49 protein-coding genes and 2 pseudogenes (1 of these 51 running past the window's edge) are annotated in these 57,671 nt (G+C 61.0%); 46 read left to right on the top strand and 5 right to left on the bottom strand.

Features of this window, described 5'->3' with window-relative positions; translation table 11 throughout:
• The 13 genes and pseudogenes from bioD to ABIB00_RS19700 all read left to right on the top strand — a co-directional run.
• A protein-coding gene (bioD, locus tag ABIB00_RS19760; protein ID WP_354105520.1) for a dethiobiotin synthase crosses the window boundary here: on the top strand, positions 1-314 show its 3' end. 319 nt of this gene lie to the left of the window's left edge; only the last 314 of its 633 coding nucleotides appear in the window; its start codon lies beyond the left edge, outside the window; it ends in the stop codon at positions 312-314.
• The gene (locus ABIB00_RS19755; protein WP_354105519.1) at positions 314-1,576 is read left to right on the top strand and encodes an adenosylmethionine--8-amino-7-oxononanoate transaminase; all 1,263 of its coding nucleotides are present in this window, start codon (positions 314-316) and stop codon (positions 1,574-1,576) included. The genes bioD and ABIB00_RS19755 overlap by 1 nt, the downstream gene beginning before the upstream one ends.
• A gap of 654 nt (positions 1,577-2,230) precedes the next feature.
• On the top strand, positions 2,231-2,425 hold the full coding sequence (locus ABIB00_RS19750) for a hypothetical protein (protein WP_247282183.1): 195 nt from the start codon (positions 2,231-2,233) through the stop codon (positions 2,423-2,425).
• Positions 2,426-2,680: 255 nt separating this feature from the next.
• Positions 2,681-2,926 carry a hypothetical protein gene (locus ABIB00_RS19745; protein ID WP_354105518.1) on the top strand — a complete coding sequence of 82 codons (246 nt, stop codon included), beginning with the start codon at positions 2,681-2,683 and terminating at the stop codon, positions 2,924-2,926.
• Positions 2,923-5,394 (top strand): ATP-binding protein, encoded by a 2,472-nt coding sequence (locus tag ABIB00_RS19740; protein WP_354105517.1) that lies wholly within the window; start codon positions 2,923-2,925, stop codon positions 5,392-5,394. The genes ABIB00_RS19745 and ABIB00_RS19740 overlap by 4 nt, the downstream gene beginning before the upstream one ends.
• A 291-nt stretch (positions 5,395-5,685) precedes the next feature.
• A complete protein-coding gene (locus tag ABIB00_RS19735) occupies positions 5,686-6,207 on the top strand; it encodes a thermonuclease family protein (protein ID WP_354105516.1) in 522 nt (173 codons plus the stop codon).
• Positions 6,208-7,020: 813 nt separating this feature from the next.
• Positions 7,021-7,977 carry an ArdC family protein gene (locus ABIB00_RS19730; RefSeq protein ID WP_247282179.1) on the top strand — a complete coding sequence of 319 codons (957 nt, stop codon included), beginning with the start codon at positions 7,021-7,023 and terminating at the stop codon, positions 7,975-7,977.
• A 107-nt stretch (positions 7,978-8,084) separates the two neighbouring features.
• Positions 8,085-10,200 (top strand): annotated as a pseudogene (locus tag ABIB00_RS19725) (ParB/RepB/Spo0J family partition protein).
• A gap of 185 nt (positions 10,201-10,385) precedes the next feature.
• Positions 10,386-14,735: a strawberry notch-like NTP hydrolase domain-containing protein gene (locus ABIB00_RS19720; protein WP_354105515.1), complete on the top strand. Its 4,350-nt coding sequence runs from the start codon at positions 10,386-10,388 to the stop codon at positions 14,733-14,735.
• On the top strand, positions 14,735-15,796 hold the full coding sequence (locus tag ABIB00_RS19715) for a DUF7146 domain-containing protein (protein ID WP_354105514.1): 1,062 nt from the start codon (positions 14,735-14,737) through the stop codon (positions 15,794-15,796). Before ABIB00_RS19720 ends, ABIB00_RS19715 begins: the two co-directional genes overlap by 1 nt.
• Before the next feature lie 332 nt (positions 15,797-16,128).
• On the top strand, positions 16,129-17,052 hold the full coding sequence (locus ABIB00_RS19710; protein WP_354105513.1) for a DUF2493 domain-containing protein: 924 nt from the start codon (positions 16,129-16,131) through the stop codon (positions 17,050-17,052).
• A 138-nt stretch (positions 17,053-17,190) separates the two neighbouring features.
• The gene (locus ABIB00_RS19705; RefSeq protein WP_354105512.1) at positions 17,191-17,673 is read left to right on the top strand and encodes a hypothetical protein; all 483 of its coding nucleotides are present in this window, start codon (positions 17,191-17,193) and stop codon (positions 17,671-17,673) included.
• 551 nt (positions 17,674-18,224) lie between these two features.
• Positions 18,225-18,545: a DUF736 domain-containing protein gene (locus ABIB00_RS19700; RefSeq protein WP_354105511.1), complete on the top strand. Its 321-nt coding sequence runs from the start codon at positions 18,225-18,227 to the stop codon at positions 18,543-18,545.
• Between the two features lie 554 nt (positions 18,546-19,099).
• Here ABIB00_RS19700 and ABIB00_RS19695 read toward each other — a convergent pair.
• Positions 19,100-19,540: an NlpC/P60 family protein gene (locus tag ABIB00_RS19695; RefSeq protein WP_247445812.1), complete on the bottom strand. Its 441-nt coding sequence runs from the start codon at positions 19,538-19,540 to the stop codon at positions 19,100-19,102.
• A 1,445-nt stretch (positions 19,541-20,985) separates the two neighbouring features.
• Complete coding sequence (locus ABIB00_RS19690; protein ID WP_247445814.1) at positions 20,986-21,222, bottom strand: helix-turn-helix domain-containing protein; 237 nt, start codon at positions 21,220-21,222, stop codon at positions 20,986-20,988.
• A gap of 182 nt (positions 21,223-21,404) precedes the next feature.
• Here ABIB00_RS19690 and ABIB00_RS19685 point away from each other — a divergent pair, with 182 nt between their 5' ends.
• Entirely contained in the window at positions 21,405-21,680 is a 276-nt protein-coding gene (locus tag ABIB00_RS19685; RefSeq protein WP_247445815.1) for a DNA -binding domain-containing protein, read from the top strand.
• A 202-nt stretch (positions 21,681-21,882) separates the two neighbouring features.
• Here ABIB00_RS19685 and ABIB00_RS19680 read toward each other — a convergent pair whose 3' ends face one another.
• The gene (locus ABIB00_RS19680) at positions 21,883-22,110 is read right to left on the bottom strand and encodes a helix-turn-helix domain-containing protein (RefSeq protein WP_247445836.1); all 228 of its coding nucleotides are present in this window, start codon (positions 22,108-22,110) and stop codon (positions 21,883-21,885) included.
• A gap of 215 nt (positions 22,111-22,325) precedes the next feature.
• Between ABIB00_RS19680 and ABIB00_RS19675 the strand changes: the two genes are divergently transcribed.
• The 10 genes from ABIB00_RS19675 to ABIB00_RS19630 all read left to right on the top strand — a co-directional run bounded on the left by ABIB00_RS19675 (position 22,326) and on the right by ABIB00_RS19630 (position 29,886).
• Positions 22,326-22,604: a DNA -binding domain-containing protein gene (locus ABIB00_RS19675; protein ID WP_247445816.1), complete on the top strand. Its 279-nt coding sequence runs from the start codon at positions 22,326-22,328 to the stop codon at positions 22,602-22,604.
• Between the two features lie 160 nt (positions 22,605-22,764).
• Complete coding sequence (locus ABIB00_RS19670; protein ID WP_354105510.1) at positions 22,765-22,956, top strand: transcriptional regulator domain-containing protein; 192 nt, start codon at positions 22,765-22,767, stop codon at positions 22,954-22,956.
• A 139-nt stretch (positions 22,957-23,095) separates the two neighbouring features.
• A complete protein-coding gene (locus ABIB00_RS19665; RefSeq protein ID WP_354105509.1) occupies positions 23,096-23,536 on the top strand; it encodes a DUF2285 domain-containing protein in 441 nt (146 codons plus the stop codon).
• 382 nt (positions 23,537-23,918) lie between these two features.
• Complete coding sequence (locus ABIB00_RS19660; protein ID WP_018457391.1) at positions 23,919-24,197, top strand: helix-turn-helix transcriptional regulator; 279 nt, start codon at positions 23,919-23,921, stop codon at positions 24,195-24,197.
• Positions 24,198-24,200: 3 nt separating this feature from the next.
• Positions 24,201-25,103 carry a replication initiator protein A gene (locus tag ABIB00_RS19655; RefSeq protein WP_354105508.1) on the top strand — a complete coding sequence of 301 codons (903 nt, stop codon included), beginning with the start codon at positions 24,201-24,203 and terminating at the stop codon, positions 25,101-25,103.
• 454 nt (positions 25,104-25,557) lie between these two features.
• Entirely contained in the window at positions 25,558-26,022 is a 465-nt protein-coding gene (locus ABIB00_RS19650; protein WP_354105507.1) for a DUF2840 domain-containing protein, read from the top strand.
• Complete coding sequence (locus ABIB00_RS19645) at positions 26,022-26,528, top strand: S26 family signal peptidase (RefSeq protein ID WP_502917846.1); 507 nt, start codon at positions 26,022-26,024, stop codon at positions 26,526-26,528. The genes ABIB00_RS19650 and ABIB00_RS19645 overlap by 1 nt, the downstream gene beginning before the upstream one ends.
• Entirely contained in the window at positions 26,525-27,427 is a 903-nt protein-coding gene (locus ABIB00_RS19640; RefSeq protein ID WP_354105506.1) for a lytic transglycosylase domain-containing protein, read from the top strand. The genes ABIB00_RS19645 and ABIB00_RS19640 overlap by 4 nt, the downstream gene beginning before the upstream one ends.
• A gap of 251 nt (positions 27,428-27,678) precedes the next feature.
• Positions 27,679-29,403, top strand: coding sequence for a relaxase/mobilization nuclease domain-containing protein (locus ABIB00_RS19635; RefSeq protein ID WP_354105639.1), 1,725 nt, complete (start codon positions 27,679-27,681; stop codon positions 29,401-29,403).
• 276 nt (positions 29,404-29,679) lie between these two features.
• The gene (locus ABIB00_RS19630; RefSeq protein ID WP_354105505.1) at positions 29,680-29,886 is read left to right on the top strand and encodes a cold-shock protein; all 207 of its coding nucleotides are present in this window, start codon (positions 29,680-29,682) and stop codon (positions 29,884-29,886) included.
• Positions 29,887-30,062: 176 nt separating this feature from the next.
• Here the strand turns inward: ABIB00_RS19630 and ABIB00_RS19625 are convergent, their stop codons facing one another.
• On the bottom strand, positions 30,063-30,851 hold the full coding sequence (locus ABIB00_RS19625; protein ID WP_354105638.1) for a polysaccharide deacetylase family protein: 789 nt from the start codon (positions 30,849-30,851) through the stop codon (positions 30,063-30,065).
• 508 nt (positions 30,852-31,359) lie between these two features.
• Between ABIB00_RS19625 and ABIB00_RS19620 the strand changes: the two genes are divergently transcribed.
• From ABIB00_RS19620 to ABIB00_RS19550, 15 genes are all read left to right on the top strand, one after another.
• On the top strand, positions 31,360-33,336 hold the full coding sequence (locus ABIB00_RS19620) for a conjugal transfer protein TraG (protein ID WP_354105504.1): 1,977 nt from the start codon (positions 31,360-31,362) through the stop codon (positions 33,334-33,336).
• Between the two features lie 10 nt (positions 33,337-33,346).
• Positions 33,347-33,769, top strand: coding sequence for a YlcI/YnfO family protein (locus ABIB00_RS19615; protein WP_354105503.1), 423 nt, complete (start codon positions 33,347-33,349; stop codon positions 33,767-33,769).
• Positions 33,770-34,154: 385 nt separating this feature from the next.
• Positions 34,155-34,817 carry a ribbon-helix-helix domain-containing protein gene (locus tag ABIB00_RS19610; RefSeq protein WP_354105502.1) on the top strand — a complete coding sequence of 221 codons (663 nt, stop codon included), beginning with the start codon at positions 34,155-34,157 and terminating at the stop codon, positions 34,815-34,817.
• Between the two features lie 82 nt (positions 34,818-34,899).
• Positions 34,900-36,216, top strand: coding sequence for an MFS transporter (locus ABIB00_RS19605; protein ID WP_354105501.1), 1,317 nt, complete (start codon positions 34,900-34,902; stop codon positions 36,214-36,216).
• A 256-nt stretch (positions 36,217-36,472) separates the two neighbouring features.
• Positions 36,473-37,393 (top strand): P-type conjugative transfer ATPase TrbB, encoded by a 921-nt coding sequence (gene trbB, locus ABIB00_RS19600; RefSeq protein WP_354105500.1) that lies wholly within the window; start codon positions 36,473-36,475, stop codon positions 37,391-37,393.
• Complete coding sequence (locus ABIB00_RS19595) at positions 37,390-37,716, top strand: TrbC/VirB2 family type IV secretion system protein (protein WP_354105499.1); 327 nt, start codon at positions 37,390-37,392, stop codon at positions 37,714-37,716. The genes trbB and ABIB00_RS19595 overlap by 4 nt, the downstream gene beginning before the upstream one ends.
• Positions 37,716-37,979 (top strand): VirB3 family type IV secretion system protein, encoded by a 264-nt coding sequence (locus ABIB00_RS19590; RefSeq protein WP_247445025.1) that lies wholly within the window; start codon positions 37,716-37,718, stop codon positions 37,977-37,979. Before ABIB00_RS19595 ends, ABIB00_RS19590 begins: the two co-directional genes overlap by 1 nt.
• 8 nt (positions 37,980-37,987) lie before the next feature.
• Positions 37,988-40,420 carry a conjugal transfer protein TrbE gene (trbE, locus tag ABIB00_RS19585; protein ID WP_354105498.1) on the top strand — a complete coding sequence of 811 codons (2,433 nt, stop codon included), beginning with the start codon at positions 37,988-37,990 and terminating at the stop codon, positions 40,418-40,420.
• Positions 40,420-41,154, top strand: coding sequence for a P-type conjugative transfer protein TrbJ (trbJ, locus tag ABIB00_RS19580; RefSeq protein WP_354105497.1), 735 nt, complete (start codon positions 40,420-40,422; stop codon positions 41,152-41,154). The genes trbE and trbJ overlap by 1 nt, the downstream gene beginning before the upstream one ends.
• A 2-nt stretch (positions 41,155-41,156) precedes the next feature.
• A complete protein-coding gene (gene trbK-alt, locus ABIB00_RS19575) occupies positions 41,157-41,528 on the top strand; it encodes a putative entry exclusion protein TrbK-alt (RefSeq protein ID WP_354105496.1) in 372 nt (123 codons plus the stop codon).
• 3 nt (positions 41,529-41,531) lie between these two features.
• Complete coding sequence (gene trbL, locus ABIB00_RS19570) at positions 41,532-42,767, top strand: P-type conjugative transfer protein TrbL (RefSeq protein ID WP_354105495.1); 1,236 nt, start codon at positions 41,532-41,534, stop codon at positions 42,765-42,767.
• Positions 42,768-42,814: 47 nt separating this feature from the next.
• Positions 42,815-43,495, top strand: a complete 681-nt coding sequence (gene trbF, locus ABIB00_RS19565; protein WP_354105494.1) for a conjugal transfer protein TrbF — start codon at positions 42,815-42,817, stop codon at positions 43,493-43,495.
• Positions 43,496-43,497: 2 nt separating this feature from the next.
• The gene (trbG, locus tag ABIB00_RS19560) at positions 43,498-44,472 is read left to right on the top strand and encodes a P-type conjugative transfer protein TrbG (RefSeq protein WP_354105493.1); all 975 of its coding nucleotides are present in this window, start codon (positions 43,498-43,500) and stop codon (positions 44,470-44,472) included.
• Positions 44,469-45,674 carry a TraB/TrbI/VirB10 family type IV secretion system protein gene (locus ABIB00_RS19555; protein ID WP_354105492.1) on the top strand — a complete coding sequence of 402 codons (1,206 nt, stop codon included), beginning with the start codon at positions 44,469-44,471 and terminating at the stop codon, positions 45,672-45,674. Before trbG ends, ABIB00_RS19555 begins: the two co-directional genes overlap by 4 nt.
• Before the next feature lie 5 nt (positions 45,675-45,679).
• Positions 45,680-45,922: a DUF2274 domain-containing protein gene (locus ABIB00_RS19550; protein ID WP_354105491.1), complete on the top strand. Its 243-nt coding sequence runs from the start codon at positions 45,680-45,682 to the stop codon at positions 45,920-45,922.
• A gap of 531 nt (positions 45,923-46,453) precedes the next feature.
• Here the strand turns inward: ABIB00_RS19550 and ABIB00_RS19545 are convergent.
• Positions 46,454-46,950, bottom strand: a pseudogene (locus ABIB00_RS19545) (transposase); the annotation flags it as partial.
• A 565-nt stretch (positions 46,951-47,515) separates the two neighbouring features.
• Here ABIB00_RS19545 and dpdE point away from each other — a divergent pair.
• From dpdE to ABIB00_RS19510, 7 genes are all read left to right on the top strand, one after another.
• Complete coding sequence (gene dpdE / locus ABIB00_RS19540) at positions 47,516-48,868, top strand: protein DpdE (RefSeq protein WP_354105490.1); 1,353 nt, start codon at positions 47,516-47,518, stop codon at positions 48,866-48,868.
• 421 nt (positions 48,869-49,289) lie between these two features.
• Positions 49,290-50,261, top strand: a complete 972-nt coding sequence (locus ABIB00_RS19535) for a D-2-hydroxyacid dehydrogenase (RefSeq protein WP_354105489.1) — start codon at positions 49,290-49,292, stop codon at positions 50,259-50,261.
• Between the two features lie 757 nt (positions 50,262-51,018).
• Entirely contained in the window at positions 51,019-52,482 is a 1,464-nt protein-coding gene (locus tag ABIB00_RS19530) for a 3-hydroxyacyl-CoA dehydrogenase NAD-binding domain-containing protein (protein WP_354105488.1), read from the top strand.
• Positions 52,483-52,517: 35 nt separating this feature from the next.
• Complete coding sequence (locus tag ABIB00_RS19525; protein ID WP_354105487.1) at positions 52,518-53,711, top strand: acyl-CoA dehydrogenase family protein; 1,194 nt, start codon at positions 52,518-52,520, stop codon at positions 53,709-53,711.
• 32 nt (positions 53,712-53,743) lie between these two features.
• On the top strand, positions 53,744-54,901 hold the full coding sequence (locus tag ABIB00_RS19520) for an acyl-CoA dehydrogenase family protein (protein WP_354105486.1): 1,158 nt from the start codon (positions 53,744-53,746) through the stop codon (positions 54,899-54,901).
• Between the two features lie 136 nt (positions 54,902-55,037).
• A complete protein-coding gene (locus ABIB00_RS19515) occupies positions 55,038-57,116 on the top strand; it encodes an acetate--CoA ligase family protein (protein ID WP_354105485.1) in 2,079 nt (692 codons plus the stop codon).
• A partial coding sequence (locus tag ABIB00_RS19510) for an enoyl-CoA hydratase-related protein (protein ID WP_354105484.1) occupies positions 57,109-57,671 on the top strand: 563 nt, incomplete at its 3' end. The genes ABIB00_RS19515 and ABIB00_RS19510, both read left to right, overlap by 8 nt.

The following is a 57,671-nucleotide window of genomic DNA, read 5'->3' as shown; positions in this document are numbered from 1 at the left end:
TGGTGCCGCTGAGCGGCGACACACTCTACATTGATGTCTTCGAGCAATGGCGGCTTCCAGTGGTGCTTTGCGCAAGCACAGCGCTGGGCACCATCAATCACTCGCTGCTGTCGATAGAGGCTCTCCGAAAACGTGATATCCGCATTCTTGGGATGGCCTTCATTGGCGAAAGAAATGCTGAGACTCAGGTTGCGATTCGCGAGATGGGGCGGGTGCGCTGGCTAGGGCGATTGCCATGGCTTTCTCCCCTCACGGCAGACACGCTGCAGGCCGCATTCCAAGCCTCATTCCGTGCTGATGATTTCAATCCGTGATGCCGAAGACAAAGTCGCCGATCTGGCATCCGTTCACGCAACACGCGCTTCAAGGCGAAATGACAAAGGTTGTGCGTGCTGATGGTGCTTATCTGCACACCGCAGATGGACGCCGTATTATCGATGCAATCTCATCCTGGTGGGTCGTAACGCATGGTCATTGCCATCCCCACATTGTAAGCGCCATTCAGGAACAAGCCGGTAAGCTCAATCAGATCATCTTTGCCGGCTATACCCACGATCCGGCTGAAGAGCTTGCTGCGCAACTGTTGAAAGTCGCACCCCGTGGTCTCGACTATGTCTTCTTCTCCGACAGCGGCTCTACCAGTGTCGAAGTCGCCTTGAAGATGGCACTCGGGTATTGGCATAATATCGGTCAGCAGCGAAGACGCATTGTCGTAATGCAACACTCCTACCACGGCGATACGGTTGGGGCGATGTCCGTTGGTGCCAGAGGCGTGTTTAACGCGGCGTACGGTCCGCTGCTGTTCGATGTTACCTCGATCCCGTTCCCTGCGAGAGGTCGTGAGCAGGCGACACTCGTTGCGCTCGAGTCCGCGTGTCGAAACGAAATGCCAGCCGCCTTTCTTGTGGAGCCTCTGATATTGGGGGCGGGCGGGATGCTGATGTACCCAGCCTGGGTGCTAACAGTGATGAAGCGGATCTGTGAGGCGTCGGACGTGCTGTTCATTGCCGACGAGGTCATGACCGGCTGGGGCCGCACCGGATCGCTATTTGCTTGCGAGCAGGCCAATGTCACGCCCGATATCGCTTGCTATTCGAAAGGTCTCACGGGAGGGGCGCTCCCACTCGCGGTTACGCTCTGCCGTGCGGACATTTTCGACGCGCATTATTCGAAAGATCGTATGCGTACGTTCTATCATTCGAGTTCATATACGGCGAATCCGGTAGCCTGTGCCGCTGCAAACGCGAACCTGGATCTTTGGTGGCATCGGGACTTTCGCGAGCGCGCCGCTTCGCTCGCCGCCATGCAAGAGCTGGCAATTGAGCCATTCCGCGCCGACGCGCGCTTTGAAAACGTTCGTCGTTCCGGGACCATCACAGCGCTTGATTTGAAAACGGGCGATGGCGGCTATCTGGCGGACATCGGTCCGAAGCTTCAGGCTTTCTTTAACGACCGGAATCTGCTGCTGCGCCCGCTCGGCAATACCATCTACGTCATGCCTCCCTATTGCGTCACCGCGGCAGATCTCGACGAAATCTACGCTGGCATCAGCGATGCAGCCGATGCGCTGGCTTGAAGGCGCGCTTTTCGAGTTCGGACTCGCGCTCCTCCTCCGTAGCGATTCTCATCATCTCAGAAAGAAGGCCGAAAGACGGTCTCCGGTACAAAGCACGCTTGCGTTAATGAAGTCCGTGACTTCCCGGGAATTGACCAATGAAGCTTGGGAGTGACGGACCATGTCGGTGGCGCAAGCCGGCTTGATGGCTCGCAGTTCCTGATGTCAGTCCGCATCAGATTTTTGATCTTGCTGCCGCCGCGGGGCTTCCGGCACGATCACGAAGCAGGACCAGTGCTGACCGCAGGTCTCCAACAGCAGAGGCGTTGAAATCCACCGAAGAAGCCGGAGATCCAACAGCATTTGGGCGCGATCACGGGACTTATTGGATTGATCGATTGTCTGAAGTGCTCCAATGTAATGCTGAAACGACGCAAATGTGAAGCCGAGACAACACTCTCATTTGATCGAGACTGTTCGTTGCGTACAATGTCTGGGGAACAAAGGCGCAAGATCTGGCAAAGTCAGCGTGCCACAGCCAGAACATGGGGCAACGCCGCTGGGAGATATGATGTTGGACCGCGACGGTGACTTGATCTTTCAGCTTCTGCTTTACCTTAGTCTAGTGCTTATTGTTGCGTCTCTGATGGGCTTAAGCGCGGCGGGGATTGCAGCATGGTCGAGCGAATGACCGTCAGCAAGTATCAGTTCGCGGGCGAGCTGCGGCAGTTGATCGAGACGCACATCGGCCCGTCGAGCACGTTCGAAGACTACGTCCTCATAATCGGGGAGCTGGAAGGGGCGAAGAACAGGCTGGAGCTGGAGTCCGAGAAGTTCTCGGACGAGGAGGTTGACGCCTGCGAACTATAGCGAGCGCTTTGCACTGCACAGATCCGGTAGGCGGAGGCGGTCACGCACGATATGTCGATTGAGCAATTTGCGCCAGCCGCTCATCCTTCGCCGTGAGATGCTGCGCATTCTGAGCTCGGTGGACTGACCGCGAGCAATCATAATCGGGTGGAGTAGCGGCGCTGCGCCGGCAGCGCGCCTCAGAACCGACCTATCACGCGGCTGAATGCCGGAATCGAGTAGATATCCAAAGTGGATAGACGCCGGGGGGCTACAATGGCTAAGGACAGGCTAACTGCGTTTGAGATCGATGACACTCAAACAGTCGATCAAAATATTTCTGCATTCACGAGCGAACTCAAGACAGTCGATGATGCTATCGCAAGAGTTTTGTCTGCGTCGCTCTCCAAGATCAGCCTAGAAATCCCATTCGATCAAGGCGAACTGCTTGACGCATTGTACGCGGCGACCGCGCCCGTCGAGCCCGAACAACCTTTCTCCAGCCAAGGCGCCGCACAATGAGCGGTTGGTATCTTCAAAGGGTCTCCATCGAAGGGTTTCGCGGCATCAACAACGAGGGCGCACCGCTCGTACTCAAACTCAAACCGGATTGCGTCAACTCGATTTCCGCGCCCAACGGGGTCGGAAAGACATCAATCTTCGACGCCATCGTTTATGCGATTACCGGTCGAATTCCGAAGTTGGAGGATCTACCGGCAGCCGAAAAGGGACCATCCTACTATCTTAACCGCTTCCATAGTGGTGGCGTCGGGACCGTCGCTCTGACCTTGGAGCCGGCCGCCGGTGGCGCGGAGGTCACCATAACCGTCCAGCGCGATGCCGCAGGCGCCCGGACTGTCTCGGCGAGCAACGGCGCAGATGGAGACGCCATTCTCGCTGATATCAATCGCGAGTTCGTCCTCCTTGACGGAAAGACCTTTCAGGACTTCATCGACTTTTCACCGCAGAAGCGCGGTCGATCGTTTGCCGGACTGCTCGGTCTGAAGCGTTACTCCGCCTTGCGACAGGGTCTTGCGTCGCTTGCGAACACGAAGGCCTTCAACAACCACTTCGGCGTGGCCGCCAAGGAGGCCACTCAAAACAGCGCGACCGTTACCGCACAGCGCGCCCGGGCCAACATCAAGGAGGCCTACACGGCGCTGGTCGCAGACGAGTATGATCCGGCGGAAGCCGAAAGGACGATGCTCGCGAAGGCTCATTCCGCCCTTCATGGCGTCGAGCTGCTTAGGCCGATTTGCGAGGGTCGCACGTTCGAGGAGATCGACCCGTCGGCTTGCGTCGATGCCGCAAAGACCGCCGAGGGTGGTGAGGCAAGAGAACAGCTCGCGAAAATCCTCCGCGATCAAACGAGTTGGATTGACGCGGCGAAAACCGCGCCAAGCGAAGAGGATGCCGGGCGTTTGATCGAGCTAGCGGACGCCCGCGACACTGCGCTGCAGGTCACCCAAGGGGATCTGTTCCATCAGCTCTACGGCCTCAGCGAAACCATCCTTGCCGATGACTCCTGGGCGGATAAGTGCGTCTGCCCGGCGTGCGACCGATTGGACACCAATTCGGTTCTCAATCATGTTCGTCGTAAACTCGCCGACTTCGAGGCGGTTGAGGCGGCTTCGGCTAATCTGGTTCAAGAGTGGACCGAAAGGGGCTGGAATCAACTCGAAGACCTGGAGCGGTTGGGTCGCCGACCTGAAGAGGTGGCCCACCTTGCCGAGGCAAAGGACATCGGCGTCAAGGGAACCCTCGACGGCACGCGTGCACGTGCCGTTACTGAATGGCTGAAGACGCTGACCGATCGTGCCGACGCGAAGGTCGCAGAGCTCACGGATAGCAAGCTGGCTCTGGAGAAGAGCTTGCCCGACAAACTCACGGCCGTTGTCGAAAAGGCTGAAGCCGCACGTCGTCTTCAGACGAATCTGTCGGACTTGCGCGCCGCCATGAAGGTGTATTCCGCCGTCGGCGCGGAGCTTGCGCGTATCGCCCGGGTAAAGACCTTTCTCGACGCCGCGAGCTCATCGTTCGCCAGCTCTGAATCCGCTACAAGCGCGCGTCGGCTCATCGCCATAGAACCGGTCACGCGGACCATCTTCGCGGCGATCATGTTCACCGATGTCGTGCCAGCACTGAAGAAGCGTGTCGGTAGCGAGGATCTCTCTATCTCCCTCGCACAATTCTGGACCCTGCCAGACATTTCAGCTCAAGCCGTTCTCTCTGAGAGCTATCGCAACGCATTTGCGATCAGCGTCTACTTGGCGGCGGCGTCGCTCTACGGGGTGGGGGCCAAGTTTCTCATTCTCGATGATGTAACATCGAGCCTCGATTCCGGGCACCAGTTTCATTTGATGAACGTGATCAAAGGACAATTTGCCCGCCCCGGCGTCCCCAGCGGTCCACAGGTAGTTCTGCTGAGCCATGACACCGTTCTCGAAAAGCTGTTCAACACTAACGCGAATGAGGGAGAGTGGTGGCATCAATGCATCCAGGGCACCGCGCGGACGGCCGTCCTGCCGCAGTCGGGTGCGATCCACAAAGTCCGCGATGCAACCCACGCCTTTCTCGACACCGGTAATACGGACGATGCTGCTCCGCGGATCAGGCAGTATCTGGAGTTCAAACTCGAGGAAGTCATCTCAAAGGTCGGCGTACCCGTACCGATTGCCATTGCTTTTAACGACGACAAACATATGGCAAAGAACTTGATCGACGCCATCAAGGCAGCTGTCGATCTCCACGATGCTGCTCGCCGCCTGGTGTTGGAGCCTGCCCAGATCACCGGTCTCGGCACCGCTGTAGCGACCATCGTGAGCAACTACCTGTCCCACTGGTCCACTGGTCAGACCCACGCCTTCACTGCCCCTTCCTTGAAAGGGGTGATGCAGGCGATTGAGAGTTTCGCAAGCTGCTTTCAGTTCGAGCACCCAGCCGGCTCGGGTCAGTACCGCTACTATCGCTCGCTTAGCCAAAAGTTTTGAACATCGGTGGTGAGGTCCTCTTGCCGGCACCGATGAGCCCGGCCTGATTAGCGGTCAACGCCATCGAAAATAGATCGCCTCGCAGGAGCCGCAGGTGCAACCGGCTTCGGTTCTTGTTCGCGCGGAACTGGAGACATGTAGTTCCACTCAGCCTGATGGTCAGGTTTGTCCTCGGCCTCCTTGCGGAGTTTCACTATCCCGAGCGGCCTGCGAACCTGCCAGCGCTGAAGCCACTCGCGAACTGGCCACAATTCAAGCCGCGAGATTTGCGGTAGCTAGAAGGTCATTGGAATGCGTCGAACCTCTGTCGCATTGATTATCGCCATTCTGTCGAGCGTAGCGTTGGCCGACGATTTTGTCGGCCACGCCAGTGTTATCGACGGCGACACATTGGAAGTACATGGAGTGCGCATCCGGCTCTGGGGCATCGATGCACCGGAGAGCGGCCAGCTGTGCCGTGGCGACGACAGCTTACAATATCGGTGTGGTGCTCAGGCGGCGAACGACCTTGACGCCTTCATTGGCCGCAGTGCCGTCAATTGTGTTCCAGTCAGCCTCGACCCGTATGGCCGCACCGTCGCGACCTGCTCGGTCGCAGGCAAGGATCTCGGTGGTTGGCTTGTACGCAACGGTCTTGCGCTGGATTGGCCCCAATACTCGAAGGGCAGGTATCACGAAGCTCAGCGCGAGGCTGAGCGCGCGGGCCGAGGACTTTGGAAGGGCAGCTACGTCGAGCCGTGGCTCTATCGTGCATGCATCCGCGCAAGTGGAAAGCCGTCCGCCTGTTCGGACGATGCAAATGCCCATCCTTGATGCGATCCTCGCAAGGCGCCAATCCACAACGTGCGTTGGCCGATCACCGCACTTGGGCAGGTGGCTCTGGGGCCGTTTAGGCGGCTCACGCTACCCATCATTCCCAATCACCTCACTGCAAATGGGAATGAAATGGTTGCAGCGACAGGTGAATTGCCGGCCTCTGGTTACGCGCTTGAAGTGGACGGCCGGCTCAACGCCGAATTTGCAACCACAGACGGCGCCAGGGCAGGTGGAAGAACTAAAGAAGCGTTTTCCCATGCTTCAGATCAGGATCTATGAGGCGCAAACCAATGCCGCGAGGAAATCTAGGTCCTCCGACTTAAGCCCTGGTGGAATTCTTCCGCTTGTGCGCGTGCGGCTTCCGCCGCATCGGGCTCTCGTTGAACCGAGCCGCGTTGCGTCTCGGCCGTCCGGCTTCGATCCCTCGCGCAAGAGCCGCGGAGCTCCTCGCCGGGGGCACTCGGGAAAGGGGCTCCCCTGCGGCGATCGCTATCACTGCCCCGTTCCCGGGTGCCACTATTGAACCGGTCTCGTCGCTGCACTCGGACCCGCGTGCCCCTTCGGGTCGCTATGCTCACGCTCTCCGGGTGCCATTTCCCGTCGAGGCGATGCGCTCTTGGCGCACGCCCGGTCGGGCCTGCGGCCCCAGGCATCTCAGTATCTAGTTCTGAAAACTTGGGACGGAAGGCGGACCGGGTCGCAAATGTCGCATTCTGAATGAGAGGCTGAGAGTAAGAGTGTCGCGCGGTTTTGCCGTGACGGGTTACAGGCTGCGAGAGAGGCTCGCGGCGCCCGTCGCGGAGATCCGCGATGTCCAGACATCATTATCGGGCGCGCACCGGTGAGGACCGGACGAGCCTTTATGACGACATCACCAACAAGATCATCGCCGAACTTGAGGCCGGCCGTGTGCCGTGGGTGCAGCCTTGGGGCACCGCGGCGGCGACGGCGCCTTTGGCCATGCCGAAAAGCGCCGCGACCGGCCGCCAATACAGCGGCGTTAACATACTAATTCTCTGGGGGGCTGCCACTGAACACGCATTCACAGGTCAGAGCTGGCTCACATTCCGCCAGGCGCTATCGCTCGGTGGTCACGTTCGCAAGGGCGAGCGCGGCACGACCGTCGTCTATGCCGACCGCTTTGTGCCGGTCGACGAACAGCGCCGCGCGAGCGAGAACGGTGAGGAAGCGCAGACCATTCCGTTCCTCAAGCGCTTCACACTTTTCAACATCGATCAATGCGAGGGCTTGCCTCCGGACATCGCAACAACAGCGCCGCCTCCGCCGCCAGACCTGATCGAGCCGAAGGTCGAAAAGCTCATCAAGGCGACTGGCATCGACTTCCGCATCGGCGGCAACCGCGCCTTTTATGCGCCGACAGAAGATTATGTGCAGGTGCCGCCACCGCAAGCCTATTTCGAGCCGATCAACTGGCATCGAACGGCCTTGCATGAGCTGGCGCATGCCAGCGGCCATCCGTCACGTCTCAACCGCGACTTGTCGGGCAGCTTTGGTACCAGGAAGTATGCCTTTGAGGAGTTGGTCGCGGAAATTGCCTCTGCGTTCGGTTGCGCGTCCCTCGGTATCGTACCGACGGTGCGGCACGCCGATTATATCGGCTCGTGGCTCGATGTGTTGCGCGAGGACAATCGTGCAATTGTGCGGGCCGCTTCACAGGCCAGCAAGGTCGCGGACTATCTCCTTGGATTCTTGCCAGCACCCGCTGCCGACATGAAGGCGGAAAAAGCGGACCAGGAAGCGGCGTGAGGCTCCGCCCGGTCACCGCGGGCACGAGAGTGAGAGGGCGGGTCGTTTTCCGCGACGGGTTGGAGGTCGAGAGAGAGGCTCTCGGCCGCCCGTCGTGGAGAATCGGCATGACGAAGGCTGTCCAAAAGATCACGTGTCGCCCTCGCGTAATATTCCGTTCAACAAGCTGGTGCTGAGCCAGTCCAACGTCCGGCATGTGACGGCGGGCATTTCCATCGAGCAACTCGCCGAAAGTATCGCGCAGCGTACGCTCCTGCAGAGTCTCAACGTGCGGGCGGTCGTGGACACTGAAGGCAATGAGACCGGCATGTTCGAGGTGCCGGCTGGTGGCCGGCGCTATCGCGCGCTGGAACTTCTCGTAAGGCAGAAGCGCATGGCGAAGACGCAGGCGGTTCCCTGTGTCGTGCGCGAGGGCGGCATTGCTGAAGACGACTCGCTTGCAGAAAATGACGAGCGGGTAGGGCTTCATCCGCTCGATCAGTTCCGAGCCTTCCAGACCTTGAGTGCCGCCGGCATGTCCGAGGAGGATATCGCGGCTCGGCACTTCGTGACGCCGGCTGTCGTTAAGCAACGACTCCGGCTGGCGTCCGTGTCGGCAAAGCTCCACGACGTCTATGCCAAAGGCGGCATGACCCTCGAGCAACTCATGGCCTTCTCTGTTACAGCCGAGCACGCCAGGCAGGAGCAGGTCTGGGAGAACGTCAGCCGATCCGGATATGATGAGCCCTATCAGATCCGGCGGATGCTCACGGAAAATACCGCGCCCGCGACCGATCGCCGCGTTCAGTTCATTGGGCTGGATGCTTACGAGCAGGCTGGTGGCGGCGTTTTGCGGGATCTGTTCGAGCGCGATGATGGTGGCTGGCTCCAGGACACTGCCTTGCTCGACCGTCTCGTGACAGAAAAACTCAAAGCCGAAGCCGAGTCGATTGCAGCCGAAGGCTGGAAGTGGATTTCGCTCGCGGCCGAATTCCACTACGGCCACACGGATGGCCTGCGTGAGCTGGAGGGCAAACCTGTCGATCTCTCCCCGGAGGAGCAGGCCACCATCGACGCCCTCAACGCGGAGCAGGCCAAGCTTGAATCCGATTATCAGGATGCCGACGAGTTGCCAGATGGGGTCGATGAGCGTCTCGGCGAAATCGAGGCGGCACTGGTCGCGTTCGAAGACCGGCCAATGATTTACGATCCGGCCGAGATCGTCCGCGCTGGCGTCTTCGTCTGCATCGATTCCGAAGGCCGCCTCTCGGTGGATCGGGGTTACGTCCGGCCGGAGGACGACATGTCGGCAGACGATCCTGATATCGGGCAGCCGACACACAGTCAAACGAGGGGAAGGCGGCTGGTACTTCCGTCCAGCACACGGCCATCGCCATCGCGGGTGGCGCTCCTGAGGTGGAAGAAGATGATGAGGACGCCACGAAACGTCTGCCGGATCGGCTGATCACCGAGCTGACGGCGCATCGCACGTTGGCGTTGCGGGATGCGCTAGCAGAAAATCCTGCGATAGCGTTTCAGGCGGTGCTGCACAACTTCGTGCTGACGGCCTTTTACCGCTTCGCATCGTCCGGCGGCTGCCTTGAGATCGGCCTTCGCACGCCGACCTTTCCGGCTCAAGCGCCTGGCTTGAGGGAAAGCGCGTCCGCGACGGCCGTTGAGGCGCGGCATGAGTCCTGGAAAGCACGATTGCCGAACAGCGAGAACGATCTTTGGGATGCGCTCGCAGCTCTCGATTGCGGCGCACAGGCGTCCCTGTTCGCTCACTGTGCGTCATTTGCGGTCAACGCCGTCTTTGAGCCGGCCAACCGCTACAATCAGGGCCGCGTCTCCGCCCACGGCGTCCGCACCCGGCTCGACCAGGCGGATGTGCTCGCGCGCGCCGTCCGCCTCGACATGGTCCGAGCGGGCTGGAAGCCCGCCGTCGACAACTATCTCGGCCGGGTCACCAAACCTCGCATCCTGGAGGCGGTGCGGGAAGCAAGAGGCGAATCGTCCGCGCAATTGATCGACCACCTGAAGAAGGCCGACATGGCCAAGGAGGCTGAGCGCCTTCTCGATGGTTCGGGCTGGTTGCCGGAACCGCTGCGCGTCGTCGAGTCCGGCGTATCCTCACTGGAGCAGGAGAGTGAAGCGGGCCCGCTGCCTGAATTCCTCGGAGAGGACGAGGATCGGGAGAACGCGAACGAGGATGAGGATCCGCAACAACTCGACGCCGCTGAGTGAGATCATGGAGTTGGACGGCTCTGGCCGTCCGTAGATGCTTGGGGACCGGTGTGCAGCGCCGGTCCCCATTTTTCTGGGCGAGCGCTGAGAGGGAGAGCCGGGCCGGGAAGGGTTTTGAGCCGTCGGGGTCAAAGGAGAGCGCCCGATGGTTCGATCCTTTCCTGCTCTCCGAAAGAAACCCTCCCATGACCGAATCTCTCGCCGGCGGCGCTGCCGCCGCGCCGCTCTCGGTGCGCGCCGCTGCACGTCTCACCTCCGCCGCCGTCAGGGCCGCGCGACAGCTCGTGATTGATCTCGAGCGCGGCCGTCGCATCGATGCCGCTGTCCTGCGTAGCGCCATGGGAGCTGCCTTCGGCGCTTCCGACGCCACTGGCGTCTGGAACTGGAAAACCGCCTATGATGTCTGCGAGGCGGCAACTGTTCTGTTCCTTCGCAAGTTTGGTCCCGCAATTCGTGTCAAGGCTGGCTCAACGGCCGCGATGCTGCCGATGCTCGCGAGAATCGCGCGCTGTCTGCCGACCCACACGCGGCGCTCCGAGGACAGCCAAGCCCTTCAACAATTCTCAACGCCGATCCCGCTTGGGCTTGCCGCATGCACGGCGGCCGGCATCACGCCGTCCGACCGAGTTTTGGAGCCTTCCGCGGGGACCGGCCTGTTGGCCATCTTTGCCGAGCTCGCCGGCGGCGCCTTGGTATTGAACGAGCTGGCCGAGGCCCGCGCCGCATTGCTCGATCAACTGTTCGCCAAGATTAAGGTGACGCGGTTCGACGCCGCCCAGATCGATGATCATCTCGATGCGGGTGTCGCACCGAGCGTCGTCTTGATGAACCCGCCGTTCTCGGCACTAGCAAACGTCGATCGACGGATGGCGGACGCGGCGCTCCGGCATATCACCTCAGCCTTGGCGCGTCTTTGCGACGGCGGTCGTCTGGTCGCCGTTACCGGCGCGAGCCTTACGCCGGACAATCCCGCATGGCGAGATGCCTTCGTTCGCCTCCAGGAACGCGCGCGGGTAGTATTTTCTGCCGCAATCGACGGCGCGGTCTATGCGAAACACGGAACGCAGACCGACATGCGACTACTTGTGATCGACAAGCAGCCTGCCGCAGACCCGAAAGTCCTTCCCGCCTCGCTGGGCATGGCGGGCGATGTCGCCACATTGCTCGGCTGGGTGAGCCAGCATGTGCCTCCAAGGCTGCCGGTCGCCACCCCCGTCGTGGTCGACGTCATCAGGCGCCCCGGGACGCCGCGGCCGGTCGGCGCCTTTGCACCGCGACCATGGTCGACTTCGGGAAATGTCGCGACCGAGGGCGTCGAGCTCACTTACGAGACTGTCGAGTGGACGCCTCCGGAAGGCGCTCGACTGACCGACGCGCTTTATGATGAATACGCGCTGCATGCGATCCGTATTCCGGACGCGCATGCGCATCCGAACAAGCTCGTGCAGTCCGCCGCGATGGCCTCGGTCGCGCCGCCGAAGCCGTCTTACCGGCCCCACCTGCCGGCCAATGTCGTGGCGGATGGCATCCTCTCCGACGCCCAGCTTGAGAGCGTCATCTATGCCGGCGAGGCGCATTCCGAGTTTCTTGCGGGCTTCTGGACCGTGGATGGGGCCTTTGATGTTGTCGCGGCCGCACGCGACGATGCAGAAAACGCCGTCCGCTTTCGCCGCGGCTGGTTCTTGGGCGACGGCACCGGGGCGGGCAAGGGACGGCAGGTCGCCGGTATCCTGCTCGACAACTGGCTCAAGGGTCGCCGCCGCGCGGTCTGGATCAGTAAATCCGACAAGCTGATCGAAGACGCGCAGCGCGACTGGTCCGCGCTCGGCATGGAGCGGTTGCTCGTGACGCCACTGTCAAGGTTTCGCCAGGGCGCACCGATCCGGCTCGCGGAAGGCGTCCTTTTCACCACCTACGCTACGCTGCGCACCGATGAGCGTGGCGAGAAGCTATCGCGCGTGCGGCAGATCGTTGAATGGTTGGGCTCCGACTTCGACGGAGTGATTGTCTTCGACGAGAGCCACGCGATGCAGAACGCGGCAGGCCAGAAGGGCGAGCGCGGCGACCTCAAGGCGATTGCTTGCAATCGTCCCGGGGCGGCTTCCCAGCAAGGGCGCGCGGGCCTGAGGCTCCAGCACGCGTTGCCGAATGCCCGCGTCGTCTATGTTTCGGCGACCGGTGCCACCACGGTCCACAATCTCGCCTACGCCCAGCGGCTGGGCTTATGGGGCGGCGACGATTTCCCGTTCGCCACCCGGGCGGAGTTCGTCGAGGCCATCGAGGAGGGTGGTGTCGCGGCGATGGAGGTACTCGCGCGCGATCTCAAGGCGCTCGGTCTCTACGCGGCGAGGTCTTTATCTTACGGGGGCGTCGCGTACGAGCTCATCGAGCACCAGCTCACGCCCGAGCAGGTTCGCATCTACGACGCCTACGCCGGAGCGTTCAGCGTCATCCATAACAATCTCGATGCCGCGATGCGGGCCGCGAACATCACCGGCGAGACCGGCACGCTGAACGGCCAGGCCAAATCGGCCGCGCGATCTGCGTTCGAGAGCGCCAAGCAGCGTTTTTTTGGTCACCTGCTGACCTCGATGAAGACGCCGTCGCTGATCCGCTCGATCGAACGCGATCTTGACGCCGGCCACGCCGCCGTCATCCAGATCGTTTCGACCGGCGAGGCGCTGATGGAGCGCCGCCTCGCTGAGATTCCGACCGAGGAGTGGGGCGACGTCCAGGTCGACATAACTCCGCGCGAGTATGTCCTCGACTATCTCGCCCATTCGTTTCCGGTACAGCTCTACGAGCCTTTCACCGACCAGGAGGGCAATCTCTGCTCCCGGCCCGTCTATCGCGACGGCCAACCGGTCGAGAGCCGGGATGCCGTCGCTCGCCGCGACCGCCTCATCGAGAAGCTCGCGTCGCTGCCTCCGGTCCCGGGCGCGTTGGACCAGGTGATCCAGCGCTTCGGCACCGACATGGTCGCGGAGGTCACAGGCCGCTCGCGCCGCATCGTTCGCAAGGGCGACCGGCTGGTGGTCGAAAACCGGGCCGGTTCGGCCAACCTCGCCGAGACCTCGGCCTTCATGGACGACGTCAAGCGGATTCTCGTTTTCTCCGACGCGGGCGGCACGGGAAGGAGCTACCATGCCGAGCTGTCGGCGCGGAATCTCCGCCTGCGGGTCCACTATTTGCTCGAGCCCGGCTGGAAGGCGGACGCCGCGATCCAGGGGCTCGGCCGCACCAACCGGACCAACCGGGCGCAGCCGCCACTGTTTCGTCCTATCGCGACCGACGTCAAGGCCGAAAAGCGCTTTCTCAGCACCATCGCGCGCCGGCTTGATACGTTGGGTGCCATCACGCGTGGCCAACGCCAGACCGGAGGGCAGGGCCTGTTCCGGCCCGAGGACAATCTCGAAAGCCGGTACGGCCGCGACGCGTTGCGCCAGCTCTACACGCTGCTGGCGCGGGGCAAGGTCGACGGCTGCTCGCTCGAGCGGTTTGAGGATGCGACCGGCCTGAAGCTCACGGATGCTAATGGGCTCAGGGATGACCTGCCTCCGATCACGACTTTCCTGAACAGGTTGCTGGCCCTCACGATCGATCTTCAGAACGTTCTGTTCACCGTCTTCGAGCAGCTCTTGACCGCCCGGATCGAGGGCGCTGTCGCCTCGGGCAGCTATGACGTCGGACTGGAAACGCTCAGCGCCGAGAGCTTTGCCGTCACCGACCGGCGGACCATCTATGTCCATCCGGGCACTGGCGCCGAGACCCGGCTTCTCACCATCACCCAGCGCCAGCGCAATCATCCTGTGAGCCTGGATGACGCTCTCGCTCATGTTTCCGATCCTCGAGCCATCCTGTTAATCAATGAGCGCTCGGGACGAGCAGCGGTGCAGGTCGCGGCTCCGAGCTTCATGCTTGATGACGGCGAGATCGAGCGGCGCGTCCGCCTGATCCGGCCCGTGGAACAGCATAGCGTCCCCTTAAGAATGATGGCGGAAAGCCATTGGGTCGAAGTGGACCGCGGACGCTTCGCCGCGGCCTGGCTGGCGGAGCTTACCGAGATCCCAGCGTTCACGGGAAGCACGATCCACATCGTGACCGGGTTGCTGCTGCCGATCTGGAAGCGGCTGCCGAACGAGTCGACGCGCGTCTATCGGCTGCAGAGCGACGCGGGCGAGCGGATCGTCGGCCGCAAGGTCTCGGTTACCTGGGTCACGAATGTCCTTGCGGCTGACGCGCCGGCGCTCGCGCCAGACGCCGCTTTCGCCGCGCTGATGGAGGGGCGGACCGTCCTCGAACTTGCGGAGGGTCTCCAGCTTCGCCGTGTCCGGGTGATGGGCGCACACCGCCTCGAACTGGCGGGCTTCAACGACACCATGCGCGATCGCTTGCGGGCTTACGGCCTCTTTGGAGAAATCATCTCCTGGAAGCTGCGCATGTTCGTGCCCACGGACGGGAACGGTGTCGAGATTTTGTCCAAGGTACTCGACCGTTATCCGGTCGAGCGTGCCAGTGAGCGGGAGGCCGCCTGATGCGTCGCGAGCCTTGCGAATTGGCACGCCGCCTCGCGCGCGAGGCCGAGGCGGTGTGCCGCCACTATCTCTCCAACGGCAAGCGGCAGGGCCGGTACTGGCTGGTCGGGGATGTCCACAACACCCCTGGCCGCTCGTTGTTTGTGCGGCTCAAGGATTTGCCGAAAGGCCCTGCCGGAAAATGGACCGACGCCGCAACCGGCGAGCATGGCGATCTTCTCGACGTCATTCGTGAAACATGCGGCTTGCGCGATTTCCGGGAGGTCGCAGAGGAGGCGAGGCGCTTTCTGAGGCTGGCTCGTAGTGAACCGGAGGTCGCCCCGAAACCCGCTCGTCCGTTAGCACCGGCTGGATCGCAAGAGGCGGCGAGACGGCTCTTCATGATATCCCAACCGATCGAGGGGACGCTGGTGGAAACATATTTGCAGCGTCGCGGAATCGCCCACGTGCACCATGGTGGCAGTCTGCGCTTCCATCCGCGCTGCTATTATCGGCCCGACGAACACCTGCCAGCCGAGACCTGGCCGGCGATGATCGCCTGCGTCACGGATCTCGAATGCAGGATCACTGGCGTGCATCGCACCTGGCTCGACCCGGACGGCTTTGATCGCATTCGGCTGGGCAAAGCTCCGATCGATACCCCACGACGCGCGATGGGCGATCTCCTCGGCAATGCGGTTCGCTTCGGCATGGTGGACGACGTGCTCGCTGCCGGCGAGGGAATCGAAACCATGCTTTCGCTTCGTTACGTGCTGCCGAGCATGCCCATGGCGGCTGCGCTCTCGGCCAATCACCTCTCAGCCATGGTGCTTCCCAATGGGCTGCGCCGGCTCTACATCTCCCGCGATCTCGATGCTGCCGGCGATGTGGTGCAGGCGACTCTCAGCCAGCGCGCAGCGGACGCCGGCATTGAAGCAATCGCGCTGTCGCCCCGGCTGGGCGACTTCAACGAAGATCTCCATGTCTTCGGCCTCGATGCCGTCCGAGCAGCGTTGCGGCTCCAGCTCGTGCCAGAGGACGTCGTTCGCTTCCTGCATTCCTCGACGGTGCCCGCGGAATAGCTCCCGGTCTTCAATCGACGTTGATGGGCCAGTCATAGGCGAGGCCAATACCGGAAGAGGACGCGACCTTGCGCCTTCTAGAGGACGATCGGACGGCAAGCGGGTGCGGGCCGGCAATGGCTGCGTCCGGCTATTTTCCGCCGCGCGCCTGCGATGTGAAGACACATCGTACGTTTGGCTAGCGCGCTTTGCATCGCGAAGCAAAATAGCCGGCCTCCGCCATCCTCCGCTGCCGCTTCGGCCCTTTCGGGTTCTGGCACGCTCCGCCCGCCGTCAGAGGATCGCCACGAAGGCCGCGATGGTCGCGGCCGATCCGGCAAGGACCTCTTCCCGTGACCAACCATGAAGACATCGAACCGCCGCACAACTCTTCTCCGACCGACCACGTCATCACCGAACTACAGCTCTTCGGCCATCGTCCATTCGACGACCAGCCCGATCCAAGACCGCTCCCCGAGGGCAAGATGATTGGCGGCGCCGTCGCGGATATATTCGACGCCTTGGTCGCAACCCTGAGCGACACGCGGCTTGAGCCGGATCTTGACGATCTGCTCTGGTCGACAGTCAACCTGTTCCATCGTGCCGTCGACCGCATCGAGCGGCAGCTCGATAATAACGAACAGGCGCAGCAGAAGAGCCAACGCGAGCAGAACGGCTCCGAAGTGCGATCGGTCGAGCTTGAGCGCCTGACAGCCGAAGGCATCACGCTGATCGAGCGCCGCAACTGCCTGGAGCTCTTTCGCGACCAGTCCATCGAACGATTTGAGGTCAACACCGGCGCATCCTGGCGGCCGCGATCGGGATCATTGGTCAACCACCGCACGCTCACCGCGGCAATGATCGACTCCCGCGACTTCATTGCCGCCAAACGACGCGCCGAGACCGAGGTCTTGTTGCCACCAGGACCGAAAATCGCACTCACCGGCGGGCTCGACTTCAATGACCACAACCTCATCTGGGATCGCCTCGACAAGGTTCATGCCAAGCACCCGGACATGGTCCTCCTGCATGGCGGCTCTCCCAAGGGCGCCGAACTGATCGCCTCCAAATGGGCGACGAGCCGCAAGGTGCCACAGATCGCGTTCAAGCCCGACTGGACCAGGCACGCCAAGGCGGCGCCGTTCAAGCGCAACGATGCGATGCTCGAACTCCTGCCGATCGGCGTCATGCATTTCCCGGGCACGGGAATTCAGGACAATCTCGCTGACAAGGCGAAGCGGCTCGGTATTCCCGTTTGGAAGTTCGGCGGCGCATGAGCGCCGTCTACTCGCCTCCAAGCCGACCAAGATGGAGTTGCGCGCCGCAACTTCGCCTCGTTTCGATTTTACGTGCAAAGCCGCGCCGCGGTGGTGGTGGAGGCGCGACCAATACGTCTGTGCATTGGAGCCACCGCCATGCTCGCCCTTGGGCTTGCCCTCAATACGCTTGGCATCGGTTTGTTCTGCTGGCTAATGTTCGCGCTGGCGGTCTATGCCTTGCCGTTTTTCGTCGCAGTTACCGTCGGAATGTCGGCATTTCGTGATGGCGCGGGCGTCTTTGGCGCACTGCTTATCGGAATTGTTTCTGGCGCGCTGACGCTTGCCGCTGGTCAGCTCACTCTCGCCGTTAGTCAGTCCTTGACCTTGCGCGTCGCGATCGCAACCGTCTTCGCGGTCCCCGCGGCAATCGCCGGCTATCATGTGGTGTTTGCCCTGTCGCAGATCGAGGTCGCCTCGCTGGTTTGGCGCGAGGCCTTTGCTTGCGTAGGTGCGCTTTGCATCGGCGGCACGGCATGGGCGCGTTTGACCTTTTTCGCGAGGACCCGCCCATCGGACTCGGCCGGGGTGGTGGAGAATACACCTCGACCAGTTCTTACCGCCGCCAAGCACGAGCAATGAGGCGTCGTTGCCATCAGGTCCAGCAAGCTCGCACAGAGAGACCAGGTTGAACGAGAGAGCGTCGAGCTTGAGCGAGAGGTAACCGCGCTTCTCCTCGAAGCCTTTAAGCAAGCCCCACCAATCTCTGTCTGGCCCGCATAGCTGCGGTGAGGCGCGCCGTGCTCGATCATTTCTGCGGGGACGATACCGCCCTTTGCGGCAGATTGTTTCTCCTTCTGCGCGGATCCGTACCGACCTCTTGCTCACCACACCGAGATTCGCCAAATCTTCTCCTTAAGATTGCGGTTCAGCACGCGGACGCACGTGGCCTCTTTGATGGCTCGATCTGGCCCAAGAGCGGCTGCGCCTCGATCGTCTGAGCCGCAACGCCGTTGGAGCGACTTTCTTCCCCTGGGCTGGCGCCCATTCCTCGCGAGACAAGAAAGTCGCTCCAACGGCGTCCTCCGCTGCGCTCCGGCCCGCCAGCGGGTGCGTCGCCGATCGTCTTCGGCCTTTAGATCGCCATCGAGGCCGCGGTGGTCGCGGGCTCGAAACACAACAGGAGAAGTGACATGGCTAACATCGGTTCTTTCAAGAAAGTCGGCAACGATTTCCAGGGCGAGATCGTCACCCTGAGTTTGCAGGCCAAGGGCGCCCGCATCGTCGCCGAGACCAACCGCTCCAACGACAACGCTCCCAGCCACCGCATCTACGTGGGCCGGGCGGAGATCGGGGCGGCCTGGTCCAAGCGCTCCGAGGAGGGCCGCGATTACCTCTCGCTCAAGCTCGACGATCCCTCGTTCAACGCGCCGATCTACGCGAACCTGTTCGACGACGAAGGCGGCGAGGGCTACACGCTCTTGTGGTCGCGGCCGCGCAAGAACGGGGAGTGAGGCCGCGGTCCAAAGCCCCGCCCGAGTTGATCGGGCGGGGACTTTCTTGAACCCTTGGCTGCAGTCGATCTTGCTCGAGGTAAAACTATTTTGTCGTCCACTCCGCGAGGGGAGATCGCCGCCAACATTCACCGCAAAGGCCTTGCAACCGTAGGAGCCGAAACCATGTTCGTCGGTCCGGATGAGACAAAGACGAGAAGCGGCCGCCGGGCGTTGGGAAGTCGCTATGCCGAGCTCAACGTTGCCATTTCCGACGTTGGCGCTCGCCGGCAGGCGCGTCGTGCGAGCGCGACTCCAATCGAGCCATTGACGGACTCAAGCTGTTTCGAGGCGACAGCGCGAGCAAGCAGCGATCGCCCTAGCAGGACGTGGCCTCGTTAGGATGCAGCCAGCCATAACCGAATGGATACGAATCAAACGAAGGCAAGAAGGATAGCAATCTAGCCGTCCGGTCAAACGCAACCGTTCCTCATCCCGTCGAGCTTCGGTACTTTTGAGGCAGGGGGACATGAACAGACGTTGCGTGTCCGCCAGAGTGACCAGCATTGCGAAGACTACCTTCGAGTATCGGTCCGCGCAAGTTGGCGGAGCCGCTTTGCGCCAACGAAGGTTCGATATTCGGGAAGCTCGAGAAATTGAGCAAACGGCCAGATCACCGGAGCGGACTGCTTCTTGCTCAGATGAATAGCTTGGTTATCGCCCAGGTAGAGCGCGACATGTGCTCCCCAAGGGTTTTCCGTTCGATTGAAAAGCAAGAGGTCGAGCGGCTTCAATTCATCTGACACCAAGCAGGTGTCGGTGGTGTCCTCCCACAGGTTGCTCGACCGAAATGGGTAAACGTCATACCCGAAATGCTTAAGCAGCGCGTAGGCGAAGTTCTGGCAATTCGGGCTCTCTGAAAGGCTCGGCAGAATTGGCGTATCTGGATCGTGCTCTTGATTGTACCTAATCCTCCAGAAGTGGTCGGGTATCATGTCCGCAGACACGGTCTTCATAATCTTAAACTTTCGTGCTCGAGCGTTGAGGTATCTTACTGCCTTGCCGTGGCTGCATCAATTGTCAACAGAGCAACGGCACTCCGACCTGAGGACTTCCGGCGAATAATCGGCAGTAACAATCCCTGCTGTGTCGCAATCGAGAAAGCCGGCCGATTGGTTGCGAGGTACATGGGCGACGGCGGCCTTCTATTTCGGCTATCTGCGGAAGGTGCGCCCGCGCAACCACCGCACCGGTCCCGATGGGCCGGAATCCTGGCGCCGTTGCCGTCGTTGACGTTCATGCTTACACTTTGGGCGCGCGAACCTATTTTGCCAACTGCGTGGCGGCAGTGCCGCGCGAATTCGGTCACCAACAAAGAGGACGGCGAGCACCTTCCTCTCACTCTGCGACTCGGCGGCGTCGTACTCTTGCCGCGTCAAGGTTGACCCAGAACTCGGAATACACATCGCGATGAGCGAACGAGAGAGCCGTGATAGTCCTTGCCCATCAGCACGCCAGCCGAGTTGGCGAAGCAGGATGGCAGCGGCACGAATTCCTTTGTCACGATCTGCATCTCTCAAGGGATATTTTGACTCAAACTCGGCGAGAAGATGCGCCGGTTCGATCAGTCCAATGTGTCGGAGTTCGTAGAGCGACTCCCTCGGGCACTCGCCCGGATGATTGCGCGTCATTAACCCGTGAAGCCACTCTAGTGCCTATCCCGAATTCGCACGTCATCGCCTCCACGACGCCCGGATTCAAGACACTCGAATTGGCAGAGAAGATCGCTGCAAATGGCAACGGCCAACTAAAGGTTGTGTCGGCGCTGGTGTTTGGTGAGGTCCAGCAGAAGTCGCGCGAGGGCGGCCCTTGAGATCCGAAGCATTTCGAGAGCGCGTACCGCATGGTGCGAACGCCGTCAGGTCCTGTGATATTGGTCGACGATGTGTGTACGAGCGGCGGCCACCTGGTCGCAGCGTATTGACGTCTCAACAAACAGGCCAGTCCAGTTGTGCTCGCCTGCACGTTTGGCAAGACGACCAAGGCTCGGCTTAAGAATCCCATCGGAATGCGCGAAGACCAGATCGACGTGACTCGTCGATAGAAGCGCTTGGCACCACGAGAAGTCGGTCCAACTCGGCATCATCCAAAACCGTGTTCGATCCGGGCGCGAAGCCGGAATACAGTTTCCAGCTTGCTGTGCCAGATCAGCAGATCAGCTTCGAGTACGTGTCAACCGTCGCCTCCAAGACGCGAGCGGCGGAGGGACCGGATAGTATCGTTGGGTGATCTCCATTGCGCAGCTTGCTTTTCCTTGCGCTAACGCGGCCGCATGACTTGATCGGCCGGCCGGCACATTCACTCCACTGGCCGCTACCCATTTTCTGGCGCCGGTCCTTTCCGTCCCGCAGCCACAGGGTCTGCGAAGTCTCAACGGCGAAATGCAGCTAAGTATCCAGCTCTAGTCTGGCCGCGGATTCTTCTTCTTCGCAGGACGTGTCAGCAGGTCCGTGACCTCAACGCCAAGAGCGCGCGCAAGACGCTCGACGACATCTATACCAGCCGCATAAACACTCCGCTCGAGCGAGCTGATGTAGGTTCGGTCAATCTCGGCACGATGTGCCAGCTCCTCCTGTGACAGGCGACGGGCGTGTCTGTACTTCCTCAAATTGATCGCCAATATCTCGCGTATATCCATACGCGAGAGGCCATGCTCTTGTAGAGTATTTCGCCACGGAGTATTCTCTACAAATCATCAGGCGCGGGCATGTTCAGCTGCTTTCTATGTTGTTGGCGTGGCGAATGCAGTTACAGCTGCTGCGTTCAAGAAGCCGGCGTGGAAGTACACAGATGCCGCTCTAATTCTTGGGCAGAAACTCCATGAAAACTCCGCCACTTGACCCGGATGTCGCGACCTCTGCACCCGCAGATCCCGCAGTCACGTCCTATGACGAGGAGCATCTGGTGACGTATTGGCGCCTTCTCGACGCGGTGACCCATGGCGCTGATTGGAAGGAAGTAGCTCGCGTCGTGCTGCATATTGATCCAGAAAGCCAATCCGTGCGGGCTCGAACCGCCTTCGACAGCCATCTGGCGCGCGCAAGATGGTTGGCACATCACGGCTACCGTCATATGTTGCGCGGCGGCGCAGGTTGATAGCAGGATTTACCACTTGGCCACCCCCAGTTAAGAAATCAATTCTCTCCGTCCATGACGGATCCGTTGTGAGCATCACGGGAAACAGAATTGACGCCCTCCAGGACAACCTGATTTGCACAGCCTTGCGCCTGACTGGGGCACTGTGGACCCAATCGCCCTTTGCGGGTCTCTAATCTCAAGTAGGGGCGACCGAGTAATATTATGGACGAATCTTGGCCGTCTTCTCCTCAAGCAATTGGGCGGGGCGAACTTCGAGAGCCTGCGAAACTTGCCACATCGTAAGCAGGGTCACATTTTGCAACCCTCTTTCCATACTACTGATGAACGCACGATCGACACCCATGCGCTCTGCCACAGCTTCTTGGCTCAGGCGAAGGTCTAAGCGAAATCGACGCGTGTTTGCTCCAAAAAGCTTGCGAATGTCCATCCGCAGGATAGGAAGCAATCGCGTATTTTGGCGCTACGTGTTATAATACGCGGCGAGGCTTCGTCGGGCTAAGGCTCGATTCGTTCCGCTTCGGCGGGCGCTGTTCGCGCACACAGAAATAGAGATAGATCCGGCGTCTTGTGGCTTTATGGCACGGTTGTGGCATGCCATCTAGAAATTGAGTAGGATCGAGCAACGAAGTTGATGGTACGGCCATGCAGACACCCCCACTCGAGCCCGACCTGGCCGATTCAGCTCCGAACGATCCAGTCCTTACGTCCTATGACGAGAAGCATCTGGTGACCTATTGGCGGCTGCTTGATGCAGCAGCCGCGGGTGCTGATTGGAGGGAGGTCTCGCGAATCGTCCTGCACATCGATCCCGATCGTGAGCCGACACGCGCCCGCAGGGCTTTCGATACTCATCTGGCCAGAGCAAATTGGATGGCGGACCGCGGCTATCGCGAGCTGCTTCGCGGCGGCACCGGCAAGTAGCAGAAAACAGCTGTCGCAAGCTTTTTCTCGAGAATAGCCGTCTGCGGAAATTCTGGTGATGCCCTGCAGGCATCGCGTGATGCCAGATTACTGACTTGTCGAACAACTGAAGGTTACGTAGATCGTCTCCTACTACGGCCTGGCTTTTGGGATCATCTTAATGTCGACATTCGATTGGCGCTCACCGGAGAGTTATCAGCGCGCAATTACCTCAGGTGAAATGGAAGATTTCGCGTGGGAGCTCCTCCGCCGCAATCCTGAATATCAACGGGACTACCGGGAGGCGCGCGCCAACGGCGGGCACGTAAGCCCCGAGTTCAGAAGGAGATGGGGCGTCTGCTTTCGCCCATGACCCGCAAGGGTCTTTCTACGAGCAGACCATCTTCTGGGCGCCCGAGGCGATGCCAACGGTGGTGCCGATCGTTCGGAGAGCGTCCGGTCCTCAAGGTTCGGACGTAGTACTTCCGCTTGCTGACCTTACGTCGGCCACCATGAGGCAAGCACCGGACGGCTGGCATGCCATCTTGCTGGTCCAGGGCGCGCAGCATCGATTATGGCTCAGAGAGGCCCCGCACCTCGGTACCGGATATGCCACCGAATTGCCGCTTGACGAAAATTTCGTCGCGCGCGCCCACGCCGCACATCGCTTATGGCGAGCGTTGAACGGCCGCCCGCCGGGACCTGCCTTTCATGGGCTTTCGGCCCAGCAGCGGAAAAGGCTCGGCCTGGCTCTGCGAGCGCGGGATGGGCATGAGGATGGCGCATCCTATCGAACGATCGCGGAGGTGATGTTCGGCAAAAAGAGGCTCATCGAGCGCGGCTGGAAGACCCATGACCTGCGCAGCCGTACCATTCGCCTGGTCAAAGCCGGTCGCTTCATCGTGCGTGCCGGCTACCGTGCATTGTTTCGATCGAGATCCCGCAAGAAATAGATCTGCATAGCGTACAACTGATGCAACCAGGTCAGGTTTGGCGCCTCTCGCCCTCCCGCTGACTTCACCGGCGGGCGGCCCGCGGTTGGATCTTACGCCTCATGCGTGCCGATCGCCTGCGGCGCATCGGAGCGCGTCGAACTTTCCCGCACCACGCCCAACAGCTGAGACGTCCCTGGCTGCGCAGCAGAATCGTCGGCCGATTGCTGACTACCAAAGCCTGCAGTCCTCTTTTCGCGATCGCAGCGCGAAAGCAAAAGGAGGGGTGCCGAAATCGTCCTAACAATGTTCGGCATCCCCTCACGTGCGTTCGCTCCTCCATGGTGTCCGTCGACGCGCGATCAAACTCCGTCGCGCTCCATGACATCACGGGAGCGATCCGATGCCCGACCCGAACGCCGGCACGCCGCAGCGCTATCTTCGCACACCAGAAGCGGCACGCTTTCTTGGCCTCTCCGGCCGCACCCTCGAAAAGCATCGCACCTATGGCACAGGTCCGACCTACCGCAAGCTGGGCGGCCGCGTCGTCTACGCGCTCGAAGACCTGAAAGCATGGGTGGACCGCGGCGCCAAAACGTCGACCAGCGATCCCGGGGTTGGCACGGTCTTGCCCGCCAAGCGGCACGCGCCCATCGCTTACGCAGGCAAGGAGCGGCGCTGACCCATGCCGGACGGCAACTCCTTTGCGCGCTGGCGGCGCAACTCAGAACGGGATCAGCTCGATCTGTTTCGCGCTCTTCCCGGTGATCTCGCGCCGCGTGACGCGCAAGACCTAATGGCTTATCCGTTCTTTTCGCTGGCGAAGTCAAAGCGGACCGTTCCCATCGATTTTGGGGCCGGCACAATCAAGATTCGTGTCGAAGCTGTGCCGGAACATGGCATGGCGACCATCTGGGATGCGGACGTGCTGATATGGGCCGCCTCGCAAATTATCCAGGCGCGTGATGCAGGTTTGAAGACATCGCGGTTGATGGCCGCCACCCCTTACGAGATCCTGACTTTCGTTGGACGCGGCACAAGCGTGCGCGACTACGATCGCCTCAAAGCTGCGCTCGACCGCTTGCAATCGACCACCGTGATGACATCCATTCGCCAGCCGACCGAGCGCCGGCAGCATCGGTTCTCGTGGATCAACGAATGGAAAGAGACGGCGGATATGCACGGCCGCGCCCGCGGGCTCGAGCTGATCCTGCCAGACTGGTTCTACACGGGTGTTCTGAACGAAGCACTCGTGCTGACGATCGACCGCGCCTATTTCGATCTGACTGGTGGACTGGAGCGCTGGCTTTATCGCCTCGTGCGCAAGCACGGCGGTCGCCAAAAGGGCGGCTGGAGCTTTGATCTTGTGCACCTCCACGCCAAATCGGGCTGCCTATCGCCACTCAAGCACTTCGCATACGACCTGCGCCAGATCGTTCGACAGCAGAGATTGCCAGGATATGAACTGGTCATCTCGAACGACCCAAATGGGACGGAACGGCTGAACTTCGCTCCCACTCCGGTCGACCCGCTTACCCACCGGCTGCGCAAGCGCGGGCTGATCTCTGGCTCGGGGGAAAACCTGTGAATCCCGCCGTGCTATCAGGGACCAGCGCCACCGTGCCATCGGGGACCCAAACCGCGTGCGATCAGGGACCGCTATCGCGGAAAAGCCCTTGCCACAGAGGAGCTTCCGCTTCCTCTAACTTTCCTAACCAGGAATCCTTCGGATTCCTTCTAACGGACCCCCAGTCCACGTCGCGGCAGAGTTCGTGGCTGTCCGGTGAGCCTACCACGTGCGCCAACCTCCGCACGACAGCGGCTGAGCTGCGTCTTGGTTCGTGCCAATGGGTCTTCGCAGTCCTGGACCTGCAGGATCGTTGTCTCCTCTTCAGGCGCGCTTCGCGTTCTGACGCGACCGTGCGCGCGAACCAGTCGTGCTTCGCCCCGCTTGTCGTCTGCCTATCACGCCTCCTCGTCCTGGACTTCAGATCGCCACGTCTCAGCACCGCGCCTGCCGTCTTGCGACATGGAATTTCAATATGAATGATCTCACGACGGTTGAGCTCCTGTGGCTCGAGAAACGCATCGAAAACCGCATTCGGTTCGGCCGGCCTACATCGGAAATGATCATCGACCATCACCGGCGTGTTCTTTCATTTGCGCCTGGCAGCATTTTTGCGTTCGTACGCTGGAGCTCCAATGACTTCGGAACCGTACTGTCACGCATCGATATTCTGCGCGCGCGCGCGCCGGGGCAACGCTACTCGACCGTGCCTTGGATCAGTCCCGGCGGCGAGAGCCTGCTGAGATTGTCCGGTTGGCCGAAGGTCGAACGTGTCCTGCAGCTGATCGAGGCGGTGGAAGCACTCGGCATCGATCCTGCCGACGCGGCGCCCGACTACTGGCACCACGCGCATAACCGCCTTTCGGTGAATGAGACTCCGCGAAGCTACACCCGTGCGCGTCACCAGGCGTGGCTCCGGCGCCAAAGGGTGACACTCTGATGGGCCGGCTCATAACAATTCTTGCAATGTGCGGGGGCACGGCTCTTGCGCTCTCCGCCGACCGGGGCACAGCGCCATGGTATATTTGGAACGCTTCGCATAGCGTGCCGATCGGTCTTTACCGCTTGCAGCCGGTAGAGCGTCTCCGTGTCACCTCGCTCGTAGCCGTTCGCCCGCCTGACCCGCTTGCGGCCTTCCTTGATTTGAACGGGTATCTGCCGCTCGGCGTTCCCATGCTCAAGCGGGTCTTGGCGCTCCCGGGGCACACCGTCTGCAGACGAGAACTCACCATCCTCGTCGACGGCATCGAGATGGGCGAGGCCCGCGAGCGTGATGGCCGTGGCCGGCCTTTGCCCGCATGGCAAGGATGCCACGTCCTGGCGGCCGACCAGATCTTTCTGATGAACTGGCAATCGGACGATTCTTTTGACGGCCGCTATTTCGGGCCGATCGCGGCCTCCGCCGTCATCGGCCAGGCTTTGCCAGTGTGGACAAAGGACGAATGACCATGCTCGCCTCGCTTCATCGACTTACAGCTTCATCATGCTTCCGCGGACCACAATCCCTTTGCTCATTCCCGGCCAAGCTCGTCAGCAGATGCGGGCGCGCCGATGATGATCAGCTGCAAAGCCCGCACGTTGACTTCTCTCAGGCTGCGCTCGAGGCGATGCGGGCATGCCGTCCATCCCTGCGTATCCTCGCGGCATTCCTGGCAGCTTTTGCAGCTGTCGAATTGCCGTCGAGCTGTCGAGCCCAATCCGAATTGCAGGCGCCTGCTCCGCCCTCAACATGCCTTGGCAAATTCGTCCCATATGCGGCCTTCATTGCCGAGGCGTCGCGCCGGTTTGCAGTTCCCGTGCAATTCGTTTGTGCCGTGATCCAGGTCGAAAGCAGTGGCAAAGCGCACGCAGTGTCATCTCGAGGTGCCCTGGGCTTGATGCAAATCATGCCAGGGACGTGGGTCGACCTGAGCGCCCGCTACACTCTAGGCATCGACCCCTTTGACCCCCATGACAACATTTTCGCCGGGGTCGCCTACCTGCGAGAGATGCTGGACCGGTTCGGCTCGGACGGATTTCTCGCCGCCTACAACGCAGGCCCCCAGCGCTACGCGAAGCATCTGACGACGGGGCGCGCGCTGCCTGAAGAAACCCTGGCCTACCTGAACAAACTCGAGCCATTGACCGGCATGATACAGCGCTGGCGCGATGTTTCGGTCCCTGGTCACGGCACAAATTGGAAGCAAGCCAAGCTGTTCGTTCCGCGATTTTATCGCTGGTCGAGCGAACGGAGCTCGGCATCCGCTCTGCACGAAACGCCTTCATCGAAAGACAGGCTGAATTCCCACACGACTGAACTTTTGCCCCATGCGACTGGCCTTTTCGTGCGCGATCGGGGAAGGTGAAGTCTCAATGGCGATAATCGCATCTCCTCGCACGCCATCGCAAGGTCTCGCATTTTGGAAAGTGATGAGGACACGGGCGGAAGGAGCGGACCGGGGATGGCAGGATAAAAGCCGCAAGGTGCGGCCGGTCGGTTGTGAGAAATCTTGCTTTAGTTTCAATCATCCAATGCAACTTGCGAATCTTGAGCGCACATTTTCAGTTTTGCCAAATTGCAGCCGCGGCTCAGCTTTTCGCACTCTGCCAACAAACCATGGCCGGTAAGGACGATTTCCGAATCCGCCCTGGCCGCATTCGCTCTACGCGAGCGCCGCGGGCAAAGCCGTTTCTGGCGCAGGCCCTCAGAGCCGCGCAGAAGGCCGGCGGTCTGTCACGCGGGTACCGCCGTGGAACAAACTTCGGACGTGGACGCGCCGCGAGTCTTGCAGCATCCAGACTGCTCAACAACCGCGCTCGCGGCGCCATGGTCAAGGCGCGGGTGGTTCGCCGAATGCGCACGCCCGGGGCGCTGCGGGCCCATCTTGGTTATCTGCAGCGTGACGGGGTCACCCGGGACGGAGCGCCAGGCAAGCTCTTTGACGCTCTCGGAGATGAAGCAGATGGCCGCGCCTTCGCCGAACGCTCCGAGGGTGACCGGCATCATTTCCGCTTCATCGTTTCGCCCGATGATGCAGGCGAGCTCACCAGCCTGCGCAGCTTCACCCGTGAGCTCATGGATCAGGCCTCGCGCGACCTTGGAACGCGCCTCGAATGGGTCGCGGTCGATCACTGGAATACGGAACACCCGCACATTCATATTCTCGTGCGCGGCCGCGCCGATGATGGAAAAGACCTCGTCATCAGTCGCGACTACATCGCAAGCGGCTTGCGGGCCCGGGCCGGCGATCTCGTCACCCGTGAACTGGGTCCCCGATCCGAGCTCCAGATCCGCGAAGGGCTGGAGGCCGAGGTGAGCGCCGAACGCTGGACCAGGCTCGACCGGGTGCTCGCGCGGCAAGCGGCATTGGCCGATGGGGTCATCGATTTAAGGCCGGAACGGGATGGTGCCCGGGACCAGTTACGAGACATTCGGATCGGGCGGATGCGGATGCTGGAGCGCCTGGGTGTGGCAGAGCCGGCAGGGCCCGCTCGCTGGGTCTTGGCCGAAGACGCCGAGCCACGCCTGAGAGCGCTTGGCGAGCGCGGCGACATCATCAAGCGGCTGCACAAGGCGATTGCCAAGGATGGTATCGCACGCTCACCGTCCTCCTTTGCGCTCGAAGGCGAGCATCACGGTCAACCGATCATTGGCCGTCTCGTCGCCCGCGGACACGACGACGAATTGACGGGCAATGCCTTTGCCATTGTCGACGGCATAGACGGGCGCGTCCATCACCTCAAACTCCCCGATATCGAGGCGGCTGGCGACGGGCCGATTGGAGGCATCGTGGAGCTCCGCCGCTTTGAGGATGCGAGGGGACGGACACGCATCGCACTCGCGGTAAGATCGGAACTCGTCCTCGAAAAGCAGGTCGCTGCGGAAGGTGCCACATGGCTCGACCGGCAGCTTGTGGCGCGCGAGCCTGCTGAGTTCTCGCGCGCCGGTTTTGGCGCAGAGGTCCGGGCAGCCCTGGAACAGCGGATCGATGTGCTGGCAGAGTACGGGCTTACACAGCGGCACGGCGACAAGGTGCGGCTTGGCCGCAATCTGATCGAGACCTTGCGAAGTCGCGAGCTCGATCGCGCCGGCCGGCGCCTCGCGGAGGAGACGGGGCTTACGCATCTGCCTGCTCGATCAGGTGAACAGGTTTCGGGGACATACCGACAGCGGCTTTCCCTCGCCTCGGGGCGCTTTGCCATGATTGATAATGGGCTCGGCTTTCAGCTCGTGCCTTGGGCTCCTTCACTAGAGCGGGAACTGGGCAAACAGGTGAGCGGGATCGCAGGTCCAAGCAATGTCGATTGGTCCTGGGGCCGCAAACGGGGCCTGTCACTTTGACTGGCAGTTCTCCGCTGGGCTGCGATCCACGACAGCGGCGCTAGCTGCGGCTGCGCTCGCCCACGTACAAGCGAAGCCCGCTATCGTTTTGTCGTGAGAAGAAGTTCGCTGTAGTCGCGCTCACCGCAACCACGTCCCAGCGGGTCTTGGGGGCCGGGACATTCGCTGGTTCGTCCATTCTGCGTGCCCGGTTCCGAGCAACTGTCTCCTCCTGGAGATCTTGATGCAGGTGCGAGTTTTCGCTAGATGGCATGTGTTCATTTAGGAGAAGTGACGGTGACGATCGGTACTGTAAAGTGGTTTAACACGACCAAGGGCTACGGTTTCATCAAGCCGGATGACGGCGGCCCCGACGTCTTTGTGCACATCAGCGCCGTTGAAAAGGCCGGATACACCGGCTTGGCAGAAGGCGCTCGGATCAGCTTCGAGGCCAAGGCTGGTGGTTCCGGCAAAGTATCAGCCGAGACTCTCCGGATCGGATAAGGCCGATATCGCCGACGGCGGCGGCAACGGTTGGATCGGAATCCCTCCTGAAAAGGGACCCGATCTCGCCAAGAAGATAGCGTCGCTAGTGGGCGATACGGCCGTGCCATGGCATCGATCTGGACCCGGGCGCACCGTGAGAACCAGTTGGTTAGATTGACCCAATCTACCCGCTGTCATTTCCGCGAACTGCTGCGGCTTGCCGTTGGGGTGACTTCAGCGTTGCTCTCGATCGGGCCAGCCGGCACCAGATGCACGATGCGATAGCCATTCTCGTGCAGATAGCGCAAGAACGCCGGCATCATTGCGGCCGTTCGGGTCTGGGCATCGTGCAGCAGAATGATGCCCTTGCTTGCGACCTCCAGCCGCTCGGTAACTGTCTTTAGTTCTTGTTCTGGGGTTAGGTTCTCCCAGTCGCCCGCCGAAAGGTCAGCTCCAAACACGACCATCCCGCGCGAACGCAAGAATTCGAGCATCGCTGGGCTCGAGTCGAAATACGGAAACCGGAAAAAGCGCGATGGCGGGCTTTGGGCGGAGGCGCCCTTGAGCGCCGTCTCATCGGCGGCAATTCCACGATCAATATCCTTCTTGGCCTGTTCGAAGGTCATCTTCGACATCATCGTATGCGACCAGCTGTGGTGTGCGATGGTGTGGCCCTCGGCAGCAATTCGGCGAACGAGCTCTGGAGACTTCGCGGAGGACTTGCCGACCAGAAAGAACGTGGCCCGTACGCATTCCTTGGCGAGCGCCGCCAGTACCTTTTGCGTGCTCGGCGGCCGCGGCCCGTCGTCAAAGGTGAGGACGACCTCATGGTCAGCCAAAGGGAGCGTTTCCCGAAAGCTGTTCGAGCCAACGCGCGGGTGGGCCTTTGCGTCGACCTCGAGGACGCGGGAGGTGCCGAGCACATCCTGCCGTGGGCAGTCGGCCGCGTCTGTCACGACTATCCCGGCAAGTAGCAGGGTCACAGCACCAGCAAGCGGCGTGGTCAATCTGAGCAGGCGCGTCTTTGAATGCGCCACACCTCCACCCTTACCTGAGCCAGCAGCATTGCCGAAACACCATAACCTCATGCGATTCAGGTGGCTCTTGGGAAAGGGCAGCTTGGCGGCGGGTGAGCTTATCTATTGCGCGATCGTCAGAACTCCGGGACCCATTCAGCGACACTTCGCGAGGATCGAAGGTCGTCCGTCCCTCCAGCGTTTGAGCGCTCCAGGAGGGCAATCATCAGGAACGCTTCACATTACTTGAGCGAAGTCAGCGTTTTTCTGCCCATCCATGAGCTCTTACGCACATAATCGGCGTTTCGGCGCCGTCTCATGATGCAAACCTCGATCAGTCCCGCTTCGCTTGAATGGGCGTTGGCTACGTATCTCAGCTTTGTCCCCGCCGATCTCTGCGCTGCCACGCGCGCCACTGCGACGCGAGCACCATTGTAGTTGTGTGCGCACGTCGATATGCCGAGATATCCCGATCATGTCGGCAACAAAAATCATTTGGCACCAGGTCATCCTGGTCTGCCTCATCGTGCTCGCGTTCCTGTGGGCTGCGACCGAATGGACAGCCTGGCGGCTTGCGTTCCAGCAACAGCTTGGGGCTCCCTGGTTCAAGCTCGGGCATTGGCCGATTTATCAGCCGGCAGCTTTCTTCGGCTGGTGGTTCAAGTTTGATGCTTATGCGCCCGTCGTTTTTCTGGAGGGTGGCGCGATTGCTGCAAGCGGCGGCATCGCGGCCATAGCCCTCGCCATGTTGCTCTCGGTCCTGCGAGCCCATGAAGGGCGGGACGTCACCACCTACGGCTCGGCGCGCTGGGCCGATCTACGCGAAGTCAGACGGGCCGGGCTGTTAGGCCCTGACGGCGTCGTGCTCGGCCGGTTCGGACGTCATTATCTGCGCCACGACGGGCCCGAGCATGTGCTTTGCTTTGCGCCGACGCGCTCCGGGAAAGGTGTTGGCCTCGTCATTCCGACCCTTCTGACCTGGCCGGCCTCCACCATCGTCCATGACATCAAGGGTGAGAACTTCCAGTTGACCTCTGGGTGGCGCGCGCAATTTGGGCCCGTGCTGTTGTTCGATCCGACCAATCCGGCCAGCGCCGCCTACAATCCACTCCTCGAGATCCGCCGTGGCGACTGCGAGGTGCGAGATGCTCAAAATATCGCGGATATTCTCGTCGATCCTGAGGGTGCACTCGAGCGCCGCAATCATTGGGAAAAGACCAGCCACTCACTCCTGGTGGGGGCAATTCTGCATGTCCTCTACGCCGAAGCCGATAAGACCCTCGCCGGGGTTGCAAATTTCCTTTCGGATCCATCTCGCCCGATCGAGGCTACGCTCAACGCAATGCTGGCGACTCCGCATCTTGGGACAGGCATCCATCCAGTCGTCGCATCAGCGGCACGCGAGCTTTTGAACAAAAGCGAGAACGAGCGCTCGGGTGTGCTCTCGACGGCGATGAGCTTCCTCGGGCTCTATCGTGATCCGGTAGTTGCCAAGATCACCGCGCGAAGCGATTGGCGCATCCGTGATCTCGTCGACCATCCTGAATCCGTCTCACTGTACCTCGTGGTGCCGCCATCGGACATCGTCCGCACCAAACCCTTGATGCGGCTCATCCTGAACCAGATCGGACGGCGTTTGACCGAGAGCCTTGATCCCGACCGGCGCCGGCAGAAGCTGCTTCTGATGCTTGACGAGTTTGCAGCCCTCGGCCGGCTCGACTTTTTCGAGAGCCAACTCGCCTTTATGGCAGGTTACGGCATCCGCAGCTTTCTCATCACGCAGAGCCTTAACCAGCTCGAACGCGCCTACGGTCCGAACCATGCGATCCTTGACAATTGCCACGTCCGGATCGCCTTTTCGACCAATGACGAGCGCACCGCCAAGCGCGTCTCCGACGCGCTCGGAACTGCGACCGAATTGCGAGCCATGAAGAACTATGCGGGCCACCGCTTGAGCCCTTGGCTTGGGCACTTGATGGTCAGCCGCCAGGAGACCTCCCGTCCGCTGCTGACCCCCGGCGAAATCATGCAACTGTCTCCGCAAGACGCGGTCGTAATGATTTCCGGTGTGCACCCGGTCCGTGCCAACAAGGTCCGCTACTATGAGGATCCGCAATTCCAGCGACGTGTCTTGAAGCCTCCCCGCTTGGAGCCGAACAAGCAGCCCACCCGCCCAGATGACTGGTCAGCCCGCGCCCCAATATCGCCGTCGCGCCAGCTGCTGACTAGGCGCGCGGGCAGGAGCGACGAGGCGAACGGCGGCTTACGCCGCGAGCCGGAATTGCCGCAGCATGAGGAAATCGAGATCAAGACGCCGGCCGGCGAGCACGAGTTCGACCCCGAGCTCGGGGAGGGTGACGCGGATGCCGTCCAGGCGCAACTGATGAGCCGGTCGGTGCAGGGAGTTGCGCGGACCGTCACCCTCGATCCGGACGATGGAATGGATCTGTGAGCGAGGCAGTGTGAAAAAGGTCCAGCTCAGCATCTATCTCGATCCCGAAACGTTCAAAACGCTCGAGGCCTTCGCAAGCCGCGGTGGCCGGTCCAAGTCGCTGGTGGTCGAGGCCGCTATAGGTTCCTTCCTTTCTCCTGACGATTCCGATCGGCGCGAGGCTGTGATAGGAAAACGGCTGGATCGGATTGTGCGGGTGCTCGAGCGTCTTGAACGCAATGATGACATCACGCTCGAGACCGTCGCGCTCTTCATCCGGTTCTGGCTGACCTCAACTCCGGCATTGCCGGAGCATTCGAGCCCTGCCGCTCGCGCTAAGGGCGGTGAGCGGTACGACCGCTTTGTCGAAGCGCTGGGACGACGACTTGCGAGCGGATCCAGCGTCCTGAAGGAGGTAAGCATCGACGTGCAAGCCTCCGAGAAAGCCGAATAGATACTTCTGCGCGCAGAGTGCCTGTGACGGCCCTTGGCGATCGAGCAGCGCCGGCCTAGGGGAGCCGAGCCGGCGCGCGCGCAGGCAGACTGACACAGAGTCGTGAAGCGCGGGGGGCTTTCTTGAGGTCCCAGAAGGCCATCGCGAGTGGCCCCTAGCTGCTGCGCAGGAGGCTGAGAGATCCCGCTCATCTTGAGCCCGCCTCGTCTTTCTTTGGCTACGCCAGACTACGACGCCGATGTCGGCGCGATTGATGTCGTGGTCGGATTGACCCTTCTGTCGACGCATCATCGCTGAGCCGATTCATCTGTTTCGACCGAAAAGGCACGCTGCACGGGTAGCGTGTGCCGTTTCGTGCGGTCGCAATTGAGGAGCTGAAGAAACAATGCAGATCGATGGTGAGGCTGAACATCAGGCCAGCTCGATTGGGAATAGTTCCGATGGCGAGGTGCAGCCGACCTCGAACGAAGGTCCGCGAACCAAGAAGATCATCGTTCAGCTCTCCGAAAGCATCTTGGAGCGGCTTGAAGCCGCGACCGAACGCACGGGGCTCGGCAAGAGCATGGTCGTCGAGACGGCGCTTCAGCGTTTTCTGGCTCCTGCGCAAGGGGCCGAAGGGCTCATCCGTGAAACTCTGGACCGGGTGAGTGGCCAGATGGCAAGGCTCGAGCGCCAGGTCGCGATCGTTGCCGAAACAGTGGCGCTGCATGCGCGCTATCACCTCACCGTTACGGCGGCCATGCAATCATCCCAGCAGCGGGACGCATGCCTCCTCGGCCAAGAACGCTGCAAGGTTTTGGTCCAACAGCTCGAGCGCGGCGTGCGGTTTGGCCAACCATTGATTCAGGAGACGATTGATCGGCTCGGAAGGGCGAGCTGGCGTGCCTCTGAAATCGGTAGCGGTGTATCAGAGAGGCGAACTGTAGAAGAACTGCTTCAGGAGGCTTCGTCCGCACCCGCTGTAGAGGGGGGCTCCGAGCCGCGCGCTGCCGCCGAGGAGGGCGGCAGCAAGGTGGACTTTCGGAACCTGTCCAGCTCGTTGTGTTGAACGCACCGTCCAGAACGGCAGAAGCGGGCTGAAAGGCCTCGCCGCGCAAACAACGCCTGTGGTACGCATCGAGCCGCTTCCTGTGTGGCGGCTCATCGCCTGCATCTTTCTTCCCTTCGCGGCCGGGTACTACCTTGCTTACCTGTTCCGGACGATCAATACGCTGATCGCTGGACCCCTTGGCTCCGACCTCGGGCTGGGCGCTGCCGACATCGGGCTGCTCACGTCGATCTATTTCCTGGTCGTCATGGCGGGTCAGATTCCGATCGGCATGTTACTAGATCGCTACGGGCCGCGCCGGGTCCAGAGCTTGCTCTTGGTTGTGGCAGCAGCGGGGGCCGCGCTCTTCGGACTATCGACGGGTTTCGTTTCGCTTCTCATCGCCCGCGCGATGATCGGACTTGGGAGTGCAGCAGCGCTGATGTCGGGCCTTAAAATGATCGTCCTCTGGTTTCCTAGAGAACGTTTGGCCCTCATCAATGGCTTTATGATCATGCTGGGTTCGTTGGGCGCGGTCACGGCAACCGCTCCTGCCGAGGTGCTCCTGGACGGGATAGGCTGGCGCGGCCTGTTCGCGGTGCTGGCCGCCGCAAGCGCGCTCGCTGCCATTTTGATCTATCTGGTCGCTCCCGAACGAGTCGACAGCCCATCAGGCAGCACGAAGCCGGCCACACTGAAAACCATCTACTCTGATCAACGCTTCTGGCGGATTGCCCCCCTGTCGGCAACCTGTATCGGGTCGGCCTGGGCACTGCAGTCCTTGTGGGCGGCACCTTGGCTTTGCGATATCGAACGGCTCAATCGAACAAGTCTCGTCAGCGAGCTGTTCGTGATGGCGACTGTTTTGAGCCTCGGGGCGCTGGTCTTGGGCGTGCTTGCAACCTGGGTGCGCAGCCGTGGCAGGAATATGGAAGTGTTGTTCGCGGCCGTCGCGGCCCTGTTGATCGGAGCGGAGATCGTCCTCATCCTGCATCCGCCCTGGCCGTCACTTCTGCCCTGGTGCGTCGTGTCGGTGGCCGGATCGGCCACCGCTGTGACCTACGCCATCATAGGAGATTATTTCCCGCCCCAACTGGTCGCGCGCGCGAATGGTGGTTTGAACGTCCTGCAATTTGGCTGGGCCTTCATCGTGCAGTACGGGACGGGACTGATCCTTGAGCGATGGCCCGTTGAGGGCGGCCACCATCCTTTGATTGCCTACCAGACCGCGTTCGGACTGAACATGCTGCTACAGCTGGCGGCGCTCGCCTGGTTTGCCGGTCCATGGTTTCGAAGCCGGAAAGGGAAGAAGAGGACTTCGGCCCTACTCCAACCGGCCTGCGGCTGGAGCTCGGCTCATGCCGCTATCCCGGCGAGCGAAGCTGCGGTGCTGGAGGCGGATGAACACCTGGAGTGGTGACGCGAGCTTGACGGGCTGATGCCCAACGAGTGCTCATTTTTCAGCGCCGCCGAACACGAGCTTATCGAACCTTCCTTTCCGACTCCTGCTGTTTCTACGCCAGACTACGACGGCGATGATCCTGTCTTGCGATAGCGTAGGATCTGCTTTTTCTACTTGTCTCACATGAGGCCGCTGAAGGGCAGGGCCTCGACCATGTGGGGCAGCCGTGGCGATACATTCATTTCATTCGGAAGCCGAGTTGCGCGGGGCGCGCATGCTCCGCACCGCCCTTGGGCCGGCCATTGCGGGCTTTTTGGAAGATCAGACCGTTGTGGAGGTGATGCTCAATCCTGACGGGCGGCTATGGATCGACCGATTGTCGAGCGGGCTTACAGACACCGGAGAGAGCCTTTCGGCAGCGGATGGCGAACGAATCGTCCGACTGGTCGCGCACTATGTAGGAGCCGAAGTTCATCCCGGCTCCCCCCGGATTTCGGCTGAGCTGCCGGAAACGGGGGAACGTTTCGAAGGATTGCTGCCGCCGGTTGTTGCCGCGCCGACGTTTGCGATCCGCAAACCGGCGGTCGCCGTGTTCGGCCTGGACGACTATGTCGCCGCAGGCATCATGAACGTGAGCCAAGCGAGCGCGCTTCGCAATGCGGTCGCCGCACGGAAGAACATCCTGGTCGCCGGCGGCACCTCGACCGGGAAGACCACGCTGACAAATGCGCTGCTTGCCGAAGTCGCGAAAGGATCGGACCGCGTCGTTCTCATCGAAGACACCCGGGAGCTTCAGTGCAGGGCACCGAACCTCGTGGCATTGCGGACCAAGGATGGCGTGATCTCGCTCTCCGACCTTGTGCGCTCCTCTCTTCGCCTGCGCCCTGATCGCATTCCGATCGGCGAGGTCCGTGGGGCCGAAGCCCTCGATCTCTTGAAAGCCTGGGGCACAGGACATCCCGGCGGCATCGGCACGATCCACGCGGGGACCTCGCTTGGCGCGCTGCGCCGGCTCGAGCAGCTGGTCCAGGAAGCCGTCATCACCGTCCCGCGTGCGCTGATCGCAGAGACCATCAACGTCATCGCCGTGCTCTCTGGCCGTGGCGGCGAACGGCGTTTGAGCGAACTCGCGTGCGTCAACGGCCTTGGATCATCAGGCGACTACAGCCTTTCGAACATCGGAGATCAGTCATGACCACACGAGCCTCTCTCGCGCGCGGTTTTAACTCATTTGCAGCATTCGCCACCCTTTCCCTCGCCAGCGCGCCGGCCTGGGCCGCCGGCTCGAACATGCCTTGGGAGCAGCCGCTCAACCAGATCCTGCAATCGGTCGAAGGTCCGGTCGCAAAGATCATTGCCGTCATCATCATCATCGTGACCGGGCTGTCGCTCGCCTTTGGCGACACCTCGGGTGGTTTCCGGCGGCTAGTCCAGATCGTGTTTGGCCTGTCGATCGCATTCGCCGCATCGAGCTTCTTCCTGTCGTTCTTCTCATTCGGCGGCGGAGTGGTGATCTGATGGACGAGCCAGTCCCGGGGTTTGTGGCTCCCGTCCACCGCGCGCTCACCGAACCGATCCTGATGGGCGGGGCGCCGCGCGCGGTTGCTATTCTCAACGGCACACTGGCCGCCGCACTCGGTCTCGGCCTGCGCATGTGGCTGGCGGGCCTTCTCTTCGCCTTCGTGGGTCACATGGCTGCGGTCTGGGCCGCAAAGCGCGATCCGGAATTCGTAGAAGTCGTGCGCCGGCATGTTCGCGTTCCCGCTCACCTCAGCACCTGAACTGTCCCATGATGAATCTTGCCGAATACCGCCGTTCAAGCACACGTCTTGCCGACTTCCTGCCCTGGGCTGCCCTGGTCGACGAAGGGATCATTCTCAACAAGGATGGATCGTTTCAGCGAACGGCCCGGTTCAGAGGGCCGGATCTCGACAGCTCCGTGCCTGCCGAGCTTGTTGCGGTCGCTGGCCGCCTCAACAATGCACTCCGTCGCCTCGGATCCGGGTGGGCCGTGTTCGTCGAGGCGCAACGTCATTCGGCAGGAGGCTATCCGCCGGATACATTCCCGGACGTCGCCTCGGCGCTGGTGGATGCGGAGCGCAAGGCGCAATTCGAACAAGCCGGCAGTCATTACGAATCGAGCTACTACCTGACCTTCCTTTATCTGCCTCCGGCAGAGAGTGCTGCGGCAGCAGAGCGCTTGCTGTACGAGGGCGGCCAGCGCGCTGCGGGAGCCGATGCACGCGAGGTGCTCGCCGGCTTTAACGACCGGACCAGCCGCGTGCTGCAGCTGGTCGAGGGTTTCATGCCGGAATGCGGTTGGCTTGATGACGAGCAAACCCTGACCTACCTGCATTCGACGGTCTCGACCAAACGGCACCGCGTGCGCGTGCCAGAAATCCCGATGTATCTCGATGCGCTGCTGGCCGATCAACCGCTGGTAGGCGGTCTTGAACCCATGCTGGGCGACGCGCATCTGCGCGTTCTGACGCTCGTGGGGTTCCCAACCGTGACCACGCCCGGGATTCTTGACGAGCTGAACCGGCTGGCATTCCCGTATCGCTGGTCGACGCGGGCTATCATGCTCGACAAGACAGATGCCACAAAGCTCCTCACCAGGATCAGGCGGCAATGGTTTGCCAAGCGCAAATCGATCGCCTCGATCCTGAAGGAAGTGATGACGAACGAGGCCTCCGCGCTTTTGGACACCGATGCCCACAACAAGGCAATGGATGCCGATAGTGCGCTCCAGGAATTGGGTTCGGATCAGATCGGCGAGGTCTTCGTCACGGCAACGGTCACAGTCTGGGACAGGGATCCGCGCGCAGCCGACGAAAAGCTCCGCCTCGCCGAAAAGGTCATTCAGGGCCGGGACTTCACTTGCATGGCCGAGACGGTCAATGCCGTCGAAGCGTGGCTCGGCAGCCTGCCTGGACAAACTTACGCAAACGTCCGCCAGCCCCCGGTCTCGACCCTGAACCTCGCCCATATGATCCCGTTGTCTGCGGTATGGGCCGGAGAGGTGAGGGATCACCACCTCAAGGCACCCCCGTTGTTCTTCGGCAAGACTGAAGGTTCCACGCCATTCCGGTTGTCTCTGCATGTCGCAGATGTCGGCCACACGCTGGTCATCGGACCGACGGGCGCCGGCAAGTCGGTCCTGCTGGCGCTCATGGCGTTGCAATTCCGCCGCTACAGCGCGGCGCAGATCATTGCGTTCGACTTCGGCGGCTCGATCCGCGCATCGGCGATCGCCATGGGGGGCGACTGGCATGATCTCGGCGGCGCGCTCGAATCGTCAGAGCTCGTCGCCCTCCAGCCGCTTGCGCGCATTGACGATATCGGCGAGAGAGGCTGGGCATCCGACTGGATCGCATCGATCCTGACGCGCGAGCGGATCGAGGTCACGCCTGAGACCAAGGATCATGTCTGGTCGGCATTGACCTCCCTCGCCTCGGCGCCGGTTACGGAGCGGACGCTGACTGGACTATCCGTTCTCCTGCAATCCAACGCTCTCAAGCGCGCCCTGCAGCCCTACTGCCTCGGTGGGCCATACGCGCGGTTGCTGGACGGCGAGCACGAACGGCTGGGTAAAGCCTCCGTCCAGGTGTTCGAGACCGACGGATTGATTGGGACCTCTGTCGCCCCCGCAGTTCTGGGCTATCTGTTTCACCGGATCGAGGACCGCTTAGACGGCCGTCCGACACTGCTCATCATCGACGAAGGCTGGCTCGCGCTCGATGATGCCGATTTTGCCGGCAAGCTTCGCGAATGGCTCAAAACGCTTCGCAAGAAGAACGCCTCCGTCGTTTTTGCGACCCAGTCGCTTGCCGATATCGACAGCTCCAAAATCGCGCCTGCCATCATCGAGAGCTGCCCGACCCGGATCCTGTTGCCAAACGATCGCGCCATCGAGCCGCACATCATGGCGATTTATCGGCGCTTTGGGCTGAACGACCGCCAGATCGAAATCCTCGCCCGCGCCACCCCCAAGCGACACTACTACTGCCAATCTCGACGCGGCAACCGCCTGTTCGAGCTCGGACTTGGCGAAATCGCGCTCGCCTTCGTGGCCGCCTCGTCCAAAGCCGACCAGGCTCTCATCGATCGGGTGCTTGCCGAGCACGGAAGGGGCGAGTTCGTCACCGGTTGGCTCAAGGCGCGCGACCTCGGCTGGGCCTGCAATCTCATTCCGCAGCTCGCCAAACAGGGAGCGCTCTGATGAACCGTATCCGGCCGATTCTGGCGGCAAGTATCATCGCCATGACCATGGTCCAAGCGCTCGGCGAAGCAAAGGCGCAGTGGATGGTGTTCGATCCCAACAACTACGTTCAGAATGTGCTGACCGCCGCGCGTGAGCTGCAGCAGATCAACAACCAGATCACATCGCTCCAGAACGAAGCGCAGATGCTGATCAATCAAGCGAAGAACCTGGCGAGCCTGCCTTATTCGTCGTTGCAACAGCTCGAGCAATCGATTCAGCGCACCCAGCAGCTACTCTCGCAGGCGCAGCGAATTTCCTACGACGTCCAGCAAATCGATCGCGCGTTTTCCACCACCTATGCGCCGGCATCGGTCAGCGTGTCCAATGGGCTCCTTGTCGCAAATGCGCAGACGCGTTGGCAGAACTCCGTTGCCGGGCTGCAGGACGCCATGCGGGTCCAAGCGAGTGTTGTCGGCAATCTCGACACCAACCGCACCCAAATGTCGGCCCTGGTGACGGCGAGCCAGGGAGCATCGGGTGCGCTTCAGGCAAGTCAGGCCGGCAACCAGCTCCTTGCGTTGCAAGCTCAGCAGCTTGCGGACCTTACGGCTACTGTCGCTTCGCAAGGTCGTGCGCAAACGCTCGAGTCTGCCCAGCGCGCAGCTGCGCAGGATCAGGGCAGGGAGCAACTGCGGCGCTTTCTGACCCAGGGGCAGGGCTACCAACCAACAACCGTGCAGATGTTCCACTGATCATGAAGAAACAACTTGAACGACTGCCCGCCGCGGCAGCGCTTGGTCTTGCTGTCCTGGTGGTTGGCGTCTGCGCCATTCGGTTGGGTGAGGACGGGAGCGCGACCCAATCTTCCGTCTATCTCGCGTCAGAACCCGATGCGACCGCGGCAAAGCTCGAGCAATGCCGCACCGTCACCTACGAGCAGAAAGAGACTCTTCTGGAATGCCAGAAGATCTGGGCCGAGCAGCGCAGGCAGTTTTTGGCAGGAAGTAGATCGACAGGTGATCCGGACAGCCGGACAGGCGCGGCGCCATTCCTCTCCCCTGTCCCGCGCAAGGACGAAAGTCGCCACCCGTCCGGTTTTCCCTCCATTCCAAGCCAAACCGAGTGAGCCATGGGTGGTACCTCCGTCATCGATCAGTTCCTGGAAACCTTCACCCGCTACATTGATTCCGGGTTTGGCCTCGTCGGAGGCGAAGTGGGCTATCTCGCTACGACGCTGGCCGCGATCGACCTCACGCTCGCGGGCCTGTTCTGGTCCTTTGGCACTGATGAGGAGATTCTTGCCCGGCTCGTCAAGAAGACATTGTTTGTCGGCGTCTTTGCCTATCTCATCGGCAACTGGAACAGCCTTGCGCGCATCGTCTTCGAGAGCTTTGCAGGCCTTGGGCTAAAAGCCTCAGGCACAAGCCTGTCGTCGGCAGATTTTCTGCGGCCGGGCCGGATCGCGCAAGTGGGGCTTGATGCCGGCCGCCCCATCCTCGACTCGATCTCGGGGCTCATGGGTTATGTCAGCTTCTTCGAGAATTTCGTGCAGATCGTGGTCCTGCTGTTCGCCTGGATTGTGGTGCTGTTAGCCTTCTTTATTCTCGCCATCCAGCTTTTCGTCACGCTTATCGAGTTCAAGCTGACGACACTTGCGGGCTTCGTTCTGATCCCCTTTGGCCTCTTCGGCAAGACCGCCTTTGCGGCCGAGCGCGTGCTGGGTAATGTCATTTCCTCCGGCGTCAAGGTCCTGGTCCTTGCCGTCATTGTCGGCATCGGTTCGAGCTTGTTCTCGCAGTTCACGGCAGGCTTCGGCGGCAACCAGCCGACCATCGAGAACGCGATGGCACTGGTGCTCGGTGCGCTCACACTTCTGGGGCTCGGGATTTTCGGGCCCGGTGTTGCCAACGGCATCGTCTCCGGAGGTCCGCAGCTTGGCGCCGGGAGCGCTGTCGGGACGGGCCTCGCCGCCGGTGGCGTTGTTGCGGCTGGCGCAGGTCTTGCCGCCGGCGCGGCCGGTCTCGCGGGCAGCGCGATTGCTGGCGCGGCACGTGGAGGCAGCGCGATTGCAAGTGGTACGGTGAGCGTGTCGCGGGCGGGGAGCATGTCCGGCGCAGAGGCAAGTGCGTCAGGTGCGGCTAGTCCTTTACGTTCTCTCGCCGCTGGTCTTGGTGGATCGTCGAGCCATGCCGGTCGGGAAGAGGGGGACTCTTCCGCCGCGGCTTCCGACGCGCCCCCTTGGGTTCGCCGGATGAAGCGGGGGCAGACGATCAGCCATGGCGCATCGGCGGCTACCCAAGCGATCCGTTCGGGCGATCACGGCGGAGGGGGCGGATCTGTCGACCTCTCCCAACAGGACCGCTGACGCTTCACATCGACCATTTCCATTGCTGAGCAGCTTGAGGTCAAACAATGTTCAAACGATCGGCCGTTCACTATGGCCGCATGCCGGAACCTGTCACTCCGTATCAACGCGCCGCCCAGGTTTGGGATGATCGCATTGGGTCTGCGCGCGTCCAGGCCAAAAACTGGCGCCTGATGGCGTTTGCCTGCCTCTTCTTGTCCGCTGGTTTTGCCGCCGCCCTGGTCTGGCAATCCGCACACGGGACGATCACGCCTTGGGTAGTTGAGGTCGATCAATTGGGGGAAGCTAAGACTGTTGCTGCGGCAAATGCCAGCTACCAACCGACCGACCCTCAAGTCGCTTTTCACCTGGCGCGATTCATCGAGCATGTGCGTGGTCTGCCGATGGACGCCATCGTGCTTCGCGAAAACTGGCTGCGCGCCTATGATTTCACGACGGATCGCGGTGCCGCGGCGCTCAATGATTATGCCCGCAACAACGATCCGTTTGCCAAGCTCGGCAAGACGCAAGTCGCGGTCGAACTCTCGAGCGTCATCCGGGCCTCGCCTGAGAGCTTTCGCCTGGCCTGGATCGAACGCCGCTACGACAACGGCCAACTTGCCGCAACCGAACGGTGGACTGCGATCCTCACCATCATCGTGGAAATGCCTCGCGATCTGGATCGCCTGCGCAAAAATCCCCTTGGCATCTATGTCAACGCGATCAACTGGTCAAAGGAGCTCGGCTAACCATGCCGTCAGATATCGTCATTGCGTCGCGACACGCGCGGCCGCGCTTGCCTCTAGCTCTTCTTATCTGTCTCTCGACGCTCGGCGGCTGCACGACTTTCAGGCCGCCGCAGATCAGCTACGACAACGAGCTCCCGCCGGCCCCGGATTTGCCGGCGCTTACCGATGACCGGCCGCGACCGCTGCATCTGCCGCCGATCTGGAAGGCTGCGCGAGGCGGCAAGAGCGCGGAGGCCAAAGAGCCTGTCGAGCGTATCGAAACCGCAAATGACGCTGCACGTGTGCAGCCTCGCAAAGCGGGCTACTACAATGCGGTGCAAGTGTTTTCCTATAGTCCGGGCGCGCTCTACCAGATCTATGCCGCGCCGGGACAAATTACGGACATTGCCCTCGAGCCAGGTGAGCAGCTGATCGGCTCGGGACCCGTCGCCGCGGGCGATACTGTGCGCTGGGTGGTCGGCGACACCGAAAGTGGGAGTGGCGACAGCCGCCGCGTTCACATCATGGTCAAGCCAACCCGTCCCTTGATCGAGACCAACCTCGTCGTCAATACTGATCGTCGCACTTACTTGATCGAGCTTCGCGCAAAAGAAAAGCCCTATATGCCCTCGGTCGCTTGGTTCTATCCGGCGGATCGTGGCGAGCGAACTCGGGCTTTACCGCCGGCACCCTTTATTCCGGACCTGCCGGCGCGCCGGTACCGTTACGCGATCGAGGGCGACAGCCCGCCGTGGCGTCCCGTCAACGCCTATGATGACGGCCGAAAAACTTATATCGAATTCTCCCCCGGCGTCAGTCAGGGCGAGATGCCGCCGCTCTTCGTGATCGGACCCGACGGCAAAACCGAGCTTGTCAACTACCGCGCGTACGGAAACGTATTGATTGTTGACCGGCTGTTCGCGGCCGCGGAGCTGAGGCTCGGCGAGGAGCACCAGCAGAAGGTCAGGATCGTGCGAACTGACGGGAGGTCGCTTTGAACGATCGTGACCAGGCGATCGATACACCAAAGGAACCGCCTCGCCCCAGGCCGCCGGAAGAGATCGCCGAAACGCTGCGGCTCCGGCCGGACCCTCCACAAGTGGCCCGCCTCTCGCGAAAGGTCCTGATTGGCGTCAGCGCCCTGGTGCTCGTGCTGATCACCGGCGCGGTGCTCTGGGCGCTGCAGGAGAAACGGTCTCGTGTCTCAGCGCCTGAGGAGCTTTACGCCACCGACCGCCACAGTATCGCCGATCAGCTCGCGATCTTACCAAAGGATTACACCGAGATCCCGAAGGATGTGCCGCGCCTGGGGCCGCCCTTGCCGGGCGATCTCGGCCGCCCGATCGTCGCAGCACAGGGCCCTTCGACATCCAGCTCCCTTGGTATCGATGCCGAACAGCAGCGTGTCACGCAGGAGAGCGAGGCGGCACGGACCAGCAAGGTATTTGCCAGCACCAATGTCCGGCCACAGGCCCCCGCCACCTCGTCGAGCGAAGCCCGATCGAGCGCCGCGCCATCATCCGACGAAGCATTTGCTCAGAATGGCCAAGACCGAAAGCTTGCATTCGTCAGTGCAACAGTCGATCGCCGAACGACAAGCTCCGATCGCCTTGTGAGGCCGGCATCGCCTTTTGTCGTTCAGGCCGGAACGGTCATTCCGGCCGCTCTCATCACAGGAATCCGCTCCGACCTGCCTGGCCAGATCACGGCGCAAGTCACAGAATCGGTGTACGATTCTCCTACCGGGCGAGCTCGCCTTATCCCCCAGGGAGCAAGGCTGATCGGAAGCTACGACAGCCAGGTTGCATTTGGGCAATCGCGCGTGCTCCTGGTCTGGACGCGCCTTATCATGCCGAACGGGAGGTCGATCGTTTTGGAACGGCAGCCCGGCGCAGATGCGGCGGGCTACTCTGGTCTTGAGGACGAAGTCGACAATCATTGGAAGGAATTGTTGGGGGCCGCCGCTCTTTCGACGCTGCTTTCCGTCGGAACGGAGGTGAATTCCGGCGCGGATAGCGGCAGTACCAACAGCGATCTCATTGCCGCGCTCCGGCGTGGAGCTGGGGATTCGATCAATCAAACGGGCCAGCAGATAGTCCGTCGCAATCTCAACATTCAGCCAACTTTGACGATTCGTCCGGGATTTCCGGTGCGGGTGATCGTCAACCGTGACCTGGTGCTCGAACCGTATAGGGGGTGACGACGATGGCCAAGCTTAAGCTCGGCGCAATTGAGGACGAGAAGCCGGTTAAGGTCACGCACGAACTCCCCGCCGGCATCCACCGGGATCTCGTCGCCTACGCCGAGATCCTGGCGCAGGAGACGAAACAGCCCATTACCGATCCTGCCAGGCTGATCGCCCCCATGCTGGCACGGTTCATGGCGGCTGACAGAACTTTCCGCAAGGCCCGTCGGGGCCGTCAGCGTCCGAGCGGAGGTGAGGAATAGCGCTCGCAAGGTAACTTCAGGAAGGCAGTCAACTTTGGGCTCTCATTGCCAACTCGCAAGTATGCCGAAACATCAAATCAACTTGGGCCAGCACCCTCGCACAGGTCGCGATAGACGAGGCCTGCATAGTTTATGTTCATGTCGCTCCAACACGAGACTAGTCCCTGTTTTCATGCTTATCAGGTTTTTGATGGTGCCGCGGCTGACATCGCGGCGTCCGATCTTAGGAAGGTCCTCAGGCGACATTGGTTTCGAAACCAAAGGATCTTCAAGCTCTTTTCCTGGACCGTAATGACTGACCAGCACCGACCCGCCGCGCGGATCCGTGCAGTAGGCAGTGTCGTGCATCGAGAGAATGCTCATGGGGTGAGCGCGTCTACTTTGAACATGAATACCGGAGCGTCGCTGGTTGGATCTGATGGCGCATGGCTGCGCGAATGCGTCGTCCTGCACGTTTCTGAACCAGGGCACGCCTTCGCATAAGGGTCGCCAGACGTCCTCAGAGCCTGGCCCAGAAAGACGGACACATTTTTAGGCCCTAGCCGGGCAGTGAGTTAGCGGCCTCAAATGAGCAGCGATCAGCCAGGCCGGTTCGGTCGCGGCAGAACCTTCTTAGTCTTTGGGCAGGCGGCGATAGCTGTCGATCATGCAAAGGTACGCTCGACGACCCAGCGCCTCGGCAGGAACTGGAAGCCGTTGACGCCGAGTAGTCGCTAAACGGTGTCGATCGTGCTCGGTCCGCAGTCGGAGAGTGCGTTGACGGGCTGTTTGCTGCGATAGATCGATCGGCAAAGACGGGCCCAGCCCTGGGAACCAGTCTCGCAGGTGCATAGGAAGGGCGCCGTTGGAGATGAACATGTAAGGCCAGAAGAAGACGGTTGGTGTCGGTCACGAGATGGCGCTTGCGTCGATGGAGGCGCTTGCCGGGGTCGAACCCACGTGGCCCGCCGGCCTCCGTCGTAGAGGCCGTCTGGCTATGCATGACGTCAACTGTCGGTTGGGCTTCGCCTAAGCTTCCGGCGTGCTTTCGGATCGTCCCGGCGATCAGCCCCTACTCCGCATCGGTCAGTTCGCTTGCGTAATGCGGTCGACTGCGCTGATACTGGATACGAGTGGGCTTTGGTCCTCGGCATGGCGTCCCCCTCCCTCGAATCTTTTGCAGATGCGAAGGAATCACAAGCCCGCCAAAACCAATCCCCTTTTCGGTCAGCTCTCGGCACACGAGAGCGTTTTCCGTCGCTTGCCAGGACCGGGCTGCTCTTCGGTTGGGGCAGTTGGTCCAGTTAGAAGATGCGGTACTTGGCGTGCGGTTTAAGACGAACCGGGCTGTTCGCATGAGCAGCACTCGGGAGGCGCAGATTGCGCCAGCCGCGAAGCATCATCCGGAATAGCCCGATCAACTCGGCCCGTTCTGGTCGAAACAGACCGCCGGTTCCGAGGACGCGCCGCCGCACGGACTTTGGCGAGACACTACTTGCAACTGGCTAGCAAACCCGAGCCCATATACGAAGACTTGCGACCTTTGCTGAGGTGGTGTCTAGACGCGCGATTCGCGTATAAGAAAGAAGAGGACACAAGGGGCACGGAGGAATTGTGTTCGTACGTGTTAGGGACGGCGAGGGGGCATCGCTCGGCATTGGAAAACAACTCAATATCAGCGAGCGACGTTGCTCGGTGGAGTATTTTGATGCTCCGATCTCTGAGCCGATCGTACTCGACTTGGATGTTGGCGCCGTTGAACCCGTGACCCTGCCCGAGCAGACTCGCGTTTATCATTTTAATGATGCGTTGGGTGCTTGGGAGATCGGCCGCCTTCTCGACGATCATGGCGAGAAGCAGTTTGTCCGGTTCCCGAATGGCGTTTCCAGGTATCTCAATGTGTCGGACGTCTTTGTGCGGTGTCGCCGTGCAATCGAGGACCCGACGACATTTCTCGGCGCCAAGATCAGCGAAACGCCGCGGTTTGTCGAAGGCCCCAGGAGTTTTGTCCGGAGCGCGATCGCTCAGCGCGCTGCTGCTATGGGGATGTCGGCGCTGGCCTCGTCCTCGGTGGAGCTTGAGGCACATCAGATCGAAGTGGTCCGGCGCATTTTGCAAGATCCCGTACAGCGCTACCTACTTGCTGATGAGGTCGGCCTCGGCAAGACGGTCGAAGCGGGGATTTTGATCCGTCAGTGCATCCTAGATGCAGGCGACCGCGCGCCGGTTCTGGTGATCGTGCCCGAAGCGCTCGTTCCACAATGGCGATCAGGACTCGAATCGAAGTTCTTCCTCGGGGACTTTCTCAACAGAACGATACATGTCTTGGGTTTCGAGGAGAGGAACAGAATACAGCCTCTTCTTGGCAAGGCCGACATGCTGGTCATCGATGAAGCTCACCACCTGACCGGCCATCGTCCAACGTATCATCCGGGTGGGCTCTACGACGATATTGCGGCCGCTGCCCCGAAGATCGAACGTGTTCTCCTGCTCTCGGCCACACCAGCGCTCCATAACGAGCGCGGCTTTCTTGAGATGCTTCATCTCCTGGATGCCGACACCTACAACCTCGCCGATGAGGATGGATTTCGGCTTCGGGTCGAGAATAGGCAGGCGCTCGCCGGCATCGTCGCGGGTCTCACACCTGAAAACATGCTTTATCTTGATCACCCGCTCGACTGTCTGGCGCAGATGTTTCCCGACGACACGTTGCTGCAGGAGCAATCGCGAGCGCTACGCGCCATAAGTGATAAGATGCCGGCTGAGGATGACCCCGCCTTGGTCGAGGCGGTAGGTCGCGTGAGAGCTCATCTCAGCGAGTCGTATCGCCTCCATCGACGTATCTTGCGGCATAGACGCCGCAGCGTTGCCGGGTTAACGCCCGAAGCGAAGCAACCGCGATGTACCCAACCCGGATCTTCTACGGCTCGGGTTCAACAGATGTCGATAGCTGGACAAGCGGCGTGACGCGCCCGCCTGGTGTACCGAACAGCGTGCGCGGCGTAAGTTGACGGGCCGGCATGGCCTTGGCGCGCTTCGTCATACGGTCCGCGGCTATCTGGAAGTGCACGCGGCTAGGCTTTTCATGACGCTTACTTGGGTCAGCTTACGCGCCCCGGGGCGGTTAAAGCTTCATCTTCTGCCGACAATGCGCAGAATTTCGGCCTGTAACAGGCCACATTGGTCAATTCCCGATCTCTCAGCAGAATACAAGGTTCCGGATGACTTTATCGTCGAGCTCGGATCGGGAACAGGTCGAGCTTCCAACGACAGGAGAAGGTGCATTGATTTTCGAGGTGTTCACCACCTGTGCGGCTGAGGTAAGTGCAGGGCGCGATACTGCTCAAGAGACGTTTCGGTTTACTCGAGTAACAAGGACGAGTTGGTGATGACACCCTCCACATCTTTCGACAGCAGCGCCGTCACTGTCTTGGTCCATGGTTCCGAGGTTGCTCGCCTCGCCCGTGAACGCTTTCCCGGCTTGCGCATCTTGAGCGCCAAGGATACTGCGTCGCTAGAATCCCAAGTGGGGGATGCGGATGTTATTGTGGGCTCCGGCATCGATTTTCCTCCTCAAGTCTTGGACAAGGCCCGTCGGTTACGCTGGTTCCAGTCGACCTCCGCAGGCATCGACGCGATTTTGCCGACTTGCAACCGTATCCGCGATCTCATGGTCACCAATGCTCGGGGTGTCCATGGTGATTCCATCGCAGATTTTGTAATGACGGGCATTGGTATGATGCATTGGGACTTCCCACGCTTCATGCAAGAGCAGTCTCGCAAGGAATGGCACACGCGACCGGTGCTGCCGATTTCGCAGAAAACGCTCGGCGTCGTCGGGCTCGGCTCGATCGGGGCCGCCATCGCACGCCGCGGCAAGGGCGCGGGGATGACAGTGCTCGGCACGAAGCGCGATGTGACCACGCCAATGGAGGGCGTCGATAGGCTCCTCCCGTCCGATAAGCTGGCAGAGCTTTTGCAGCTCTCCGACTTCGTTGTGCTTGCCGTTCCTCTCGTTCCCGAAACGACCAGGCTAATCGGCCGAGAGCAGCTTCGTCTTATGCGGCGCAGTTCATTTCTCGTTAACATTGCTCGCGGGGCTGTCGTTGCAGAGAGCGAGCTTGTGGAGGAACTCCAAGCAGGCACCATAGCCGGGGCCCTTCTCGATGTGTTTGAGCAAGAACCGCTCCCGGCCGACAGTCCGCTCTGGACAATGCCTAATGTTCTCGTCGCCCCCCACGTTTCAGGGTATCCGAGCGACTACTCGGCTCGTCTGTTCGAGATATTCGCCGCTAATCTGCAACGGTTCATCGAGAAGAGGCCGTTGCATAATGTGATCGACCTGACGCGAGGGTACTGACTACTTCGGAAGTTCAAGGGGAGTGCTCGCTCTGCATTTCGCTGGGGTTTGATTTCAGAGGTTCTCGCGTGGCGCGTTCCTCCCATGGTTGCGGGCCACTCCTGTAGGAGTGGCCCTTTCTTTGAAGCGCACTCTCAACGTTCGCGCCTCCAGCCGACGATAGACACCGACCGAGGGCGCATGACGCCGATCAATATGCAGCACATCACAGTGCAGAGGGCTTCCTCACTTGCTCATGCCGGCTCGATCAGGGGTTCTGCGGTCCGTCTGTTTCTCATAGGGCGCGCCCCGCCTGCATGGCCAGTCTGGAGGGGCGCATCGGGCTTTCGCGATGATAAATGAAAGCTCTGACTGCAGGTGTTTCGCGGCACCTCATGAGCATCCGCTCCGGCCCGCAATGTCTGCCGCAAAGCTCTCCAGGGACGTGTTTTGCTCTTTGGTCGTTCCGATCCGATCTGTCCCAGCTTTTTTCGGGCTTGCTTGCATCGAGGTCGAGCGTGACGTGACAAAACCTTCATCGGCCATCAAGGATGTGCAGGATTACTGCTCCGCGAGCGGCTTTATTAGTCAAATCCCGACTAGGCGGCGAAGTACAAGTCGCGGAGATAAAAACCTATCGCTGCCCGGGTTTGACCAGGGCTGTTTCTCAGCGATCGTAGCGGGTGGGAATGATATCCCAGGTGTTCATCACCTGCGCGGTTGCGCGGAGTGGGACCGCGGTAGAGCGGCAGCCGCATGTGCGGTGAGGTGAGGAGTCATGTCTGAGAGGCGGCTTCGAACAGTCGGGCTATTAGGGGGTGGGGTGATCGGCAGCGGCTGGGCCGCACGGTTTGTCCTCAACGGGGTGGACGTGCGGCTGCATGACCCCGCCCCTAATGCGCTGGAGCAAGTACAGCAGCAACTCGAGAATGCGCGGCGGGCATATCGACGATTGACGCGAATCTCGCTGCCGCCTGAGGGGCGTCTGTCGGTCGCGGAATCGGTTGCGGACGCGGTGCGGGGCGTCGAACTCGTGCAGGAATCTGCGCCGGAGCGGCTGGAGTTGAAGCAGCAGCTACTCGCGGACGCCAGCCGGACGGCCGCGCCGGAGACGCTGATCTGCTCCTCGACATCAGGCCTGCGTCCGTCCTTGCTACAGGCGGACATGGACCGGCCGGAGCGTTTCGTTGTAGCGCACCCCTTCAACCCCGTCTACATGCTCCCTTTGGTTGAATTGTGCGGCGGAGAGAGAACGGCGCCCGAGACGCTGACGCGGGCGGCGGATATCTACCGCAGACTTGGAATGCACCCGCTCCTGGTGCGCAAAGAGGTAGACGGATTTATCGCAAACCGGCTTCAGGAGGCCATGTGGCGCGAGGCGCTCTGGTTGGTGCACGACGATCTGGCCACGGTGCAGGAAGTCGACGACGCCATCCGCTACTCCTTCGGGCTGCGCCGAGCTATCATGGGGCCCTTCCGCTTTGCAGGTGGAGGAAGCGGCATACGCCGCTTCATGCAGCAATGGGCGCCGACGCTGAAGTGGCCGTGGTCGAAGCTTACTAACGTGCCCGAACTCACGAACGCTTTCCTCGACAAGCTCGCCAAGCAAGCAGACGATCGAGGCGAGACGCTTACCACTCTCCAGATCGAACAGCAACGCGACGACTGCTACGTGGCCCTTCTTCAAGGACTGCGTTCACAGGGCTATGGCGCGGGTGAGACGCTTGCTCTTTGGGAGCAGGGGCTGCGCGATACCAGCTTCCAGGTCGACGATGGCTGCGGCCCATTGCGGATGCCGCCGGCCCAGATGCCGTCTGACTGGCTCGACAGTAACGGGCACGTCAATGAGAGCCGCTACCTGCAGCTCTGCAGCGAGGCCACCGGTACCCTCGAACGCTATGTCGGTGTGAACAGCGAGTACCGCTCCAAGTGCGGCGCTTTCTATACCGTCGAGACACACCTATTCCACCTCGGGGAACTGCGCGCCGGCGACCGCGCCCAGGTGCTCACGCAGGTGCTCGGTGCCGAAGACAAGCGCCTTCACGTCTTTCACGTTCTCATCCGTGAGGCTGACGAGAAGCCGGTTGCGATGGCAGAACAGATGCTGATTCACGTCGACGCCACTACCCGACGTAGCGCGCCCGTGCGGGGCGAGGTTCGTGAGCGGTTGCTTAAGCTTGCTGAGCGGCACGCCAAGTTGCCTCGTCCCGAGCGCGTTGGCGCCAGCATCCGGCAGCGCTGACATCGAAGCAAGATTCTTCTCGCCGAAAGACATCGATGGATATCGCGTTCACAGAAGAAGAGCAGGCGTTCCGCCAAGAAGTCCGTCAGCTCTTGCGTGACAATGTTCCGCCGGAGATACGGCGCAAGCTGGCTGAAGGACGAAAGCTGTCAAAAGAAGAAACGGCAGCCGGGGTGCGCATCCTATACAAAAAGGGCGTCCCCACCTGGCCAAAGGAGTACGGAGGAGCGGGCTGGACCCCGGTGCAGTACTACATTTTCACAGAGGAAGTGCGAGCGTTCCCCGCTTGGACACAGTTTGGCTACGGCGAGTCTCTAGTCGGCCCCGTAATCTACACCTTCGGCAATGAGGCCCAGAAGAACTACTACCTGCCGCGTATAGCCACCGCTAAGGATTGGTGGTGCCAAGGCTTCTCAGAGCCAGGCGCGGGCTCCGACCTCGCCTCGCTCAGAACGCGGGCCGTTCGTGACAGGGACCACTATATCGTCAACGGTCAGAAGGCCTGGACGACCTGGGCGCAATACGCTGATTGGATCTTCTGCTTGGTCAGGACAGATTCAGAAGCGAAGAAGCAGCAGGGCATCTCCTTTCTCCTGGTCGATGTGAAGACACCTGGCGTTACAGTGCGTCCTATCGAGTTGATCAATGGTGGTCACGAGGTCAACGAAATCTTCTTTGACAATGTCCTCGTTCCGATCGAGAATCTAGTCGGCGAAGAGAACAAGGGCTGGGACTACGCTAAGTTTCTTCTCGCGAACGAGCGATTTTCGGATGCCGGCGTAACCTCTTCCAAGGAAGGCATCCGCCGCATCAAGGACCTTGCGGTACGCTCTTGCGTCGGCGGGAAGCCATTAATTGACGACGCGGTGGTTCGGGAGAAGATCGCCACGATTGAAGTCCCGCTGAAGGCGCTCGAAATGACGCAGCTCCGCGTTCTAGCAAACGCCTCGAGGCGGCAGCAGAGTCCGCAGGACCCCGCTAGCTCCATCCTAAAGCTCAAGGGCGCCGAAATCGAGCAGGCGATTGCCGAACTGCTGATGGATGTAGTCGGACCCTACGCCCTTCCTCACGTTTCGGAACACCAACTCGAAACTAACGAGCCGCCGATCGGGCCCGACTGGGCTGCCACGATCGCGCCCGGCTATTTCTACAGTCGCGCGGCATCAATCTATTCGGGCTCGAGAGAAATCCAGAAGAATATCATCGCCAAGGCAATCCTGGGCCTCTGACGCTCGGCCTCTCATTCAGGAGATTCTAGACCGTGAACTTTGATCTGTCGGAGGAACAACAGCTCCTCAAAAATAGCGTGGAGCGCCTTTTGGCCGATAGTTACGGCTTCGAAAAGCGCCGCGTCTATCAGACCGACGCGAAAGGTTATAGCGACGCCATGTGGGCGCGGTACGCAGAGCTCGGGCTGCTTGCATTGCCGTTTTCAGAAAAACATGGCGGCTTCGGCGGCGGCGCCGTCGAGACCATGATCGCTATGGAGGCATTCGGGAGGTCGCTGATCCTCGAACCATATTTCGCGACGGTTGTCCTGGCCGGTGGTCTACTTCGGCTTGGGGGGAGCGAAGCACAGAAGGCCGATCTGATCCCCGGTATCGCAGAAGGCCGATTGAGGTGCGCCTTCGGCTATGCCGAGCCGCAGTCGCGCTACGATCTCTCTGACGTCGAGGTCCAGGCGACGAAAGACCACGAAGAATGGATTCTAAACGGAACGAAGTGCCTCGTCCTCCACGGCGATACTGCCGATAAGATCGTCGTCTCGGCACGGACGTCCGGAGGCACACGACACAACAATGGAATCGGGCTCTTCATTGTCGATGGCGACGCGCAAGGCCTTAGCCGCCGTGGCTATCCGACGCAGCATGGTCTGCGTGCTGCCGAAATCACGCTCGAGAAGGTACGGCTCAGGAACGTTGATGTCATTGGCGATCCGGAAGGTGCGTTTCCAATCATCTCGCGGGTCGCGGACGAGGCGGTTGCGGCGCTATGCGCGGAAGCTGTCGGGTGCTTTGAAACAATGCAGCAGACCACGCTTGACTACCTGAAAACCCGGGAGCAGTTCGGCAAGAAGATTGGCGCATTTCAGGTGCTGCAGCATCGTGCGGTCGACATGTTTGTCGAATTGGAGCAGTCACGCTCGATGGCCATGTATGCCGCGATGATGGTGGGCCATGACGACGCGACTGAGCGCGAGCGTGCCGTGTCCGCGGCAAAGGTCCAGATCGGCCGATCCGCGAAGGCAATCGGCCATCAATCGATCCAACTTCATGGTGGCATTGGAATGACCATGGAGCACAGCATCGGCCACTACTTCAAGCATGTGACCATGCTCAACATACTTTTTGGCGATGCCGACCACCACCTCAAGCGACTTGCCGCTCTTGGAGGGCTCAGCAACGAGCCAGTCAATTGAAAACGTCTCCGGTAACCTGTCGAATTCGGATGGCGCATTTACCTCCTGCGTCTGCGTCATTGCACGTTCCGGCTGGAGGAGCATCGAAATGCCTCTCTCTTGTTTCGCAGGCGATGCCGCACAGAGGGGCTGATCAATGAACAAGCTTGAGCGTCTTCTGCGGCCCAATTCGGTCGCCGTGTTCGGCGGTAAGCAGGCTGCCACTGTCATCGCGCAATCGATCAAGATGGGCTTTGCTGGAGAGATCTGGCCAGTCCACCCCACCAAAGACGAGGTTGCTGGCCGGAGAGCCTACCGGTCCGTGGCAGAGCTACCCGGCTCACCAGACGCTGCCTGGGTCGGCGTCAACCGGCACCTCACGATCGAAGTGATCAGGGCGCTGGCCGACCGTAATGCTGGAGGTGCCGTCTGTTTCGCGGCTGGCTTCCTCGAGACTAAAGCCAATGATGAGGATGGCGAGCGACTGCAGGCCGAATTGGTCGCCGCCGCCGGCGAAATGCCGATCATCGGCCCCAATTGCTACGGCTTGATCAACTACGCCGACGGCGCGCTTTTATGGCCCGACCAGCATGGTGGCATCCGACTTGCCGAGGGGGGGCATGGCGTCGGCATTATCACACAGTCCTCCAGCATCGCCATCAGTATGACGATGCAAAAGCGCGGTTTGCCCATTGCGTTCCTGATGACCGCCGGGAATCAGGCCCAGACCGGGCTCTCCGAAATTGCGCTCGGCTTGATCGAAGACACTCGCGTAACCGCGCTCGGCCTCCACATTGAGGGCTTCGACTCAGTAGCCGGTTTCGAAAGGCTGGCGGCACGGGCGCGAGAGTTGAGAAAGCCCATTGTCTCCATGAAGGCCGGCCGTTCGGAGCAGGCGCGGCGGGCGACAATTTCGCATACGGCTTCGATTGCTGGATCCGACGCCGCATCCGGCGCATTCCTTGAGCGCCTTGGAATTGCCCGGGTCAATTCCCTTCCCGCTTTTATCGAAACGCTCAAACTGTTGCACGTGACCGGGCCATTGTCGGGATATCGCCTATCGTCGATGAGCTACTCGGGCGGCGAAGCCTCAATAATGGCGGACACCGCGGAATGTCGCCTGGTGCATTTCCCATGCCTCACTGAGGAGCACCGCGCACGTGTTCGAGCAACGCTCGGGCCCTTGGTCGCAGTGGCCAACCCTCTCGACTACAATACATTCACGTGGAACAACCAGCCGGCCCTCACCGCGACCTTCACCGCAATGGTGTCGGGCGGCTTCGATCTGAATATGGCGGTCCTCGACTTCCAGCGCCCCGACCGCTGTTCAAATGCAGGTCCCTATTGGACCATCGTGCGCGCATTCGAAGCCGCGCTGGCGACCCACAAGGCGAAAGGCGCGATTGTCACCTCGCTGCACGAGAACATGCCTGAAGACTACGCTGCCGAACTAGTGGCGCGGGGCATCACGCCATTGTTCGGCGTTCCGGAAGCTTTGGATGCAGCCGAAGCGGCCGCCTTCATTGGTTCTGCTTGGCGCGAGCCAACGGCCCAAGCCGTCAACATTGCAAGTTCTGGCACACGCGCACTCGGCAGGGTTACGCTTGATGAAGCAGAGGCGAAAGCACGGCTGATGGAGGCCGGGCTACCGTTACCGAAAGGCATTCGCGCTGTTAGTGCGGTGGAGGCGGTATCTTCATCCGAAGCGCTCGGTTTTCCAATTGCGCTGAAGGCGCTCGGCGTCAGCCACAAATCCGACCTCGGGGCGGTGCGGCTCAACCTCAGGGACGCTGCAAGCATCAACAGCGCGGCGCGCGATCTGCTGCCTCTCGGCAGTGGGCTCTACGTTGAGCGCATGATATGTGATGGTGTCGCCGAGCTTATCGTCGGTTTTACTCGTGATCCAATCTTCGGCGTGGTGATGACGTTAGGCTCAGGCGGCGTCTTAGTCGAGCTATTGCGCGATAGTGCCACGCTGATGTTACCCACAACACACAATGACATCGAGGCCGCGTTGCGCGGCCTTAAGCTATACCCTCTGCTCGAAGGCTACCGGGGGCGGCCCAAGGCTGACGTGACGGCAGCAATCGAGGCCATATCCGGCATTGCGGCCTTCGTACAGCAGTACGCCGCGATCGAGGAACTCGACATAAACCCGCTGATCGTGTGTGCCGAAGGCAAGGGTGCCTGGATCGCGGATGCGTTGCTCGTAAGCGGAGAAAACAACGATGTCTGATGCGATCAGGACTCATCGCGAAGGCGCAATTCTCGAAGTCACCATGGACCGGCCCAAGGCGAACGCAATTGATCCCAAGACGTCACGCTTGATGGGTGAAACCTTCAAGGCGTTCCGCGATGACCCGAATTTGCGCGTCGCCGTTCTCAAGACCGCCGGTGACAAATTCTTTTGTGCCGGGATGGACCTCAAGGCGAGGGCGGAGGACACGAGGGGCGATGGTGACTGGGGTATCGGCGGCTTCGGCGGACTGCAGGAACTGCGCGAACTCAACAAACCTGTGATCGCTCAAGTCAACGGTATGGCTGTTGGCGGCGGCTTCGAATTGGCACTTTCCTGCGACCTGATCTACGCCTCCGATCATTCCTCCTTTGCGCTGCCGGAGATCCGCGCAGGAACGCTGGCGGATGCAGCATCGATCAGGCTCCCGAAGCGCATGCCCTATCACATCGCAATGGAGCTCCTCTTCACTGGCCGCTGGATGGATGTTGCAGAGGCACATCGCTGGGGTCTGGTGAATGAGGTGCTGCCCAAGGAAAAGCTCGAGGAACGGGT

This window comes from Bradyrhizobium sp. LB14.3, from assembly GCF_040547985.1.
Classification (GTDB): domain Bacteria; phylum Pseudomonadota; class Alphaproteobacteria; order Rhizobiales; family Xanthobacteraceae; genus Bradyrhizobium.
The sequence above is the reverse complement of the archived record's forward strand: the minus strand, read 5'-3'. Positions and strand labels throughout refer to the sequence as shown.

Coding starts and splice junctions, on each gene's coding strand:
- ABIB00_RS19755 (WP_354105519.1), top strand. CDS start 314: ATGCCGAAGACAAAGTCGCCGATCTGGCATCCGTTCACGCAACACGCG.
- ABIB00_RS19750 (WP_247282183.1), top strand. CDS start 2,231: ATGGTCGAGCGAATGACCGTCAGCAAGTATCAGTTCGCGGGCGAGCTG.
- ABIB00_RS19745 (WP_354105518.1), top strand. CDS start 2,681: ATGGCTAAGGACAGGCTAACTGCGTTTGAGATCGATGACACTCAAACA.
- ABIB00_RS19740 (WP_354105517.1), top strand. CDS start 2,923: ATGAGCGGTTGGTATCTTCAAAGGGTCTCCATCGAAGGGTTTCGCGGC.
- ABIB00_RS19735 (WP_354105516.1), top strand. CDS start 5,686: ATGCGTCGAACCTCTGTCGCATTGATTATCGCCATTCTGTCGAGCGTA.
- ABIB00_RS19730 (WP_247282179.1), top strand. CDS start 7,021: ATGTCCAGACATCATTATCGGGCGCGCACCGGTGAGGACCGGACGAGC.
- ABIB00_RS19720 (WP_354105515.1), top strand. CDS start 10,386: ATGACCGAATCTCTCGCCGGCGGCGCTGCCGCCGCGCCGCTCTCGGTG.
- ABIB00_RS19715 (WP_354105514.1), top strand. CDS start 14,735: ATGCGTCGCGAGCCTTGCGAATTGGCACGCCGCCTCGCGCGCGAGGCC.
- ABIB00_RS19705 (WP_354105512.1), top strand. CDS start 17,191: ATGCTCGCCCTTGGGCTTGCCCTCAATACGCTTGGCATCGGTTTGTTC.
- ABIB00_RS19700 (WP_354105511.1), top strand. CDS start 18,225: ATGGCTAACATCGGTTCTTTCAAGAAAGTCGGCAACGATTTCCAGGGC.
- ABIB00_RS19695 (WP_247445812.1), bottom strand. CDS start 19,540: ATGAAGACCGTGTCTGCGGACATGATACCCGACCACTTCTGGAGGATT.
- ABIB00_RS19690 (WP_247445814.1), bottom strand. CDS start 21,222: ATGGATATACGCGAGATATTGGCGATCAATTTGAGGAAGTACAGACAC.
- ABIB00_RS19685 (WP_247445815.1), top strand. CDS start 21,405: ATGAAAACTCCGCCACTTGACCCGGATGTCGCGACCTCTGCACCCGCA.
- ABIB00_RS19680 (WP_247445836.1), bottom strand. CDS start 22,110: ATGGACATTCGCAAGCTTTTTGGAGCAAACACGCGTCGATTTCGCTTA.
- ABIB00_RS19675 (WP_247445816.1), top strand. CDS start 22,326: ATGCAGACACCCCCACTCGAGCCCGACCTGGCCGATTCAGCTCCGAAC.
- ABIB00_RS19670 (WP_354105510.1), top strand. CDS start 22,765: ATGTCGACATTCGATTGGCGCTCACCGGAGAGTTATCAGCGCGCAATT.
- ABIB00_RS19665 (WP_354105509.1), top strand. CDS start 23,096: ATGAGGCAAGCACCGGACGGCTGGCATGCCATCTTGCTGGTCCAGGGC.
- ABIB00_RS19660 (WP_018457391.1), top strand. CDS start 23,919: ATGCCCGACCCGAACGCCGGCACGCCGCAGCGCTATCTTCGCACACCA.
- ABIB00_RS19655 (WP_354105508.1), top strand. CDS start 24,201: ATGCCGGACGGCAACTCCTTTGCGCGCTGGCGGCGCAACTCAGAACGG.
- ABIB00_RS19650 (WP_354105507.1), top strand. CDS start 25,558: ATGAATGATCTCACGACGGTTGAGCTCCTGTGGCTCGAGAAACGCATC.
- ABIB00_RS19645 (WP_502917846.1), top strand. CDS start 26,022: ATGGGCCGGCTCATAACAATTCTTGCAATGTGCGGGGGCACGGCTCTT.
- ABIB00_RS19640 (WP_354105506.1), top strand. CDS start 26,525: ATGACCATGCTCGCCTCGCTTCATCGACTTACAGCTTCATCATGCTTC.
- ABIB00_RS19635 (WP_354105639.1), top strand. CDS start 27,679: ATGGCCGGTAAGGACGATTTCCGAATCCGCCCTGGCCGCATTCGCTCT.
- ABIB00_RS19620 (WP_354105504.1), top strand. CDS start 31,360: ATGTCGGCAACAAAAATCATTTGGCACCAGGTCATCCTGGTCTGCCTC.
- ABIB00_RS19610 (WP_354105502.1), top strand. CDS start 34,155: ATGCAGATCGATGGTGAGGCTGAACATCAGGCCAGCTCGATTGGGAAT.
- trbB (WP_354105500.1), top strand. CDS start 36,473: ATGCTCCGCACCGCCCTTGGGCCGGCCATTGCGGGCTTTTTGGAAGAT.
- ABIB00_RS19595 (WP_354105499.1), top strand. CDS start 37,390: ATGACCACACGAGCCTCTCTCGCGCGCGGTTTTAACTCATTTGCAGCA.
- ABIB00_RS19590 (WP_247445025.1), top strand. CDS start 37,716: ATGGACGAGCCAGTCCCGGGGTTTGTGGCTCCCGTCCACCGCGCGCTC.
- trbE (WP_354105498.1), top strand. CDS start 37,988: ATGATGAATCTTGCCGAATACCGCCGTTCAAGCACACGTCTTGCCGAC.
- trbJ (WP_354105497.1), top strand. CDS start 40,420: ATGAACCGTATCCGGCCGATTCTGGCGGCAAGTATCATCGCCATGACC.
- trbK-alt (WP_354105496.1), top strand. CDS start 41,157: ATGAAGAAACAACTTGAACGACTGCCCGCCGCGGCAGCGCTTGGTCTT.
- trbL (WP_354105495.1), top strand. CDS start 41,532: ATGGGTGGTACCTCCGTCATCGATCAGTTCCTGGAAACCTTCACCCGC.
- trbF (WP_354105494.1), top strand. CDS start 42,815: ATGTTCAAACGATCGGCCGTTCACTATGGCCGCATGCCGGAACCTGTC.
- trbG (WP_354105493.1), top strand. CDS start 43,498: ATGCCGTCAGATATCGTCATTGCGTCGCGACACGCGCGGCCGCGCTTG.
- ABIB00_RS19550 (WP_354105491.1), top strand. CDS start 45,680: ATGGCCAAGCTTAAGCTCGGCGCAATTGAGGACGAGAAGCCGGTTAAG.
- ABIB00_RS19535 (WP_354105489.1), top strand. CDS start 49,290: ATGACACCCTCCACATCTTTCGACAGCAGCGCCGTCACTGTCTTGGTC.
- ABIB00_RS19530 (WP_354105488.1), top strand. CDS start 51,019: ATGTCTGAGAGGCGGCTTCGAACAGTCGGGCTATTAGGGGGTGGGGTG.
- ABIB00_RS19525 (WP_354105487.1), top strand. CDS start 52,518: ATGGATATCGCGTTCACAGAAGAAGAGCAGGCGTTCCGCCAAGAAGTC.
- ABIB00_RS19515 (WP_354105485.1), top strand. CDS start 55,038: ATGAACAAGCTTGAGCGTCTTCTGCGGCCCAATTCGGTCGCCGTGTTC.